The organism is Paenibacillus sp. SEL3, from assembly GCF_054602585.1.
In genome coordinates, this window is sequence record NZ_CM137725.1 from 5210074 (window position 1) to 5267744 (window position 57671).

Annotated in this window: 48 protein-coding genes (1 of these 48 running past the window's edge); 30 read left to right on the plus strand and 18 right to left on the minus strand. The window is 45.1% G+C overall.

Annotation, left to right across the window (positions count from 1 at the left end; all coding sequences use genetic code 11):
• From helD to ACYCS5_RS24115, 4 genes are all read left to right on the plus strand, one after another.
• Positions 1-2248, plus strand: partial view of an RNA polymerase recycling motor HelD gene (gene helD, locus ACYCS5_RS24100; RefSeq protein WP_459760231.1) — the 3' portion only. It extends 131 nt beyond the left edge of the window; 2248 of the gene's 2379 nt are visible here — the last part of the coding sequence; its start codon lies off the left edge, out of view; the stop codon is at positions 2246-2248.
• A 153-nt stretch (positions 2249-2401) separates the two neighbouring features.
• Complete coding sequence (locus ACYCS5_RS24105; protein ID WP_165147704.1) at positions 2402-4243, plus strand: adenine deaminase; 1842 nt, start codon at positions 2402-2404, stop codon at positions 4241-4243.
• A 126-nt stretch (positions 4244-4369) separates the two neighbouring features.
• Complete coding sequence (locus ACYCS5_RS24110) at positions 4370-4951, plus strand: Crp/Fnr family transcriptional regulator (protein ID WP_459760232.1); 582 nt, start codon at positions 4370-4372, stop codon at positions 4949-4951.
• An 83-nt stretch (positions 4952-5034) separates the two neighbouring features.
• A complete protein-coding gene (locus ACYCS5_RS24115) occupies positions 5035-5376 on the plus strand; it encodes a darcynin family protein (RefSeq protein ID WP_029516775.1) in 342 nt (113 codons plus the stop codon).
• Between the two features lie 140 nt (positions 5377-5516).
• Here the strand turns inward: ACYCS5_RS24115 and ACYCS5_RS24120 are convergent, their stop codons facing one another.
• A complete protein-coding gene (locus tag ACYCS5_RS24120) occupies positions 5517-6365 on the minus strand; it encodes a copper amine oxidase N-terminal domain-containing protein (RefSeq protein WP_341071961.1) in 849 nt (282 codons plus the stop codon).
• 243 nt (positions 6366-6608) lie between these two features.
• On the opposite strand from ACYCS5_RS24120, the gene ACYCS5_RS24125 reads away from it, so the two are divergent.
• Both ACYCS5_RS24125 and ACYCS5_RS24130 read left to right on the plus strand, forming a co-directional pair.
• On the plus strand, positions 6609-7883 hold the full coding sequence (locus ACYCS5_RS24125; protein WP_459760233.1) for an ABC transporter substrate-binding protein: 1275 nt from the start codon (positions 6609-6611) through the stop codon (positions 7881-7883).
• A gap of 33 nt (positions 7884-7916) precedes the next feature.
• Positions 7917-9620, plus strand: coding sequence for a methyl-accepting chemotaxis protein (locus ACYCS5_RS24130; RefSeq protein ID WP_029516778.1), 1704 nt, complete (start codon positions 7917-7919; stop codon positions 9618-9620).
• A gap of 94 nt (positions 9621-9714) precedes the next feature.
• On the opposite strand, the gene ACYCS5_RS24135 is transcribed toward ACYCS5_RS24130, so the two are convergent.
• Positions 9715-10989 carry an oligosaccharide MFS transporter gene (locus ACYCS5_RS24135; RefSeq protein WP_029516779.1) on the minus strand — a complete coding sequence of 425 codons (1275 nt, stop codon included), beginning with the start codon at positions 10987-10989 and terminating at the stop codon, positions 9715-9717.
• Positions 10990-11505: 516 nt separating this feature from the next.
• Between ACYCS5_RS24135 and brnQ the strand changes: the two genes are divergently transcribed.
• Complete coding sequence (gene brnQ, locus ACYCS5_RS24140; protein WP_459760234.1) at positions 11506-12864, plus strand: branched-chain amino acid transport system II carrier protein; 1359 nt, start codon at positions 11506-11508, stop codon at positions 12862-12864.
• A gap of 15 nt (positions 12865-12879) precedes the next feature.
• Here brnQ and ACYCS5_RS24145 read toward each other — a convergent pair whose 3' ends face one another.
• Positions 12880-13800 (minus strand): AraC family transcriptional regulator, encoded by a 921-nt coding sequence (locus ACYCS5_RS24145; protein ID WP_029516781.1) that lies wholly within the window; start codon positions 13798-13800, stop codon positions 12880-12882.
• A gap of 180 nt (positions 13801-13980) precedes the next feature.
• Here ACYCS5_RS24145 and yicI point away from each other — a divergent pair, with 180 nt between their 5' ends.
• The gene (gene yicI / locus ACYCS5_RS24150; RefSeq protein WP_340931932.1) at positions 13981-16305 is read left to right on the plus strand and encodes an alpha-xylosidase; all 2325 of its coding nucleotides are present in this window, start codon (positions 13981-13983) and stop codon (positions 16303-16305) included.
• Between the two features lie 144 nt (positions 16306-16449).
• On the opposite strand, the gene ACYCS5_RS24155 is transcribed toward yicI, so the two are convergent.
• Positions 16450-17403, minus strand: coding sequence for a serine hydrolase domain-containing protein (locus tag ACYCS5_RS24155; protein ID WP_069011370.1), 954 nt, complete (start codon positions 17401-17403; stop codon positions 16450-16452).
• Positions 17404-17675: 272 nt separating this feature from the next.
• Between ACYCS5_RS24155 and ACYCS5_RS24160 the strand changes: the two genes are divergently transcribed.
• Together ACYCS5_RS24160 and ACYCS5_RS24165 are read left to right on the plus strand one after the other, a co-directional pair.
• Positions 17676-19394, plus strand: coding sequence for a methyl-accepting chemotaxis protein (locus tag ACYCS5_RS24160; protein WP_069011371.1), 1719 nt, complete (start codon positions 17676-17678; stop codon positions 19392-19394).
• Between the two features lie 90 nt (positions 19395-19484).
• Entirely contained in the window at positions 19485-20795 is a 1311-nt protein-coding gene (locus tag ACYCS5_RS24165; RefSeq protein ID WP_029516785.1) for an MFS transporter, read from the plus strand.
• A 92-nt stretch (positions 20796-20887) separates the two neighbouring features.
• Here the strand turns inward: ACYCS5_RS24165 and ACYCS5_RS24170 are convergent, their stop codons facing one another.
• The 3 genes from ACYCS5_RS24170 to fsa form a co-directional block, all read right to left on the minus strand.
• Positions 20888-22087, minus strand: a complete 1200-nt coding sequence (locus tag ACYCS5_RS24170) for an MFS transporter (protein WP_029516786.1) — start codon at positions 22085-22087, stop codon at positions 20888-20890.
• Position 22088: 1 nt separating this feature from the next.
• Entirely contained in the window at positions 22089-22544 is a 456-nt protein-coding gene (locus ACYCS5_RS24175; RefSeq protein WP_340955148.1) for a MarR family winged helix-turn-helix transcriptional regulator, read from the minus strand.
• A 197-nt stretch (positions 22545-22741) separates the two neighbouring features.
• Complete coding sequence (gene fsa, locus ACYCS5_RS24180; RefSeq protein WP_013309811.1) at positions 22742-23389, minus strand: fructose-6-phosphate aldolase; 648 nt, start codon at positions 23387-23389, stop codon at positions 22742-22744.
• Positions 23390-23608: 219 nt separating this feature from the next.
• Here fsa and ACYCS5_RS24185 point away from each other — a divergent pair, with 219 nt between their 5' ends.
• On the plus strand, positions 23609-24286 hold the full coding sequence (locus tag ACYCS5_RS24185) for a CBS domain-containing protein (protein ID WP_049816861.1): 678 nt from the start codon (positions 23609-23611) through the stop codon (positions 24284-24286).
• A 22-nt stretch (positions 24287-24308) separates the two neighbouring features.
• Positions 24309-24929 (plus strand): TraX family protein, encoded by a 621-nt coding sequence (locus tag ACYCS5_RS24190; protein WP_209948001.1) that lies wholly within the window; start codon positions 24309-24311, stop codon positions 24927-24929.
• Between the two features lie 91 nt (positions 24930-25020).
• Here the strand turns inward: ACYCS5_RS24190 and ACYCS5_RS24195 are convergent, their stop codons facing one another.
• From ACYCS5_RS24195 to ACYCS5_RS24205, 3 genes are all read right to left on the minus strand, one after another.
• Complete coding sequence (locus ACYCS5_RS24195; protein WP_069011374.1) at positions 25021-26019, minus strand: polysaccharide deacetylase family protein; 999 nt, start codon at positions 26017-26019, stop codon at positions 25021-25023.
• 119 nt (positions 26020-26138) lie between these two features.
• Complete coding sequence (locus ACYCS5_RS24200) at positions 26139-29834, minus strand: non-ribosomal peptide synthetase family protein (RefSeq protein ID WP_459760235.1); 3696 nt, start codon at positions 29832-29834, stop codon at positions 26139-26141.
• A gap of 147 nt (positions 29835-29981) precedes the next feature.
• Entirely contained in the window at positions 29982-31751 is a 1770-nt protein-coding gene (locus tag ACYCS5_RS24205; RefSeq protein ID WP_029514770.1) for a methyl-accepting chemotaxis protein, read from the minus strand.
• A gap of 467 nt (positions 31752-32218) precedes the next feature.
• On the opposite strand from ACYCS5_RS24205, the gene ACYCS5_RS24210 reads away from it, so the two are divergent.
• From ACYCS5_RS24210 to ACYCS5_RS24255, 10 genes are all read left to right on the plus strand, one after another.
• On the plus strand, positions 32219-32689 hold the full coding sequence (locus ACYCS5_RS24210) for a GNAT family N-acetyltransferase (RefSeq protein WP_459760236.1): 471 nt from the start codon (positions 32219-32221) through the stop codon (positions 32687-32689).
• Between the two features lie 60 nt (positions 32690-32749).
• A complete protein-coding gene (gene rpiA / locus ACYCS5_RS24215) occupies positions 32750-33418 on the plus strand; it encodes a ribose-5-phosphate isomerase RpiA (protein WP_430023992.1) in 669 nt (222 codons plus the stop codon).
• Positions 33418-33867 (plus strand): VanZ family protein, encoded by a 450-nt coding sequence (locus tag ACYCS5_RS24220; RefSeq protein WP_459760237.1) that lies wholly within the window; start codon positions 33418-33420, stop codon positions 33865-33867. The genes rpiA and ACYCS5_RS24220 overlap by 1 nt, the downstream gene beginning before the upstream one ends.
• Before the next feature lie 199 nt (positions 33868-34066).
• A complete protein-coding gene (locus tag ACYCS5_RS24225; RefSeq protein ID WP_013309820.1) occupies positions 34067-34528 on the plus strand; it encodes a MarR family winged helix-turn-helix transcriptional regulator in 462 nt (153 codons plus the stop codon).
• Between the two features lie 192 nt (positions 34529-34720).
• Positions 34721-35785, plus strand: a complete 1065-nt coding sequence (locus tag ACYCS5_RS24230; RefSeq protein WP_069011378.1) for a cobalamin B12-binding domain-containing protein — start codon at positions 34721-34723, stop codon at positions 35783-35785.
• A gap of 49 nt (positions 35786-35834) precedes the next feature.
• Positions 35835-37550: an ATP-binding protein gene (locus ACYCS5_RS24235; protein WP_459760238.1), complete on the plus strand. Its 1716-nt coding sequence runs from the start codon at positions 35835-35837 to the stop codon at positions 37548-37550.
• A gap of 55 nt (positions 37551-37605) precedes the next feature.
• A complete protein-coding gene (locus ACYCS5_RS24240) occupies positions 37606-38859 on the plus strand; it encodes an MDR family MFS transporter (RefSeq protein WP_459760239.1) in 1254 nt (417 codons plus the stop codon).
• Between the two features lie 19 nt (positions 38860-38878).
• Positions 38879-39433: a nucleotidyltransferase family protein gene (locus ACYCS5_RS24245; RefSeq protein WP_341071970.1), complete on the plus strand. Its 555-nt coding sequence runs from the start codon at positions 38879-38881 to the stop codon at positions 39431-39433.
• 43 nt (positions 39434-39476) lie between these two features.
• A complete protein-coding gene (locus ACYCS5_RS24250; RefSeq protein ID WP_029514761.1) occupies positions 39477-39899 on the plus strand; it encodes a GNAT family N-acetyltransferase in 423 nt (140 codons plus the stop codon).
• A gap of 71 nt (positions 39900-39970) precedes the next feature.
• Complete coding sequence (locus ACYCS5_RS24255; RefSeq protein WP_039274815.1) at positions 39971-40615, plus strand: GDSL-type esterase/lipase family protein; 645 nt, start codon at positions 39971-39973, stop codon at positions 40613-40615.
• Positions 40616-40717: 102 nt separating this feature from the next.
• Here the strand turns inward: ACYCS5_RS24255 and ACYCS5_RS24260 are convergent, their stop codons facing one another.
• The 4 genes from ACYCS5_RS24260 to ACYCS5_RS24275 all read right to left on the minus strand — a co-directional run bounded on the left by ACYCS5_RS24260 (position 40718) and on the right by ACYCS5_RS24275 (position 43977).
• Positions 40718-41395: a tetratricopeptide repeat protein gene (locus ACYCS5_RS24260; RefSeq protein WP_029514758.1), complete on the minus strand. Its 678-nt coding sequence runs from the start codon at positions 41393-41395 to the stop codon at positions 40718-40720.
• A 172-nt stretch (positions 41396-41567) separates the two neighbouring features.
• Positions 41568-41939 (minus strand): iron chaperone, encoded by a 372-nt coding sequence (locus ACYCS5_RS24265; protein WP_029514757.1) that lies wholly within the window; start codon positions 41937-41939, stop codon positions 41568-41570.
• A gap of 202 nt (positions 41940-42141) precedes the next feature.
• Positions 42142-42672: a GNAT family N-acetyltransferase gene (locus tag ACYCS5_RS24270; protein ID WP_165147652.1), complete on the minus strand. Its 531-nt coding sequence runs from the start codon at positions 42670-42672 to the stop codon at positions 42142-42144.
• Between the two features lie 270 nt (positions 42673-42942).
• Positions 42943-43977, minus strand: coding sequence for a C40 family peptidase (locus ACYCS5_RS24275; protein ID WP_165147649.1), 1035 nt, complete (start codon positions 43975-43977; stop codon positions 42943-42945).
• Between the two features lie 254 nt (positions 43978-44231).
• Here ACYCS5_RS24275 and ACYCS5_RS24280 point away from each other — a divergent pair, with 254 nt between their 5' ends.
• Positions 44232-45383: an iron-containing alcohol dehydrogenase gene (locus ACYCS5_RS24280; RefSeq protein WP_459760240.1), complete on the plus strand. Its 1152-nt coding sequence runs from the start codon at positions 44232-44234 to the stop codon at positions 45381-45383.
• A gap of 95 nt (positions 45384-45478) precedes the next feature.
• Here ACYCS5_RS24280 and ACYCS5_RS24285 read toward each other — a convergent pair whose 3' ends face one another.
• Entirely contained in the window at positions 45479-46141 is a 663-nt protein-coding gene (locus ACYCS5_RS24285) for a TetR family transcriptional regulator (protein WP_080710762.1), read from the minus strand.
• Positions 46142-46321: 180 nt separating this feature from the next.
• On the opposite strand from ACYCS5_RS24285, the gene ACYCS5_RS24290 reads away from it, so the two are divergent.
• The 5 genes from ACYCS5_RS24290 (at position 46322) to ACYCS5_RS24310 (ending at position 50432) form a co-directional block, all read left to right on the plus strand.
• On the plus strand, positions 46322-47443 hold the full coding sequence (locus ACYCS5_RS24290) for an NADH:flavin oxidoreductase (protein WP_029514752.1): 1122 nt from the start codon (positions 46322-46324) through the stop codon (positions 47441-47443).
• 212 nt (positions 47444-47655) lie between these two features.
• Positions 47656-48078 (plus strand): MarR family winged helix-turn-helix transcriptional regulator, encoded by a 423-nt coding sequence (locus ACYCS5_RS24295; RefSeq protein ID WP_029514751.1) that lies wholly within the window; start codon positions 47656-47658, stop codon positions 48076-48078.
• A gap of 72 nt (positions 48079-48150) precedes the next feature.
• Entirely contained in the window at positions 48151-48732 is a 582-nt protein-coding gene (locus ACYCS5_RS24300; protein WP_013309835.1) for an NAD(P)H-dependent oxidoreductase, read from the plus strand.
• A 410-nt stretch (positions 48733-49142) separates the two neighbouring features.
• Positions 49143-49580, plus strand: a complete 438-nt coding sequence (locus ACYCS5_RS24305; RefSeq protein ID WP_029514750.1) for a MarR family winged helix-turn-helix transcriptional regulator — start codon at positions 49143-49145, stop codon at positions 49578-49580.
• A gap of 81 nt (positions 49581-49661) precedes the next feature.
• On the plus strand, positions 49662-50432 hold the full coding sequence (locus ACYCS5_RS24310; RefSeq protein ID WP_238437792.1) for a DegV family protein: 771 nt from the start codon (positions 49662-49664) through the stop codon (positions 50430-50432).
• Between the two features lie 74 nt (positions 50433-50506).
• Here ACYCS5_RS24310 and ACYCS5_RS24315 read toward each other — a convergent pair whose 3' ends face one another.
• From ACYCS5_RS24315 to ACYCS5_RS24325, 3 genes are all read right to left on the minus strand, one after another.
• Positions 50507-51142, minus strand: a complete 636-nt coding sequence (locus ACYCS5_RS24315) for a hypothetical protein (RefSeq protein WP_165147640.1) — start codon at positions 51140-51142, stop codon at positions 50507-50509.
• A gap of 211 nt (positions 51143-51353) precedes the next feature.
• Positions 51354-52580, minus strand: coding sequence for an MFS transporter (locus tag ACYCS5_RS24320; protein WP_459760241.1), 1227 nt, complete (start codon positions 52578-52580; stop codon positions 51354-51356).
• A 69-nt stretch (positions 52581-52649) separates the two neighbouring features.
• Positions 52650-54677, minus strand: a complete 2028-nt coding sequence (locus ACYCS5_RS24325) for a beta-galactosidase (protein ID WP_459760242.1) — start codon at positions 54675-54677, stop codon at positions 52650-52652.
• 138 nt (positions 54678-54815) lie between these two features.
• Here ACYCS5_RS24325 and ACYCS5_RS24330 point away from each other — a divergent pair, with 138 nt between their 5' ends.
• The gene (locus tag ACYCS5_RS24330) at positions 54816-55652 is read left to right on the plus strand and encodes a helix-turn-helix domain-containing protein (RefSeq protein ID WP_459761339.1); all 837 of its coding nucleotides are present in this window, start codon (positions 54816-54818) and stop codon (positions 55650-55652) included.
• 193 nt (positions 55653-55845) lie between these two features.
• Positions 55846-57663: an APC family permease gene (locus ACYCS5_RS24335; protein ID WP_029514744.1), complete on the plus strand. Its 1818-nt coding sequence runs from the start codon at positions 55846-55848 to the stop codon at positions 57661-57663.
• Positions 57664-57671: the final 8 nt, after the last annotated feature.

The following is a 57671-nucleotide window of genomic DNA, read 5'->3' on the forward strand; positions in this document are numbered from 1 at the left end:
GCGTAAAGACTTCTGGGATGAGGTAACGATCAATTTCAGTGAGGCGGATGATGTGGGCGAGACGTCCACCAGTTTGCGTCAGCAGTCTGAGATTTTGTCTGAGCGGGAACGAAGACACAAGCATTCCACAGAGGCGTTAGGTCGTTTGAAAAAGTTGCTTGATTCACCGTATTTTGCACGCATTGATTTTGCTGAGGAAGGGCAGACTGCGGAACGTGTTTATCTGGGGATTGCCTCCCTGCTTGATAATCAAGATGAGGAATTTCTGATCTATGACTGGCGTGCGCCTATTTCCAATCTTTATTACGATAACATGCCGGGTCCCGCTTCTTATAAAACTCCGGCAGGGGAGATGGAAGGAGAGCTCACGCTTAAGCGTCAATTCTCGATCCGTGATGGACAGATCCGTTTTATGTTCGATACAGGGGTGACGATTGGAGACGAACTTCTTCAAGCCGTATTGAGTCGCAGCTCGGATGCTCAAATGAAAAGTATTGTCGCTACCATTCAAAAGGAGCAGAATCGCATTATCCGTGATGATCGAAGCCGGATGCTCATTGTTCAGGGGGCGGCAGGAAGTGGCAAAACCTCTGCAGCGCTTCAGAGAGTAGCGTATTTGCTGTATAAGTATCGGGATCGCTTGCGAGCGGATCAGGTCGTGTTATTTTCGCCAAACCCGATGTTTAACAGTTATGTTTCGACGGTATTGCCTGAATTGGGTGAGGAAAATATGCTTCAGGCCACGTTTCAGGAATATTTGGAGCGGCGTTTGGGCCGGGAGTTTCAGTTAGAAGATCCCTTTGAACAGCTGGAATATGTGCTTTCAGCGTCGTTACTGCCTGGGTATGAAGCCAGGATGGAAGGTATCCGTTTTAAATCGTCTAAGACGTTCTTACATGTGATTACAGGCTACAAGGCGTATTTGGAGCAGGAGGGCATGCGTTTTAAACCCATCCGCTTTCAGGGACGTGAGGTGGTTTCAGTAGAGCAGATGGCACGCAAGTTTTATGAATTCGACTCTACGGTGCGACTGGCGAATCGATTGGAACTGCTGCGGGATTGGATGCTTAAAGAGCTGGCCCGCTTTGGTAAGGAAGAATGCTCCGCCCCATGGGTGGATCAACAGATGGATCTGATGGAGCCGGAGGATTATCAGCGTGCCTATAACCGTATGCGCCGTAAATCCAAGAATAAGGGCGATACTTTCGACGATTTTGCACGTGAAAGAGAAATATTGGCGCGTATGGTGGTCAGTGACCGCTTAAAGCCTCTGCGCAAATGGATTAAGGCGCTTCGCTTCGTAGATACGACCCGGCTCTACAGCGAGCTGTTTATGAATGAGGCATTGTTGAGCCAACTGGCGAATCATGCAGAGCTGCCCGTCAGCTGGGGTGAAATTAGTCGGCAAACCCTGCAACGAATTCAGGCTGGGGAGTTAGCGTATGAGGATGTAACCCCCTTTTTATATTTGCGTGAGCTGATGCTGGGCTTCCGTTCCAATAGTAACATCCGTCACGTGTTTATTGATGAGGCACAGGACTATTCCCCATTCCAACTGGCGTTCTTCAAGCGTTTGTTTCCACAGGCTAAAATGACGGCACTGGGTGATTTTAATCAGGCCATCTATGCCCATGCCTCGGTGCTTCAGGATGCAGAGCCATTGTATGACTTGTATGGTGCAGATCAGACCGAGATGATTTCCCTGACACGCAGCTATCGCTCGACACAGGAGATTGTGGAATTTACCCGGGGGATGGTCGCTGGGGGAGAGCACATTGTACCGTTTAACCGTAAGGGTGAGAAGCCTCTGGTAACCGAGGTGCGTTCACGTGAAAAGTTGCATCAACGGATAGCTGGGAATGTCACTGAATTGTTGGCAGAAGGCTATGAGTCCATCGCGGTGATCTGTAAAAATGCTGACGAAAGCGCGGCAGCCTACGAAGCGCTGGAAGGGCAGCTGTCAGTGAAGCCAAAATTAATTAAGAAAACAACCCCCGCTTTTGAAAAGGGGATTCATATCATTCCAGCCTACTTGGCAAAAGGCGTGGAATTCGATGCGGTCCTGATTTATGACGGATCAGCGAAACAATACCAGCGTGAGAGTGAGCGCAAGCTGTTCTACACCGCCTGTACGCGAGCGATGCATTTGCTGCATATTTATAGCATAGGGGAGATTACACCATTCGTGAGTTTACGGGATTCGGATACGTATACCCGCAATGTGGAAGAAAGTGATCGTGTTCTGTAGAGAGGATATTGGCAATCAGCTGGGGACAAATGCCACAGGAACCTTTGCGATGTTTGAATAGATATAGAGTTGGCTGGCATTATGGAGCGTATTCCAGTAACATAAGCAAATAAGCAAAACAGGTAAGAAGCATAAACGGAGGTTACAAACGTAATGGACATGAAGAGTGTATTTCAACGCCCGCCACTGGCGGAGTGTGTACCCGAGTTAGTAGCTACAGCTAGAGGGGAGCGCAAGGCATCACTGGTGATCCGCGGAGGAACACTGGTCAATGTGGTATCGGGCGAGTTGCTGCCGGGCATGTCTATTGCTGTGCAAGGTTCTCGTATCGCTTACGTCGGTAGGGACGTCAGTCATACGATTGGAGAAGACACCATAATCATTGAAGCGGAAGGCCGCTATATGGCACCGGGGTTACTGGACGGACATTGTCATATCGAAAGCACGCAGCTAACGGTAACTGAGTTTGCTAAGGCTGTACTGCCGCTGGGAGTGACGGGTGGTTTTTTTGACCCGCATGAAATTTCTAATGTACTGGGTCTAAAAGGGCTTCGTCTGATGTTGGACGAAGCCCGCACGACACCGCTGGCAGCTTACATGCAGGTGGCTTCTTGCGTGCCGTCCACAGGTCCGGAGCTGGAAACGACGGGGGCCTCCTTCGGCCCGGCAGAAGTCGCAGAAGCGTTAAGCTGGGGCCCGGATATGATCGGGCTGGGCGAAGTCATGAATTTCCCTGGTGTCGTCTATGGAGACGATGTGATGATCGGGGAAATTCAGGCCACGCTGCGCGCGGGCAAGGTGGCGGATGGCCATTTTACATGGGCCTCCGATGATTGGCGACTGCCGGTCTATGCAGCCGCGGGAATTTCGGGCGACCACGAGTGTGTCACGCCCGAGGATGTAGCCGAGCGTATCCGGCTCGGCATGTATGCCAAGATGCGGCAAGGTTCCGCATGGCATGATGTGGCCGAGACGATCCGCGCCAGCACGGAAATGGGTCTCGACACGCGCCGCATGATGCTGGTAACGGATGACCGCAGCGCAGAATCCTTGCTCCATGAAGGGCAGATGGACTTCGTTGTGCGTCATGCCATTGCACAGGGCGTCAAGCCCGTAACCGCGTTTCAGATGGCTACGCTGAATACGGCAGAGCGCTTCGGCGTGGCACGGGACATCGGCTCGATCATTCCGGGTGCGATTGCCGACATTATTTTGCTTGATGGCCGATTGGCCGAAGTGAATGTGACGGCTACCATCGCAGCGGGCCAGCTGGTGGCCGAGCACGGTCAAATGGTCGCCGATTGGGACGGATTCGTTTATCCTGCGGAAGTAATGGACACGGTCCATCTGGGACGAGAGCTGAGTGCAGCAGATTTCCGCATTGCGGCTCCAGTACAGGAGGGGAACGTACCCGTACGGGTGATTCGTGTTACGGAAAATCATGTGGACACGAAGGAAGTGCGGATGACCGTTCCGGTGCGTGATGGTGAAGTTGCATCAGATCCTGCGCAGGATTTGTGCAAAATCGCCGTTTTCGAGCGCCATCATGCCAGTGGCAGTCACGCGGTCGCACTTGTGACAGGTGTCGGCTTCACCGAGCCGGCTGCGATTGCCATGACCGTCGCGCATGATAGTCACAACCTGCTCGTCATTGGTAATGATGACGAGCTCATGACCCAGGCGGCGAAGCAGGCTGTTGGTCTGCGTGGTGGCGTGGTGGTTGTATCCGCCTCGGGTGAGACACGCTTCCCGCTGCCTATTGCCGGGCTGATGTCCCCAGCTCCGTTTGCAGAGGTGGCAGCGCAGTCCGAAAGTATCAGCCGCGCGCTTCAGCAAGCCGGCTGCATGCTGAACAACGCGCTGATGACACTGTCACTGCTCGCACTGGTCGTTATCCCTGAAATCCGTCTGTCGGATCAGGGGCTTGTCGTCATCGGAGCGGATGGCATCCGCAAGGTATCTCTTTTCGTGGAAGAGGATGCTGCGGAAGTCTGATAGAACACGTCGCTGGGGGTTGTCCTGCAGGTCTGTCCAGACCTAAGGGATAACCCCTGTTTTTCATATACGAAGCCATAAAAGTTATCTTCGATTCCTTTATAAAAGTCAAGAAGAGGTGGGCAGATGCATCCCTATTATCGTTCACTAGAAAAAATGGCTCATCATGCCTCGATTATAGAGCAGGATTGGAACCGGTTTGTAGAGCAAACCCGTGTGAAGCATGTTCAGCAGGGAACGGTTCTCATTGAAACGGGTGAGCCTGTGAAACATGCCTATTTTTGTTCAGAGGGATTATTCCGTTTATTTTATACATTAGCAGATGGCAGAGAATATAATGTTGGTTTTTCGCCAGAAGATGATTACGTAACCTCTTATGGGGCTATGATCCAAGAAGAAGCCTCCACTTTTTCGATTGAGGCAATGGAAGATTCGGTTGTCATTGAAATTCCATATCACGTATTGAAGGAGCTTATGGATACAAGCCATATGTGGGAAAGATTCGTGCGCAAGAGTGTAGAGAGACTTTACATTCGAAAAGAGGAGCGGGAACGCGAATTATTGTACCTCTCCGCTAAGGAACGTTATCACGCTTTTTTCCTCAAATACCCCGGATTGGACAAGCGAGTTGCCCAATATCATATAGCTTCTTACATAGGCGTCTCCCCTGTGTCACTTAGTCGTTTGCTGCGTAGTGATCCGCATTAACCTATGTTAATGCGAATTTGTAGACAAGCAGCGTACAATAACGATACATCATTCAAGCTTCACCAAAAAAAGGAGATAGGCATATGCGTTATATGATGATTGTATTATTGGAATTCTACCCTTCCTGGTTGGCTCTTCCTCGGGAGGAACGTCGAAAACATGCGGGGACCTTGCAGGCTACCATTCAAAAGTATAACGAACAGGTTCAGGTTCGGTTTTTTGATGCAGAAGCATTGCCTGGAAAGGACTACACCGATTTCGTCGTATGCGAAACAGAGGATATGAAGCAATATCACTATATGTGGGAAGAAATTCGCGATTCGGAACCGTATACCAAAGGATACATGAAGATTAAAGATGTAGTGATGGGTATGGAAAATGCATTTCAGTCCTATGAGTCAGAAATGTTACAGATGGAAAAATAACCTTCATTCCGCTTTCTATGTAAAATGAAGAGTTCATCTTATATCGGTTAATAAAGGCGAATTCCTGTGCTGCTTATGTTCAGCTGGGAATTCGCCTTTTATCTTTTGGAGACGAAAAAGTGTAACAAGAAAGAATCGCATTATACAACGGTATTACTTATAACCTTCAGAAAACCGTTCTTCCCAGCGGTCTCCATTAACTGATAAATGGATTTTCTTGCGGTATCGTTAAACAAATACCACTCATCATTCGATACGTCATGAATCAATGTCTCTGGGTAGCCTGTTAAAAGTTCAGGTGGATAAGTGTGAATTAAAGAATACATATCAAAACGAGCTAAGCTTTTCCCTTTTTGGCCTAAGAAATCGTATTGTGCATCTTTATAATAAGATCCAGGTGTGTCAAGAGTTAAGCTCCAAGAATAGTTTTCAGGTGCTTCGACCTTTTCACCTTTGCCTTTTGTGAAAATATTATAAATGGTTTCATTATATGCATTGCCATGAATTTGCTGAACTACGCCGCCCAAAGTCATACGGTATTCCTGTTGCAATGCTTTTACTTGTACACCGTTTATGAACAGTGGTTTAGTATCAACAATCACTGCAAGGTTGCTGTAATTGACATTGCAGCCAAACGTCTCTGCAATAAAACGAAGTGGAACATATATGCGATTGTTTTTCGTGTATGGTTTTACATCAAGCAGTATCTTTTCGCCGTTTTTCTCCGCTGTACTTCTATTTATTGCTAATTTCACTTTCATATCGCTTTTAGCGAGAATAACCTCGGAATTGGACCATTCGACGCTAGCCCCCAAACTTTCACTAACAACACGTAGAGGTACCATTAAACGGTTGTTCTTCATTTCGGGCTTCACATCGGATGTAGCAGTCACACCGTCAACTTTGATTTGATTTTCTGCTGCATAAGTAGTGGATGATGAAATAAATAAAAAGATTGCAAGAAAAACCCAGCAGAATGCTTTGTTCATAAATGATTGCCCCTTTTTTGATTAAATTTGTTGTGAAGTAACTTTTCCCCATATTAAGACGCGATTGGATAAAATTTGTTGTGCTATCTTGTCTGTTAACTTAACGTAACAACCTGTTTGTACTATTATTTAACTTCCGATATTTACCAACGAAAAACTTCTAACCTTCGCGAAGGATTATGTCGATAACATTGAATATTGTTCATAAATTTTATGAAAGCAAATCCTTAGGGGGGGAAGTTAATGAGAAAACAGCTAAAAGTTGCGATTTCTCTAGCATGTTTAATTATGTTTATAGGTTGTTCAGCTTCACCATTATCACAGCAGACGACCAAGATTACACTTTTGAATTCTAAATCTGAAATAAAAACCCAGTTAGAGGAAGTAGCAAAACAATACAATCAAGAGCACCCTGAAGTATCTTTAGAGATTATAACCGCTCCTGAGGGGACGTCTGCATATCAAAAGCTGATGTCGATGTATGGCTCAGGAAGTCCAGCTACCATGTCGATGCTTGATCCAGGCGACACGCAGACATTCTTGGATAAAGCTATTGATTTAAGTAAAGAGAAGTGGGTAGCCGATACGATAGAAAATGGACTTGACACCGTCAAGAAAAATGATGCTGTGCTGGGGTTTCCATTTGCAGTAGAAGGCTACGGATTAATTTACAATAAGAAAGTACTGGACAAAGCAACAGGGGGGGCTTTTGATGTTTCCTCGGTAAAAAGTAGAAGTAGCCTGAATTCATTAATGGCTAAAATTCAGAAGTCGGGAGTAGCACCGGACATGCTTTCACCAATGGACTGGTCTCTCGGCTCTCATCTTTTAGCTCTGTCTTATTCTGTTCAACCTGGGGGCTTTCCGGAGTTTGTTAAAGGTATGCAGAATAACTCCATTGATATGTCCCAGAACAATGTAATGTCTGGATGGGTACAAACTTTAGATCTGCTCAAGGATAACAACATTAATAAGCGCTTGCCTTTGGACAGTACGTATGAAGATGGAGCCAAAGCTTTGGGAGAGGGCAAGGTAGGGCTTTGGTTTATGGGCAACTGGGCTTGGAATGGAATAAAGAGCAATGATACGGCAAATGAGGAATACGGTTTCTTGCCTCTTCCGCTAAACGATAATACGGATGATCCTAACAATGCTAAGATCACTGTCGGTGTGACAAAGTATATATTCATCGACTCCACAACTACCACACCTCAGCAGCAAGAGGAAGCAAAGAAGTTTTTGAACTGGCTGGTATATGAAAAATCCGGACAAGAACTTTTGGTTAACAAGGCCAATGTTATACCGGCGTTCAAGAATATTGACATGGTGCCTTCAGATCCTTTGAGTAAATCGATCAAGTCATATATGTCGAGCGGAAAGACGCTGCCGTTCATGGCAACCCTTCCACCTGATCATGGGGGCATCACAGGAGCATCTATCCAAAGCTACATCAGTGGAAAGATAGATAAGGCAGAGCTGTTGCGCCAAATACGTATATATTGGAAAGCTCAGCAGTGATGATACGAGACCAGTCACGGGAGGAAGATAAGGGTGTTTAAATTAACGTTAAAGAAAAAGATAATTAGTGCAGCGCTCATACTGGTGATCGTGCTGTCCCTTTCAAGTGTTATAGGCGTCATTAAGATGTCGGAAATGGGGGAGGCTTCTGATAAGGTAAATAACAGGTCTTTACCTGCAGTCATTCTTCTTCAAGGTATGGATAAGCAGATTACAGAAATCGATAGGCTCACCGTTCGAATGATACTCGAAGAGGATGCAGCCGTCCGCAGCACTTATCAAGAAGAACTAACCAAAGCTACAGCGTCAATGGATAAGAGTGTAAATAAATATCAAAGTTTAGCCTCCACGGCAGAGGAAAAAGAACTATTCACCGACTTTTATGGTCAGTGGGCAATGTATCTCCGCCATCTAAAGGTGGTTTCCGCGGCCATGGAAGAAAACGACAAGGTGATGGCCTACATGATCATCCATGGGAATTCTTCTATTTATAAGGCAGCCTTGGATGATGTGAATAAACTGAAGCTGCTTAATGAGCAGTACGCTACTGATGCCGCTAATCAATCGAGTCAATCTTACCATTCAGGTAGACTTTTGATGATTTCTCTGACTATCATATGTACGATCCTTGGAATTATCGGTTCTTTTTTACTGGCTCAATCGTTCACTAAGCCCATATTAAAGATAGCGGAACAGATAAAGCTGGTAACGAGAGGGGACCTGCAAGTGGAACCCCTTAGTATCCGATCCAAAGATGAGGTCGGGGAGCTGGCATCCGATTTTAATGAAATGTGCGATTCACTTCGCAATCTTTTAAAGGAAGTTGTGGATAATTCCTTACTGGTTGCCTCTACGGCTGAACAGTTAACGGCTAGTGCGGAACAGACAAGCATTGCTACCGAGCAGATAGCTATAAGTGCCACTCAGGTTGCGGAGGGATCTCAGACACAGCTTGTAGACATAGCTGAAACGCTGAATTACACGGTAGACGTTTCTAAAAGTGTAGAGAACATAACCAATCGCTTTGTGAATGTGGCAAATCTCACAACCCAAGCACAAGAAAAAGCAAACAACGGAAAAACCCAAATGTCTTCGACTGTTTCTCAAATAAGAGATGTGCATACCAAGGTAACTCAATCCGCTGAAGTAGTAAATATTCTAGGAGAAAAGTCTGCGGAGATCAGACAGATCACAGCTATGATCCGTGATATAGCAGCTCGAACCAATTTGCTTTCACTAAATGCGAGTATAGAAGCTGCGAGGGCGGGAGAGCAGGGAAAAGGGTTTGCGGTTGTTGCTTTTGAAGTACGCAATCTGTCGGCACAAGCAAGTGAAGCAACAGGCAAGATCTCTTCTCTGGTTAACGAAATTGCCTTAAGAACAGATGAAGTTGTGATTTCAATGAATGAAGGTGTTCAATCTCTGAATGAAGGCATGATGCTTGTCGAAGGCGTAGGTAACGTTTTTTCTGAGATTGTAGGTGCCGTTGAAGAAGTGAGCGGTGAGGTGGACACTGCGGCTGTAGAAGCAAGATCCGTAAATGAAGGGACCGTTTCTATGGTGGAATCGATGAAGAAAATTGCTGAAATCTCCGAACGTGCAGCAGATTCTACTCAAACAGTCGCAAGCGTAGTCGAGGAAACTACTGCATCCATGCAGGAAGTGTCTGCGGGTGCTAACATGCTTGCCAAGAGGGCGGAAGAGATGAATCAGACGGTGTCGGTATTCAAGATTTAAAATAAGCTTCAAATCAACTGGAGTTAAGAGCGGCAGCCTTGGATGAGAAAAAAGTCCTAGACTGCCGCTGTTTTGTTAAGCTTAAACCATTAGATTACGAATGAACTGCTTCAGCTTTTTTGGTTGCTCTTTTCAGATCCTGTTTACGGCGTTCTTCCAGATACCGCTCTCCATTCTTCTTGTCTGCTGTCAGTGTAAAACAGGATAGGATGGTGAATAGACCTGCAATGGAACCCAGAATTACATAAGTAATCGGGAAATTTAATACTTCATACATATGCCCGACAATGGGTGAGAAAATGGAAACCACCAGGGAGCCCATAAACAAATACAGCAGGTACATGGTGGAGGACAAGCGCTGGTCAAAGTTAACGGTAATGTACTTGAAGATGGCTACCAGAATAAGTGGTTTCTCCAGGGAGTGAATCATCTTCATCGCAGCCACCCATATAGAACCGAATGGCAGCGAAGAGCCGATAATACGCAAAGACATAATCGACCCGGCAATAATTAATGCCCATTTGGCGGTCGTTTTGTTCACAAACCAAGGGGTAACGAAAAGGAACACAAATTCCAGAAAAACCTGCACAGCGCTCAAATCGCCAAGGAATTGATTTCCTTCCGCTTTGGAACTGAACTGCGATACGAAGTATGTGGCAAACTGTTGGTCATATACCTCATAAATTTGGGTCACACCAACCATGAATAGCATAAGAAACCAGAACTTTGTGGTACGTACGAGATGCAGCACATCAATGAGCTTCAACGATTCTGTTTTCTGCTGCTCCTGTCCAGAAATTTCGACTTTGGTCAGGAAGATGCAGATCATGGCAACAACGGCAGATACGGAGGCAATCCAGAAGGTCAGATTTACATTGATATTGATGACCCGTCCCGCAACAAAAGTAGCCGCCGCCCACCCGAGTGAACCCCACATACGAACCCGTCCGTATTCAAAGCCATATTTACGCGAAACTTTGTCCATATACGAATCGACGACACCGTTACCTGCATTAAATACCAGGCCGATAAATAGCGCACCAACAATGGCACCAATGACGAACTGCGTTTGAAGCAATGGACCGTATACATAGATAAAAAAGGGCCCGACGAGCAAAAGGATTGTAAAGAGTATGTACAGCAGGTGTTTTCTCAAGCCCAGCTTGTCAGATAAGTAACCGAACAAAGGCTGCATGATCAAGGCGACGATTGAATTAGCCGCGTATAAAAATCCCGTGTAGGTTTCTGAAATTTCCAGGCTTTGTCCCAGCCAAATGACAAAAAAAGACATGGCGGCAGACCATGTAAATAGATAAGCGAAGTTAAAAATACTCAGAGACCAATAGTTGCGTTTTGCCAAATTCGTCATGTTAAGCACCCCTTCAATTGTAGCCGCTCAAATTGTATTCAACGTTAATATGCATTGTTGTACTATTAATTGTAAGGATTATTCGCTTGCTTCCATAGGGCATTTTCCCAAGATTTCCTGTGCTTATTACAATCAGTTGATGATTCGATTAAACCGCAGATTATGTAGTAATTTAAAACTTTTACGAGACCTACCGGGTGTGTGTAACTACATCTATGTCTTGTAAGAAATAAGTCCTACGTGTAAAATTCTCTTATAGTTCATTAAGCTCACTAAGTAGGAGGAGAAATATAGGGTAGCCTCATAATTGCAAAAGCAAGGGGATGAAATGATTCATTTTTGCAAGTACAAAGTTACTTGAAACGATGATCGTATATAGAGTAACATACTCTAGGCAATCAGATGCCGTTCTTTGAATGCAACAATTGGCTACGTTCCTATTAACATATAGTATACAAAATTAAAAGAAAACGAATAAAAACAAAATGTTGTGAGTTCGTGGTTGGAGGATTTATTATGTCTAAAAGTGTTTCTACGTCCTTTATTATCATTATAGGATCAATGCTATTTGCCTTATTTTTTGGTGCAGGGAATCTAATCTTTCCACCTATGCTTGGGCAAATGGCCGGAAAGAATGTATGGATAGCCAATGCGGGTTTCTTGGTTACCGGTGTCGGCTTACCATTACTAGCCGTCACAGCCTTTGTTTTTTCGGGCAAAAGCAATTTGCAAACTTTAGCGAGTCGTGTACATCCTGTATTCGGTCTTGTCTTTACAACAATCCTTTATCTAGCCATCGGGCCTTTGTATGCAATTCCTAGAACCGGTAGTGTGTCATTTGAAATTGGAGTAAAGCCTTTTTTTTCAGACAATGTAGATCATCCTGTCGCACTTTTTGCATTTACTATCCTTTTTTTTGCAGTTGCATGTTTGTTGTCACTTAATCCTACAAAAATTATTGATGTCATCGGAAAGTTCCTAACACCCATTAAATTGACATTCATTGGATTACTTGTGATTGTAGCTATTATTCACCCAATAGGAAAATTCCAAGAACCTGCGGAGGGTTATACATCCAATGTCTTTTTTAAAGGCTTTCAAGAGGGTTATTTAACATTGGACGCTCTTGTAGCCTTTATTTTTGGAATTATCATTGTGAATGCGATTAAGGATAGAGGGGTTAATACAAAAAAAGAGCTGATGATCATTTGTGGCAAAGCGATAGCAATTGCGGTTATACTCTTAGCTTTTATCTATACGTCTCTTTCATACATGGGAGCTTCTAGTGTTGAAAAACTGGGTGTTTTAGGAAATGGCGCTGAGGTGTTAGCTAAGGTTTCCTCCTATTATTTTGGATCTTATGGATCTATTCTATTAGGCTTAATGATTACAGTAGCGTGTTTAACGACAAGTGTGGGGCTTATCACTTCCTGCTCTTCCTTTTTTCATGGATTATTTCCAAAAGTCTCTTACAAAAGAGTCGCTCTCATGTTATCTATATTTAGTATCCTTGTAGCCAACATAGGTTTAACACAGCTCATTAAGGTTTCAACGCCAGTATTAATGGCAATATATCCTATTGCTATTTCTCTAATATTTTTAACTTTTTTACATCCCGTATTTAAAGGAAAGTCAGAAGTATATCAAGGCAGTTTGATATTAACCTTTATCATTAGTTTATTTGATGGCTTAAATGCTGCTGGAATAAAAATTAATGTAATTAATGATTTTTTCACCCATTTTCTCCCATTATATAATGTAGGGTTAGGGTGGTTAATTCCCTCTGTTTTAGGAGGTGTAGCTGGCTACATATTTACTAAATTAAGAGGAAGAAAAATAATTTTAGTACTTATGAAGCCCAAAAAAAACAAATAATTTATCCTATGCATATCAGTCTGTTATATAAGGGACAGCAAGCGCCTGATCTGCTTCGTGCTGCTTACGGTACTGCGAAGGGGTCAGGCCTTTCCATTTTTTAAAGGTCGCAATAAAGTAGCTTAGATTGTCAAATCCAACATCCAGCGCAATATCAACCACTTTTCGATCACTTTGCTCCAACAACCTGCAAGCCTTTTGAATCCGATGATAGTTGATATATTCTACCGGGCTTTTCTGAACCATCTGCTTAAAAAAACGGCAGAAATGTCCCTCGCTCATTCCAATCTCATCTGCGATTTCCCGTAAACGTATAGGCTCATGAGCATGACTGTTGATATACGCCAACGCTTTTTTGATCCGTTCAACTTTGTTGCGCTGACCCGCCATAATCACATCCTCTCCGTTAGCGGGAGTCATGTGTGGGTACAGGCAGGCGATCATGCTATAGAGCTGTGCCTTGGTCGCCAGTTCACGGGCAGGCGCATTCTTTTCATGGCTGGTGATAATGTATCGCAATGCAGCCAGCACCTCTTGCTCCCAGAGCTGCACGCCGCGAATGTGGGGGGGAGGGACAAGCTTTTTACTGATAAATGGGTCAATAAACTGCGTCTGCACCGTATCCTGCGTGCGGCTGTGCAGTATGTCGGGGTGAAACACCACCGCAGAAAATACACAGCGAGGACTTTTTTGTAAATAACCGGCGTGAAGCTCGCCACTGTTTACAAAAAGGGCTTCACCTTCGCTAACCTCCGTATAGACCATATCCGTCTGAAATACAGCGGTCCCTTGTTCCACTACGATAAACTCCATTTCCTCATGCCAATGGGACTCCAATATACTATTTCCGTTCAATTGCTCTACGCTCGGATATACGCTGACCGGATACATGGGATTGCCGTGAATGCGGTTTTCTCGTAACATTTCCCTTTGCATTTCAATGATTCCTTTCGGCAAACTGATTTATATAGAAAACATCAAAATATTGATATAATACGTCAAAATAAAAGAAGTAAACCCTTACATAAATCAATATTATTATAGTAAGGATTTCGAAAAAATCCAACAAGCGATTTGGAATCAAGAATATAAAGATTGAGACGGAGGAAGGAATAGATGAAATTTACTGATGGCTATTGGTTGGTTCGCAAGGGCTATGAAATACAAAATCCTGCTGAAATCCGTGATATCGTGACGGACGATGCTTCCATGACGGTATATGCAGCAACCCACCGGATCGAGCATAAAGGAGATACACTGAACGGAGCGTTGCTGAAAGCGACCTACAGCTCGCCTATGCCGAATGTCATTCGGGTACGTCTAAACCACCATAAGGGACGGGTGCATCAGGGACCGGATTTTGAAATTCACACCTTGCCAACAGAGGTAGGCATTACGGTGGATGAGGACGCAGCGGTACTGAAAAGCGGCGATCTGAGTGTGCGAGTCGGTCGTGGAAAGAGCTGGGACGTAGGCTTTTATGTCGAGGATCGCAGAGTCACAGGTAGCGGACATCGGGGACCAGGCTATATTACAGACCCGCAGGATCAGCCTTTTTTTCGGGAACAGCTGGAGCTGGGCATCGGTGAGTACGTATACGGACTCGGAGAGCGTTTCACTCCGTTCGTAAAAAATGGCCAAGTGGTCGATATCTGGAATGAAGATGGCGGGACCAGCAGTGAGCAGGCCTATAAAAACATTCCATTTTATCTATCTAATAAAGGGTATGGTGTGTTCGTCAACCATCCGGAAAAGGTATCCTATGAGATTGCATCGGAAAATGTATCAAAGGTTCAGTTTAGCGTCTCCGGCGAATCGTTAGAGTATTTTATTATTGGAGGAGCTAACCCTAAAGAGGTACTGGACAATTACACCAAGCTGACGGGTAAGCCTGCATTACCACCAGCCTGGACTTTTGGTTTGTGGCTGACCACTTCGTTCACAACAGATTACGATGAAGCCACAGTGAATCATTTTGTGGACGGGATGGCTGAGCGAGATCTGCCACTCTCGGTATTCCATTTTGACTGCTTCTGGATGAAGGAATACCAATGGTGCGATTTCCAGTGGGATCAAGACATGTTCCCAGACCCGGAAGGCATGCTGCAAAGATTGAAGGCAAAGGGGCTCAAAATTTGTGCATGGATCAATCCGTATATTGCTGAGAAATCCATTTTGTTTGATGAAGGCATGGAGAATGGTTATCTGGTCAAAACCGCCGATGGTGGCGTGTGGCAATGGGATATGTGGCAGGCGGGGATGGGGCTGGTTGACTTCACGAATCCGGCTGCAGTCGCCTGGTACCAGGATAAGCTGAAGGTGTTAGTAGATCAGGGGGTAGATTGCTTCAAAACTGATTTTGGCGAGCGCATCCCTACCCATGTGGTATATCATGACGGATCTGATCCGATGAAAATGCATAACTATTATACGCATTTGTACAACAAGGCTGTATTTGATGTGCTGGAGGAAAAGCTGGGTAAAAATGAAGCCGCGTTATTTGCACGTTCCGCTACAGCCGGGGGGCAACAGTTCCCGGTTCACTGGGGAGGAGACTGCTCGTCGACGTATGAGTCGATGGCGGAATCCTTACGAGGCGGTTTGTCGCTTGGTTTGAGCGGCTTCGGCTTCTGGAGCCATGATATTAGCGGCTTTGAGTTAACGGCTGCGCCGGACGTATACAAACGGTGGGTACAATTTGGACTTCTGTCCTCCCATAGCCGTCTGCACGGAAACGAATCCTATCGCGTGCCTTGGCTATTTGACGAAGAATCAGTGGATGTGGTGCGTAGCTTTACAAAACTCAAATGCTCGCTAATGCCATACCTGTATCCTTCTGCTGTGGAATCCTCGGTAAAGGGACTGCCGATGATGCGGGCTATGGTATTGGAATTCCCGCAGGACCCAACCTGTGCAACACTGGATCTGCAATACATGCTGGGGGATTCCATTTTGGTAGCCCCAATCTTTAATAAAGAAGGCAATGTACAGTATTATGTACCAGAAGGTCAGTGGACAAATTTACTTACGAATGAGAGCGTGTCAGGTGGTCGTTGGGTCAACGAGCATCATGATTTTACAACTTTGCCTGTGCTCGTGAAGCCGAACACACTGTTGGCAATCGGTCATGAGGACAGTCGTCCGGATTATGATTATGCTGATCAAGTGGCGCTTCATTTGTTTGAGCTTGGTGAGGGGCAACAGGCTCGAACGGTTATCGTGAATACGTCAGGTGAAGAAGAGTTAACGGTTATTGCCAGCCGCAAGGATTCTGTCATTACAGTGAAGGCAGAAGGTGCTGTTAAACCATGGTCGATCGTCCTGCGCGGTATCCACGAGGTTGTTCAAGTGGAGCAAGGCAGCAGCCAGTCGGGAGAACAGGGTGTAATTATTACACCAGCTTCCAGTGGACAGCAAGAGCTTACGATTCACTTGGGCTAGGTAAGGCGCTAGAAAGTGGATGAAGTATGTCACAATGTAGCGATTATATGTAAAGAAAGGGCTTGCCTGATCCAACAGGCAAGCCCTTTTTGATGCAGATTTTTGATAGAATCAGTTGCAACTTTTAGCATTGGTTATCTACTCCTATCCATTCTGCTGGAGTAGTAGCGGTACAATATACTGCCGGAAAATATCCACAGGAGTCCGTTTCTTTTTGAATTTATCGGCGGTAACGACAACAACCATGTCATACGACGGGACGACAACAATATATTGCCCACCAAAGCCGAGAGCGTAAAAATAGTCCGTTTCACTTCCTGTATCTGTTCCATCTGAAAAGGAAGAAGTCCACCAGTGCCATCCGTAAAATGCTTTTTGTGGTTTGGCAGCAGGGAGAAACGGACGGGTTGAATATCGAACCGTCTCTGCTTGGATGATCTGCCGTCCTTCCCAGCCTCCTTCATTCAGGTAAAGCTGCCCGAATTTGAGCATGTCCATTGGCCTGAGATGCAGTCCGAAGCCTCCCGTATGAGTGCCCTGAGGATCGGTTTCCCAATGGTAGCTTTCGATACCGAGCGGTTGGAATAATTGCTGTTCGGCAAATTCAGCAACTGTTTGTCCAGAAACATGACGTAGTATGGTGGCCAAAAGTTGAGAACAGCCAGAACTGTACTCCATTCGCGTGCCTGGCACATCCGATAATGGCTGTGAAAGTACAAATTGCACCCAGTCTGACGTTTTGCTCATGGTAGGAAAAGAGTTTTGTCCGCCAAACTCCGTCCAGTTAAAGCCTGCGGACATCGTCAGCAGATGTTCAATCGTAATATCATGTTTTCGAGAATCACTATCTGTGGCCAACTGGGGAAAGAATTCGAGGATCGGCGTCTCCGGTTTCGGTCCCTGTTGCTGGTTCATAGCGATACTAACTAATGCAGAAATCACGCTTTTGGTGCAGGAATTTATTTTATAGAGTTCGTTAGCAATTTGAGGTTCACGATAGTAATTCAAGATCATGTTACCCTGCTGCTCAATAAGGCAGCTGCGGGTTTCCAACTCGTTAAGCACGTGAATAAGCGGTTTGAGCTCCAGACTGTTCATGCAGATCCTCCTTGAGGCTTATGCTATACCAATACATAGTATATCATTTAAATAGTCTGAAATTCGAAGAGTACAAACTGAAAACAGTTCATTTACCTAATTTTGAATTTTTTTGTTTTTTGATATTAAAAAAGATATATATGTTCACTGAATAGACATAAATATATTTAAAAATCTATACACTATTTTCTATTTCATTCAAAAAAACAATCGAATAAAACGATATATAGTAAGTTGGACATTTTATTCAGAAATAACTGGGGGACCGATTCATGAATTTAACGATTAAGGCCAAAATGATTCTTAGCGCGATACTGATCCCGAGTGTGATTGCAGCAATGCTGCTGACCAATTACATTTTAAGCGTACATAGTGAGAATGAGTACAAGGATATTATGAATCGTGAAGAGGCTATTGCGTATAACTCGAAGTCTCTTCAATTTTTGTTAAACGGCATATCTAATGATGAGCGGGCATATTTGCTAACTCGTGACGAACAGTATGGGAAAGAGATCGGAAACAAGCAAAGTGAAGTTGCAAAGTTGCTACAGGAGACAGAAGCTCTGCTTAGTACAGGCAATGAGGATTCTAGTAAAAAGATGACTGATCTCAAGACGGGGATTAATACCTATATGAATCAAGTTCATCGTTTACTGACTACAGCGGGGTATCAGAGTACAAGAGATGACGCTTTCCCGCCATTTTCTGATTTGCTCGATGATTTTGAAAACGAACGGGTGTTGCGCAAGCAACTTGATACCAAGGTAGTAGCCTTCGTCAAAGCTCAAGAGGATATGGTGACGGTGAAAGTACAGCAAGCGCACCAAACGATGACGAATACATCCTTGATTACGAGTATTGTAGGGCTTCTGGTTATCATTTACAGTATTTTTCAATCCATCGTTCTGATTCGTTCAATTCGTCCATTACACCATATGAATGAGCAACTGTTGGAAATGTCTGAAGGTGGGGGAGATTTGCGTAGCCGACTGGATATTACGTCCAAAGACGAAATCGGTATGATTGCAAGCTCCTACAACAAGCTTATTGAGGGATTCCGCAGTATTATAGTGGATGCTCAGGATACGGCGCGTACATTAACCGTAACCGCAGAACGGGTTAGCGTAAGTACAGAGGAAATGAATCAGGCCAATCGTCATACTTCCGGTGTAATGGAAGAATTAGCGGCTGGTATGGAGCATCAGGTCGACGATATTACACAAACTACAGATACTGTGAAAGAGCTTGCCCACGAACTGGAGCATATTGCAGCTACGAGCCAGCAGGTATATGAGTTGTCTGATACAGCCGCTAAAGATGCAGAAGCAGGGGAACAATCTATAGGTCAGGCTATGCGTCAGATGGAGAAGGTAAGCGAAAGTGTAGACAGCTCTGCACGTGCTGTACGTTCACTTAGTGAACAGGCCGAACAGATTGGCATGATTGGAGCTGTTATTACTGGAATTGCTAAACAGACAGGAATGCTGGCGCTCAATGCGTCGATTGAAGCGGCAAGAGCCGGAGAGCAGGGCAAAGGATTTGCAGTTGTAGCCTCTGAGGTAAGAAGATTGGCCGAGCAGGTATCGGTTTCAGCAGCAGAAATCACACAATTTGTGCAAAATATTCAGGAGCATGTTGGAAATGTCGCTTCCAGTATGCAGACAGGGACGGTTGAAGTGCAGTCTGGCGTAAAGGTCATGCAATCCGCAGAAACCGCATTTCGTCAGATTGGAAGTTCCATTCAACAGGTCAGCGAACAGATTCACAATGTAAACCGGTCCGTAGAACAAATGTCCGGCGGATCAGAGCGAATGGTGGAAGCAGTAGAACGTATTCGTGAAGTAGCAGAGCAGTCGGCAGGAGGAACCCAGAGCGTCAGTGCGGCGGCTGAAGAGCAACTGGCTTCCATGGAGGAAATTGCATCATCTATTCATACACTGGCGGATATGTCGCAACTGCTGAATGCAAGGGTCGGTGGATTTAAAGTGTAGCCGTATAAATCCCCACCAATGTAAACACAATAACATCTGTTGAACAAATCTGAACAGCTGTGTTATTACTTTTGCAAAGGTGGTAACGGGATGCAACAAAATAAGGGGAATCTGCTTGCGTTAGGTTCCATCCCGCTGATGATGACGCTGGGTAATTCCATGCTGATTCCTGTGTTACCGGAAATCGGACGTAAGCTACATGTAAGCTCTTTTCGGATTAGCATGTTGATTACAGTATATGCGGTGGTGGCCATTTTACTGATACCGATTGCGGGCTATCTCTCCGACCGATTTGGCCGTAAGGCGGTGATTGTTCCCTGTCTGATTCTGACGGTGATTGGTGGGGGGATTTCTGCAGCGGGAGCATGGCTGCTTCACGATTCGGCAGCATACTGGACCATTATTGCAGGCCGTCTACTTCAGGGTGCGGGAGCGGCAGGGGCTTTTCCTATAGTCATTCCGCTTGTGGGTGATCTGTACGAGAATGAGGATGAGGCCAGTAAGAACCTGGGGGTCGTCGAGACTTACAACACATTTGGCAAAGTGCTAAGTCCGATACTCGGTGCCGCATTGGGAGCTGTTCTATGGTTTTTGCCACTGGCCGTAATTCCAGGCCTCTGTCTGATTTCGCTCATTTTGGTGCTTTGGCTGATCCATGTGCCTAAGCGTAAGAACCAACCGATTATGTTTCGGGAGTTTGTGGGAAATGTGAAGCGGGTGCTTGCCGAAAAAGGACGTTGGCTCTATGCTATTTTCGCTATGGGCGGCATTTGTATGTTTGTCATTTTTGGCGTCTTGTTCTACTTATCCGACATCTTGGAAAGTCGTTACAACCTCCATGGAGTGTGGAAAGGTTTTGTGTTAGCCATTCCGCTGATTTCCCTCTGTCTGTGTTCTTATGTAGGAGGCAAGATCATCGGCAAGCACAAAAAGCGTATGAAGTGGATCGGTTTCAGTGGTTTGGCCATATTGACGATCAGCTTTGCCATTCTCGGATTTATCCAAAATATTTATGCGGTGATCGGACTGTTTACGTTAGGGGGCGGCGGAATTGGGCTTGCGCTGCCTTGTTTGGATTCTCTCATTACAAAGGGAATTGAAAAAGAGGAACGCGGAACCATTACTGCCCTGTATAGCAGCATGCGCTTTGTCGGGGTGTCACTAGGCCCTCCGGTTGTATCCTTGCTGCTGGGCAGCAGTGGACATGGTCTGCTCTTTGGCGTGATGGCCGCAGTGGGAGGCATTGCAGCTCTGCTGATGCTGTTTGCGGTCAGACCCAAGCAGGATGAACCCACAGATGACAAATCCACGGACCGTATGAGTGTAAATGAGGAGCAAACAAGCGTGTCCCGGGAAAAGCCTCGTTCTCCCAAGCTAAGACGCAAAACTCCTGCGAAATAAATGAAAAAGCACCCATTGTCCATGAAACCATGGCAACGGGTGTTTTTGATAACTAAGCAAGTAAGAGCTAATGTTCATTTGTAAAATATAGTCTACCCTTCTAGAGGGAGATGCGTCTTAGGCTTGCGGCTCACAACGATTTGTATGACATAGATTAGTAAGAACAGTACAACAAACAGCGAGGAAAGACGGTACATCCACGCATAATCACTTGCTTTGGCGATAATGCCAAGTATAAGCGCTCCGGCTGCAACCCCGAAATCGAGGGAATTGAGAAACATACCGTTTGCCATGCCCCTCTGTTTAGGAGACACGACCTGAATCATCCAGGTTTGGAGGGTCGGCTGCATGACACCAAACCCGATACCGTAGCAAAGAGCAGACATATACATGAAGACATCACTGTGTGCGTAGGAAAGCAGGATCAGACCGCCAATTAAAAACAGGGAGCCAGGAATGAGCAGTGCTTTTGCCCCTTTTTTGTCATAAATACGGCCCGAGAAGGGACGCACGATCAGCACGGATACCGCATTAAACAGGAAAAAGTAGGCCGGATGTGCCAGATTTGCTTCATCCCCGTAAAGCGCCATAAAGCCGAGTAATCCACCATATGTGATAGACATCAGCATGTTCAACAAGGCGGGAACCCACAATTTACGGTTAAATGCCGGTTTTCGCCCTTCTTCCAAAGGAACCATAGGTGGTTCGATGTGCCCTTTGGGTAGTGTACGAATCAGCCAGTAAGCCAACGGGAATATCACAACAATTACAGCTGCTGTCGTATAGGCAAGCAGGTTGAAACTCCCGTATTGAAGCATCGAAATGCCGATGGTCGGCCCAATCGACATCGCTAGACTAGTGGACAGACTAAAGAAGCCCATTCCTTCACCGAGACGTTTGGGCGGGATGACGTCAGAGGCCATCGTTGGAAAGGCCGTGCTACTCATACCGAAGCCAATCCCAAATAACATCCGCATGAGCAGAAGCACTGTAATCGTTGGCGAAACACTGTACCCCAGCGTTCCTGCCAATGCAAACAGCAGTCCCACGAAGATCAGGGTACTGCGATGTCCCTTTTCCAGCATACGGGCTGAAAAGAGTCGTGCTGCAATCGCACTTAAAGCGAATAAGGTGGTAACGAGACTCACCTGAACGGAACTAGCGTGGAATGTATTTTTCACATAAGAAGGAATGGAAGATAGGATCATCTGTAATTCCAGAAACAAAAATAAATTGGAAACCGTAAGAACGATAAATTCCTTGGTCCAAAGAGGTTGCTTGCCTTGTTGCATATTAATCGTTCTCTCCTTGTTTTTCTGATTCGGTCATGTTGGCGTGAATTTGTAAAAGAGTCTGGCGGAATTGCTTCAGATCGGCCGAGGAAATTCCTTTTACAAAATCGTGATTGGTATCAAGTTCGACAGGAAGAGTCTTCTCCACAAGCTGTCGGCCTGTTTCAGTCAGATGAAGCAAATAGGCCCGACGATCCTGTGGGCTATTTACACGCCGTACCCAGCCCTTCTTGTCCAACAAATCAATAATTCGAGTCGTGGTAGGCTGGTCCTTCACGGCCTTAGCTGCAATTTCTTTCTGATTTAAACCCTCAGCCTGATAGATTTGGAACAGAACCGACCATTGCTCTGGGGAAATATCATAAGGTTTGAGGCGCTGCAAGAGCTGCTGACTCATTTTGCGGTGAGTAATCCCGAGCAACATCCCAATGGAACAATCGGGAGGCAAGTTATTCATAGGTACTCCTTTCTGTTTCCCGTACATAAATTACTTTGAAATTAATTAGTTGTTATAACAATTATATGAACAACAAGTTATTTTGTCAAAAAAAGTTGTTCAGCGTTTTGGGTTCTGCTATCACTACAGCAAAAAAAACAGCCCGTAAAATACGGGCTGTTTGGGTTGATATAATATCGTTTGCCATGACTGGCGAATTAAGCTTTAGGTACGGTTTCCCAGTCCTTCAGGAAGCGTTCGATACCACTGTCTGTCAGTGGGTGTTTCCACAGAGAAGGGAGCAAGGAACCTGGAATGGTGGCAATATGTGCACCAGACAGAGCAGCATCTTCTACATGCTTAATATTGCGGATGGATGCGGCGATGATTTCGGATTTCAGACCATGAATGTCCAAAATTTGTCTCAGCTCACGAATCAGCTTCATACCATCAACAGCGATATCATCCAGACGTCCTACGAACGGGCTGATAAAAGTAGCGCCAGCTTTGGCTGCCATCAAACCTTGAGCCGCGGAGAAAATCAGTGTTACATTCGTTTTGATTCCGTTCTTGGTCAGCTCGTTACAAGCATACAAGCCATCTTCAGTCATAGGAAGCTTGATAACCACGTTCGGTGCCCACTTGGCGATATCATAAGCTTCTTTGAGCATATCTTCAGCCTTCAGACCAATAACCTCAGCACTTACGGGACCTTCAACGATACTGCAAATCTCCTGAATGACTTCCTTGAACACTCGACCTTCCTTAGCGATCAGTGAAGGGTTCGTTGTTACACCATCAACCAGACCCAAACGTTCAATACGTTTGATTTCTTCAATGTTACCAGTATCCAAGAAAAATTTCATTTGATTTCCTCCTCAGGTTTATATAATACATAATACATATCACACGCGATGTACAATAGTTCATTATAAATGTAGCATATTGCACACGTTAAACTTATAATTAGTATGTATTACATTCTTAATTGTGACACATTTTAAATTTGAAAACAAGCGGTGTATGATTAAAATTTGATGAATTGTCGGAAGATGCCTGAAATTTACCGATCTATACTCTTTATAATGTATTCTACCCCACTCCATAAGGAGGTAATCATTATTCAACTGTCTGAAAGACAGCGGGAAATTGTTGATATTGTCCAGCGTCTGGCACCTGTTACAGGGGATAAAATTGCTGAAACACTGGGATTGACGCGTCCGACTCTCCGTTCTGACCTTGCTCTGCTCGTTATGCTCGGACTGGTGGATGCCAAGCCGAAGGTAGGCTACCTGCCAGGGCGTCATCCTAAATATGATAGTCATATCGGCAACATGCTCAAAAAGCTGACGGTGGCGGATATACTTAGTGATCCGATTTTGATTTCCGGTGACACGACCGCCTATGATGCGGTGCTGATGCTGTTTCAGCAAAATACAGGCACCCTGATGGTCACAGGAGAGGAGCAGGAGCTCATTGGAATTGTTACCCGCAAGGATTTGCTGAAGGTCATGCTGGGGCATACCGATCTTCACACCGTCCCGGTGACCATGGCAATGACGCGCCGGGCCCAAATGACGACGCTTGCTCCAGAAGACACTTTACTGGAAGCGATATCGAAACTGATTCGGCATCAGGTCAATTGTCTTCCAGTTTTGGACGAGCAATGTAGCTCTTCAACTCCAATTCGGGAGTTGGTAGGGCGGGTTACGAAAACGGACATCATGAACGCCATTCTGAGCTTGACAGAAGATAAAACGTAAAACATAAATAAGGGGGCCTTGTATGTACTGGTTGGCCATGCTGACGATGCTGATTGACCATGTCGGACTTGTGTTTTTTCCGACGGATCCGGCTTGGAGAATTGCCGGCAGGCTTGCTTTTCCAATCTACGCGTACGCGCTGTATGCGGGATATACTCATACCCGAGACATGCAGAGCTACATGCTCCGTCTACTCGGACTGGCTCTGATTTCTCAGGTGCCCTATATGCTGGCGTTTGATGTGCTTAGACCGAACGTAATCTGGACGCTATTGGCCTCGTTGCTTGCGTTGGCTGCTGCATCCCGCTTAAAGCATTGGACGGCTGTAACGTGCCTGTACGTCGTCTCAGCTCTGGTTATGGAGCTCAGCCAGATGGATTACGGAGCCTATGGACTGCTGTTGGTTCTGATTTATCGATACACCCGTTCATATATGATGATTGCAGCCCATTTTGTTTTGAACGTAGTGTATGATATGGTGCATCACGCGAATCTTCAGCACTTTAGTCTGCTGTCCAGTATTCTGATCGTATGTTTTGCAACTGGAGAAAGCGGATTTTATAGTCGGGTACCGCGTTGGTTGTGGCGTAGCTTTTACCCGGTACATCTGGCTGTTATCGCGGCAATTCGCATCTGGCCCTAATCTACATCTCATACATTAAAAAAACCTTTAAAACCACGACATAAAATGGTTTTAAAGGTTCTTTTTTATCCTTCAATAAGCTAGCCAACGTTTAGGATACCTTGTTGGGACCTTGAGCAAAAGGAAGTGGGCGAAGGGGAGCACCTTCCTTCATGTATTGCACCAATACTTCGGGAATATTGTGTATTCCACCTGCATTGACGCGATAGCCGTTCGTTTGCCCTGGCGAGTTAATCCCGCGTTTCACCGTAAACGTAACGTCAATACCCAAGGAACGGCAAATTTCCATCGTCTCCTTGGTATACCCACCATAAGGGAAGGCAAGTACATTCTGATCATTGTGTAGATGCTTGAACAGCTTCTTGTCAGCCATGTCCAAATCGGTAGAAACTCGCTGTTTGAACTCATCCTCGGTTTCCATTCGCCCCAGCTTTTTCGAATACACTGGAGCCATCAGAAGCGGCTTTTGTTGGGTGCGCGCTGTGTTGGAGTATCCGTAAGCATGCTGGTCATTGGTATGATTGTAGAAATCAATGCCTTCAGCATGCATCTGATGAATTTGATCCCATGTCAGCTTTGGAATACCAATATGTTTGGGATTGCTGATCGTGGACGTGATGAGAAAATTGGTTGCCGGTACCTGGTACTTTTTCAACACAGGAAAAGTGTCCGTATAAAAGGACTCGTAGCCATCGTCGAATGTCATAAGTACCGCATTATCAGGAACCTTGGCTTTATGTAAAATAAAATCCGTATACTCTTTCATCGTGATCCAGTGGAAGCCGTTAGCTTTCATTTCGTCCAACTGCCTCGTTAAATTACTAAGCTTGAGAGCACCGGGATCAGGTGGAGTCTTGGTCACCTCATGATACATCAGGACAATTACTTTGTTTTGGTAATATACTTTATCTGGTGTAGGCGTCATTGAAAATAAATGGCGTACCAGTCGATCTGCATTAGCTGTGCGTGTACGATGAGCCCCTTTAACTGTAGGTGTGTGGTATATGCTACGTGCTTCATACACCAAAATTCCTAAAATAGCCAACAAACTTATGATCAGCAACGTTCTTTTAAAAAAAGTGTGTTTCATTGAATGACATCCCCCGCATGCAAAAAAATTCTGAAAGTATAGAGGTTTATACTAGATATGAAACTAGCAAAATCTAGTCTATCATACCGAAAACACGCGGGGGAAATATCACAACTTTGTTACCTCTGTGTAGCTTTTACAGATACCGGTGAAGAGGTCGGGAAGTAACCGATCTCGACGGCATGCTGGATCATGTTCCGAATAAAATTCAGGTCGGTTGCCGGGCATTGAACGCCAGCTTGTTCCAGCAGAGCTGTGGTTACAGAGCATCCGTAACGGTAAGCTGAATCCTTGGCTCCGTCACCTTCCAGTTGTCCCATAGCAAGGTGAAGTGCATCCTCCTGAATGCCGGAAGACGGATTTAGCAACCAGGCGCTGTAATCGTCAAAAGGCAGGGTTTCTACTACGTAACCGAGTTGGTTTACCATAGCGATCAGTTCATCATATGGCAGTGGGTTCGGATTGCAGATATGGAAAATACGGTTTGCGCTTTTTTGATGAACAGACAGCTCTACGATAGCACGGCTGGCGTAATCAATCGGTGTGAAGTCCGTATGCCAATCGGCTTGTGGCGCTTTGCCCAGCAGCAGCATCGCCTTCATCATACGATAATAAGCATTGCTATCAATATTTCGCTGGAAGCGTCCGTTGGCCGAATGGGCTGTCAAATTACCCGCGCGATAGATCGAGACAGGCGTACCCGCTTGAGCTGCTTGGAACAACAGCTTCTCCGCAGCCAGTTTACTATTCGTGTACAGGTTGTCCACATTCAGTTCGTCTGGGAAGGCAGAAAGCTCCAATGCCGACTCCCATTTTCCTTCGTTAGCAAGATCCTCCGGTATTCCCATAGTGGAGACATGATGGAAGGATACTCCTGGCTTGGCTTGAGCGATTTTCAACAGTTCCAGTGTTCCGGTCACATTCGTGCGATCGAAGGCTGCCGAATCACCAAAATGGCGTACGTCAGCGGCGCTGTGAATAATGCCGTCGATTTGGTGCTCCAGCATATGGCGGTCGACAGAAGAGAGACCCAGATCAGCTTGCTCCAGATCCCCATAGACAGCCTTCACTCGTCCTTCGATCAAGCTGGAGATATCATGTCCAAAATATCCCGTCAATACGGACTGAATACGCTCGATACCAGATGGACCGTCCTGAGAAGGGCGTACCATCGCGTATATTTTGGCTTCTGTCCGTTGAAGCAGGTCATACAAAATGTGCGAGCCCAGATAGCCTGTAGCTCCAGTCAACAAAATCACGCGCAAGTCGCGGACTTCAGCTAAGTCAGAAGCATCAGACAGCTCAATAGGATGCTCATTCAAATCCATTTTTTCTTGAGGAATCGCGAGTGGCTTGCGTTGCTGCGTTTGTTCCGTACCTAATTGTTCCACGTATTCAGCAAGCTCACGAACGGTTTTGTAGCGGAAAAAATCTCCGATGCGCAGCGCGCCATAACGTGGCTTCAGAATAGCCAGCACATGAATGACACGAAGCGAGTCGCCCCCGATCAGGAAGAAATCATCGGTAGCGCCAATGTTATTTTTACCAAGCACTTGAGTCCATGCTTCGGCAATGAGTGTTTCGGTTCCTTCGCGAAGAGGTTCCCCGCCAAATGAAAGATCAGACGCTTCCGGCAGTGGCCGCAGGGCCAGCTTTTTGCGATCGATCTTGCCAGTTGGTGAAATTGGCATAGCTTCCAAATGAACGACATGGCTCGGTACAAAATAAGAAGGTAGCTTGCCCCCAATATAAGACTGAATAACGTCCTGTGGAATGGATTGTCCATCCGAAGTGGTGAAATAGCCAACTAGCATGTTCTGATCTGTGTGATCTTTGACGGCTACCACAGCGACGTCCTGAACACCTGGATGTTTGGAAAAATGATCTTCAATTTCTCCGATTTCAATCCGATTTCCACGAATTTTGAGCTGCGAATCCTTGCGGCTTACGTATTCAATCGTACCGTCTGGCAGCAGCTTGGCGATATCACCCGAGCGGTACATTTTTTCACCCGGAACAAAAGGATTGTCCACGAACGATTGCGCTGTACGTTCTGGCTGATGGAGATAACCATGGGCCAATGCAGGAGTAGCAATACATACTTCACCCGGAATATTGACTGGGCAGAGCTTGTTATCATCGTTAACGATATACACTTTGTAATTGTAAATCGGCTTGCCGATCGGGATATTGACGACATGCTCAGGCACGGCACCACGGACCCGATGGGTCGTTGTCGCTACGGTGCATTCGGTCGGTCCGTATACGTTTACGATGTCGGTATCTGTACCGAACTTGCTTTGGAACGCTCGAACTTGGGAGCCGTACAGCGCTTCGCCTGCTACAGTAACAATCCGTACCTTAGCGAGTTTGCGATAGCCTTCGTCTGACAAGTACGTAGATAGCTGATTAAAGAATACAGTTGGCAAAATGGTAATAATCGTCGTGCCTGTACGTGCAATGGCTTCAGCGAATTCTTCAACAGATACACGCTCTTCAGAAGACAGCAAGTACAATTTTGCACCGTAAAACAAGGCTCCAATGGTATCCCAAACGGATGCATCAAAGCTGTAGGTTGCAAATTGGGTCAATACATCCTGAGGTGTAATGTCGCAATCGCGTTGCACGACAGCTCCTAGGTTAACAACACCGCGGTGAGCGATCAGGGCACCTTTCGGTTTGCCTGTAGAGCCGGATGTATAGATGACATAAGCTAGATCATCCGGACTTACACGAACGTTCGGATTGCTTGCAGCATAGCCTGCCAGCGGCCCATTAATAGCTAAAATTTCTTTTACCGTTTCAATAGAACCGCACAGTTCAGTCGCTTGTTCCATAAGTGCGGAAGTTGTTAATACAAAAGGAGAACGCGTGTCTTCGACAATGTAGCTACTCCGGTCAGCGGGGTGGGCGGGATCAACAGGTACATATACGCCTCCGGCTTTTAGGATACCAAGCAGTGAAATAACGGTCTCTAAGCTCCGTTCCATGAAGATGGTCACGAATTCACCTTTGGTAAGACCTTTGGATAACAAGACACGTGCGACTTGGTTAGCGCGTTCGTTCAACTCACGGTACGTGTACTCTCCAGTGTGGGAAGCAATAGCCGGACGATCAGGGTATTGTGAAGCCGCCTCCTCAAACATTCCATGAATAGTTTGATGCTCAGGATATTTCACGACTGTATTATTTAAAGCTTCGTGAGCAGCTCGATCTGCATCCGATAATATATCAATTGAATTCACAGGTGCATGGCTGTTGGTTAGCGCGCCACGCAAAAGGGTTTCAAAGTATTCTGCGTATCGGACAACCGTTGTTTCCAGCAAGAGTGATTGATCATATCGTATCTGTATTTGATAAGCGCCATTGTGTTCACTGACAGCCCAATCCATAATACGGGATTCTACACCGCTGTCCGTAGGCAGATTTGTCGAAAATGAAGTATCGGCTTGTGGTTCCGCAAGGTGTGCACTTGGCTCACGGAGCATCTCCTGAAATAAGTCTGCTAGTTCATGAAAAGTCGTTTCCTTTTCGACTGTCAGCGAAGCTGTAAGCAGACCAGTTTGTGGCACGAAAGTAGAAAAAGAAACTTCTTCTTCTGCGGAAAGGCGATATACCCATGCAGTATATGCTGATAAGAGCAACGCTTGTTTGTCTCCCGCAGTTTTTTGCTGATTTAATTGTTCCGAGATGGACGCTTCTAACTCTACTTGATAAGTAGAGGATGTATGCTTGCGTTGTATACGTGCATAATCCAAGGGAACTAGGAATGGGGAAGGGGTTGTCTGTGTACTGTTTTGTAGTAATGAAGCCATTACGCTAACCTCCTGAATGTATGATGTCTTAATATAAATGGTAAACTCAGTAAATGCCTCCGATCCCTTCAAATGCATGAACAGGAGGGAGGCATTACCGAATGAATGATTTACTTATGAAATTAACTTTAAGTCGATAAATGGCTATTATGATTTGCTACGGTTGGTGTCTGCAATTTTGAAATAAGATGTAATTTCTTGAAGCTCTTCAGACATGGATGTCAATTTATGGGATGAATCAATAATCGAATCCAAAGAAGCTTTTTGTTCCTCCACCGTTTGCACAATGTGAACACTGTTATTGGCTGTTTTGGTTACAGTGGAAGAAAGATCGTCTGCTGTCGCTGTCATTTCCTGTGTACCCGCAGATATTTGCTCAGTAGCGCTGGATACTTCTTGGATTTGCCATGCTACATTTTTAGTTGCTTGAAGAATATCATTGAACAGCACGCCTGCTTGTCCAGCAACGACGATTCCGTTTTGAACTTCAACGTTTCCTTGCTCCATCGACTTCACAGCTTGTCCGATTTCATTTTGAATTTCTTCAATCAGTGATGTAATCTGTTTGGTTGCCTCCGCAGATTGTTCTGCCAGCTTACGTACTTCACTGGCAACGACGGCAAAGCCTTTACCTTCTTCACCAACGCGCGCAGCTTCAATAGAAGCGTTCAGAGCGAGCAGGTTGGTTTGACTGGAGATGCCTGAAATGGTACTGATGATATTGCCAATTTCCTGCGAACGACTGTCGAGCAACTTGATGATACGGGAAGTATTGGTTACTGTATCGGTAATCAAGTGCATTTGGGATGACACCTTACTTACAATCTCGTTGCCTTCGTTAGAGCGTTTCTCTACTGAATTGGCTTCTTCCGCAACATTGGAAGAACTCGTGGCAATATTTTGAATGACCGAAGCCATTTCAGCCATGGCACGTGCACTATCGCCTGTTGCTTTTTCCTGCGAACGGATATTCTCCGTGATTTCACTGATGTTTTGATTGATGATGTTGGAATTGATTCCGTTTTGTTCGCAGATTGCGAGTAATTCTTTGGCGGATTCATTGACTTCATCAGTTGTCTGCTTCACTTTAGTCATAATGCTGTTAATATGACTTACCATATCGTTGAAATTCTGATTTACGAGTCCCAAATCATCATGACCTGCATGAATTTGAACATCCAGATTTCCTCTGCTTACTTCGCTGATACCGTACATCAATTGCTTAATCGGGGACAGCGTACGTTTCACAACCCAATATTGAAGCGCCAGGCAGATCAGTAGGAAAATCACTAAAATGGTAGCGCCGCTAATGAGCAGCTTGGTCAATCCTGCAGGTACGGCACCGGCATCTGCATCGACTGCAAAATATGCAAAGATTTTGCCACTTGGATCTTTAATCGGAGTCATCAAAGTCGTCCATGTACCAAAAGTATCATCGTAGAAGCTGGTGAATGTTGGTTTGCCACTGTCCAGCATACCGGTTACGCCTACTGCCACGACATTGGGTTGCTCATACATAGAGCCAACGAGCATCTTATCTTTTTCAAATGCTTCTCTGAGATCCGTTGGCATCGCCACAATAGATGTCAGATTGCCATTTTCGAGCTCCGTCCCGAAAATATAGGCATGAGAGATATTCGGATTCGTCGCCATGATGTTGTCTAGGTACGCGCGGAGTTTGGTTTGAATGGGTCCATCATAATTTTTCTCTTGAACCGCTTGGGTTACTTCATCGGAATTAATGCCCTGTGCCCACTTCAATGTGATTTTTTCCACTTGTCCATGCAATTGGTCTATCAAAATCGTACGTTGGATCAAATAGCTGGACACAATAAGAACTAGCCCAATCAATACGATGTTGAAGAAGGATAATAATAGGTTTTTGGTGAAGAATGATAAGCTACTCCACTTTTTCAAAATGTTCCACTCCCTGGTTGTATTTTTTGTATATGGTGTTGAACCGCTTATCGAATGAGATAATCAAGTCCCCCTTACAAACAAAATAATCGAGATCATAGACCCTTGAATTTTATGTAATAGGTCTTAAGTCCTTTTACAGACAAGTATGATATCCCTATATATATGTCGTACGAAAAGCCCTTGAAATGAATACCTTACACAATAAAAAATTAATTTTTAATAGGTAAACGCTGTCTGTGTTTCAGTATATTCCAATTTATACTTCAACTTGAAATTTGAATTCATTACAGTCCATAAGCAACTATTCAACAGAAACCATCATACTTTATAATAGAGTCAAATGCACTTATCAATTTGGGACATTTTTCATATTTAACGTTGGAAATGCTTGATTTATCGCGGTTTTTGTGAATTGTTTGCAAATGAGTCTTTATATCCATGCAAAGAGAAGAGGGATAAGAAGAATGTCCAAGCTTACGATTTTAAAGGTTGAGAGTAATCACGAGGATCTGCATAAGTTGATTCAAAGGCTGGATGAGGACTTGCTGGAAAGGTATCCTGCCGATGAAATTTACTTGGTTGATTTTTCCAATCCGAAAGTTAAAGAAATGGTTTTCGCTGTTGTGTATGTGGACGAAAAACCGGTGGCTTGTGGAGGGCTTAGGCCTATAGATGCGGAAGAAATGGAGCTTAAAAGATTTTATGTCGATTCCTCTTATCGCAGACAAGGGATTGCGGTGAGCCTATTATCTTTTTTGGAAGAGGAAGCCAGCAAACGGGGAGTTGTAAGAATTAAACTGGAGACCGGAGCGGCTCAACCTGAAGCGATTGCTCTCTATACCAAGCGGGGATACGAACCTGTTGAACGATTTGGGGAGTATGAACACGATGAAAACAGCCTTTGTTATGGTAAAAAGCTGTCTCTATTAATATAAAGCGTTCTCTTATAAAATGGATGATGATCAATACTAGCCTATATAGCGGGAGAGATGATAATGAATTTAAAGCAAAAAGCGGCTGAAAAAGCAGTTGAGGCGATTCAGGACGGTATGAAAGTAGGACTTGGTACAGGCTCGACAGCCTTTTGGGCTATTCAAAAAATTGGTGAGCGTGTAGCGCAAGGATTACATATACAGGCTGTAGCTACATCCCAAGCCTCGGAAGATCAGGCCAGGGAGCTGGGAATTCCCATCATTCCGTTTGATCAGATTGGAAGGCTTGATGTTACCATCGACGGTGCAGATGAAGTGAACGAGCAACTGGTACTGGTGAAAGGTGGAGGCGGAGCCCTGCTGAGAGAGAAAATTGTGGAAAGCAATAGCGACCGATTAATTATTATTGTCGATGAGTCCAAGGATGTGAAGGTACTGGGTGCATTTCCTTTACCCGTTGAGGTCGTACCCTTTGCCAGTGAATGGACGTTGGAGGCCTTGCGGCAGACGGGCTGCAAGGCGGAGTGGCGTATGAAAGACGGCGAGCGCTTCCTTACGGATAACGGTAATTATATTGCCGATTGTCGCTATGGTACGATTGAGAATCCGCAGGAGTTGGAAATCCGCTTGAACCAAATTCCGGGTGTAGTCGATAACGGACTGTTCATTAATATGGCGGACCAGGTTATTATCGCACGGGCCAATGGACAGATCGACGTCCGTATCAAGTAATGTCTAGGACCCGCCTGTTTCAACATGTGGCATTGGTGTTATTGATTTTATATACAGGGCTTCTATTATATTGGATGTTTCTCGGTTTTGGTCGTACATTACGACCGGGACCTCCGTATTCGTATAATATGGTTCCATTTGATACAATCAGGCAATACTGCCGGGCAATGGAGTCGTTTCCTTTTCGGGTATGGGGTATTAATTTGCTCGGTAATATTGGCGTATTCATTCCCTTCGGTATCCTTGTGCCTATCATTTGGGTGTCCATGCGAAGTATAGGCAGTCTGTTGGTAACGATAGTGATCGCACTGGTCATTCTTGAGGTGTCCCAAATGCTGCTGGGCGCAGGTACAATGGATGTGGATGACATCATACTGAATGTTCTGGGAGTATTATGCGGCCGTATTGCCTACGTATTTTTACGTAAGAAGTTAGGGATTGCAATATAATCGTCCTGCTCTCTGGATCAGTGTGTTAAGACTGGCTGAGAGCGGGCTTTTTTTACATAATGAACTGTAATCTTCACATAATAGACGACAATTCCTCCTTTTTTAGGCCGTAGGAGTAGGGGGAGGAACGCTTAAACTTGACAAAAGCGCACAATTAAGATATCTTGGAATAAAGATATGAGTAACGGAGGCTGTTAATATGTCTGTAAAACCAGATGATCAGGACTTAGCACTTAATTTGTTCGTTGTTCTGGCTCGTGCTTATAATTCGGTCACTTCCCGTACGAATCGGGACATTCATAGTCATGGATTAAATACAACAGAATTTGGTGTGCTTGATCTGCTGTATTATCGGGGACCCCAGCCTTTGCAGAAAATTGGAGAAAAGGTACTAATCTCTAGTGGGAATATTACGTACGTGGTAGATAAACTTCAGAAAAAAAACTTGCTTACCCGTCGTGCATCCCAAGATGATCGGCGTGTGATTTATGCAGAATTGACTGATGATGGACGTCATTTCTTTGAGCAAATATTCCCGCAGCATCATCGTGTTATTATGGAGACCGTGGATGGCTTATCCGTGGAAGAGAAGGAGCAGGCTATTCATCTGTTAAAAAAGCTTGGACTAACGGCTGAGGGGCAGAAGAGTAACGGATCATAAATGGTGCATGTGCAGGTTAAATCTGCTTTAGATAAAATACCGACTTTTCGGTATTTTATTTTTTTGTCGTATTATGGGGGAGTAGGGTTAATGTAGAGACGCAAATCAGGTATAATTGTCTAATAGTCACGTCCGGAACAAATTCCCAGTACCTGTTTCGAATACAAAACCTTGTCGGGGAAGGAGCTGTACATGAGTATACAGCAATACACCGCAGGTGAATCGCTATTGATGCAAGCAGGAGCTTTGGCTGAATTAGTTACCCATAAGCAATACGAATTACAGCCCGATCTTTTGCAGCGTTTTGGGGATAACGGTAAAATAAAGACAAAACAGGATTCCATATATAGTTTGAACTATTTGGCTGAAAGTGTAATCATGAACAGCCCTATTTTATTTACACAGTATGTTTCTTGGTTAAAAAAGCTTCTGGAGGGTTTCGGGATAACCCAAGAAGATTTGAGCATCAATTTCAGATTAATCCAGGAGACGTTGGTAGAGCACTTCGATCATACGAATAAAGTCATGGTGCTGGAGCACCTGGATTTGGGGATACAGCAAATTGGGAAGAAAGAGGAGTATGCCTCTTTTATTACAGGTGATAATCCCTATGCTGCTGACGTGGCTCAATATTTGGAATATTTACTCTCAGGTAATCGCAGACAGGCTTTGGATTGGATCGTTCGCTTGCTGGATGAGGGTATCTCTATTCAACATACGTATAAATATATTTTTCAAATTTCGCAATATGAAATAGGCCGTCTATGGCATGAAGGCAAAATCACCGTCGGTCAAGAGCATTTTTGCACTGCCGTGACTCAATTTATTATTTCAAGCCTGTATCCCAGATGGATGGGGAGTGGAAGTAAGGAACGCTGCCTGGTGGCGGCGTGTGTAGGCAGCGAGCAGCATGAAATTGGAGTGCGTATGCTGGCTGATATATTTGAAATGGATGGTTGGGATACGTATTATTTAGGCGCCAATGTACCTAACCGGAGTTTGCTTCAGGCCATTGTGAGTTACAAGGCGGATGTAGTGGCTATCTCAGCTACCATGGCTTACCATGTCCATCTAGTGAAAGAGTTGATTGCTCTCATTCGGCAAGACCCAACGACTAGCCATGTGAAAATTATGGTCGGAGGCTTGCCTTTTAATCTCGATTCCCTCTTGTGGCAAGAAGTAGGGGCGGACGGATACGCGCCAGGTGCGGAAGAAGCGCTGGAGGTTGCGGGTGACTTACTTTCGCTCAGGAAATAAGGTTAGTTTTGTGAACCTGTAAGTCATTTTGTAAAGGGGGCCTTTTAATATGAAGGAACCGACAGCAGAAATGGCTGTCCTGCGGAAAACGGTCGAACAATTAACGGATGAGATTGTGAAAGGCAAGGCTGAGGAAGAAAAGCTGCTGAATGAATTTTCATCAATGAACAACGAGCTGGTTAATCTGCAGCGTCAGCTTGCCAAAAGCAATGCGGAATTATCACGGACGAAGGAAGAAGCGGTACGGGCTAATGACCTAAAGAGCACTTTTCTGGCTGTGGTTAGTCATGAATTCAGAACGCCAATGAACGGAATACTTGGAATGATCGAAATGTTAGGTTCATCCAAACTTTCCCCGGATCAACGGCAGGCCATCGGTGTGATACGTGAGTCAGCCTCCCTGTTGTTGAACATGATTAATAATCTGCTTGATATATCCAAAGTGGAAGCAGGACAGATGGAACTGGAGATCGGAAACGTTAGAGTTGAGGCGATTATGGGCCATGTTGCTCAGTTGTTGGAGCCGCAAATCTATCAGATGGGTAACCGTTTGAGTATAGAGACCGATACCGATGTGGCAGAGCATCTGGAGGGAGATTCGGCAAGGATCATGCAGATCTTGCTCAATCTGTTGAACAATGCGAATAAATTTACGAGTGAAGGATTGCTCATCGTTCGAACAAAATTAGTGGAAGAAACAAAAGATTCCCAACGTGTTCGGTTTGAGGTGCAGGATTCGGGTATTGGGATTTCACCGGAGGATCAGAATAAGCTGTTTCAGCCTTATGTACAAGCCGGTGAAGGCAGTGCCTCCCAATATGGAGGAACGGGTCTGGGGCTATGGATATGCAGTTCATTTGTGGAACTCATGCAGGGGGAAATTGGGGTCATCAGTGAAGAAGGCCAAGGCTCTACGTTCTGGTTTGAAATTCCCTTCATGAAAGGATCGGGGCAGGCAGACGAAATGGAGAAGCATGAAAATGGTGATTTAAAGGTATTTAGCGAGTTGCTGCGTGAGCATGGTCATTCTCAAACTATTTTGGTGGCTGAGGATAATCGGGTGAATCGTCAGGTGGTGCAATTACAGCTTAACCATTTGGGATTCCGGCATATTGATTTTGCTGAGGATGGACAAGCTGCTGTAAAAGCGGCCTCCGAACGATCCTACGCTTGTATTCTAATGGATCATTACATGCCTCTGCTAAATGGTCATGATGCGGCAAAAGCGATCCGCCAGAGGGAAGCAGAAAACCAGCAACCACCTGTACCGATCATTTCTTTGACCGGAAATGTGTCTGAGGAGGATCAGGCACGGGGCCGGGAGGTTGGAGTGAACGATTACTTGATAAAGCCAGTAACGATTGAAAAGCTCTCTGAAAAGCTTGTCAAATGGCTTCCAAAGCCGGAAACCGAGCCGATTTTGGATAAGAAAGTTATACGTGAAATTATGCTGCTGGACGAGGATGGCAGCACGGCACTACTGGAGTCATTGGTCGAAATGTATACAAGTGATACACCTGCCAAAATCAATAAGTTAAGAGAACTGGCTGCTGTGGGCGAAGTCACAAAAGTAGTAGAGGCTGCTCATGAGTTGAAATCAGGCAGCGTGAGTCTGGGTGTCGGGCGTTTGTCCTCGTTGCTGTCGGATATTGAACAGCTTGCACGGGAGAACCGACTCGAGAATGCGAAAGCGAAGTTGTCTGCGCTCCAATCTGTCTATCAAGCAACGTGTTTAGAACTGGAACGCTATATTCACCAGTGCTAGACCGTTTTCCCCCCTTATTAGACTTGCACGCGGAAGGAGAACGTAAGAGGCATATATGAAAGAACAGTTGCGTTCCATTCACCCGCTGGCTTGGACGATTATTGTCGGTACTATTTTCGGGCGGATGGCGACATCCATGAGTATCCCGTTTTTGTCAATTTACCTTACCACCCGTTTAGGAGTGTCCCCCTTTCATACGGGGGTGATCGTGTCGGTAAGCTCGTTGGTCGGCATTTTTGCCAGCTTTTACGGTGGATATATTTCAGATCGAATCGGACGGCGTAAGGTGATGTTGGTGTCCATTGCGAGCTGGGCGCTTGTATTCGTTGCTTTTGCGTTGGCGGAAGCGGCCTGGGCCTTTTTTGTCATTAATGCTCTAAATGGACTGTGCAGGTCCTTGTTCGAGCCAACCTCGCGGGCGCTGTTATCAGATGTAACCCCCAAGGAGAAAAGACTGCTTATCTATAATATGAGATATGCGGCCATTAATGTTGGGGTAGTGGCAGGGCCGTTGCTTGGTTTGATGTTAGGATCTGCATCCAATGGTATGCCGTTCATGGTAGCTGCTGGTGTGTACGCACTATACGGAGTGCTGTTGTTGATCCAATTTGCCCGTTATGCATCGGATCTGTATATAGGTACAACGGCGAGAGAGGCTCCACTGCGAATGTCTGAGGCATTCCGTACAGCCAGCCGTGATCCGGTGTTTATGCCGATTTTGCTGGGAACGGTATTTTGTGTGATGGGCTATGCGCATTCCAATTCCACAATGCCTCAATTCTTGTCCTTATCCTTCGCGGAAGGAACTCGATGGTTTACATATATGCTGACGGCCAACGCGGTTTGTGTATTGGCATTTCAATATCCGCTGGTGCGGCTGGCAAGCCGTTTTTCCCCGGTGAATTCCCTGATTGCAGGGAATATATGTATTGCGGTCAGCCTGTTGCTGTGCGGTATGCTAAACTCAGGCTGGATGTTTATACTGGATATGGTGCTATTTACGGTTGGTGAAGTGTTATTGTTCACGATGCTGGACGTATTGATTGACCAAATTGCAGATGCTCAATATAAAGGGACCTACTTCGGTACAATCGGATTTAATAATTTGGGAAGCGTGCTGGCTCCTTTATTTGGTGGCTGGTTGCTGGATATCTATGGTCAAACGGCGCCGCTTGTTGTTTTTGTTCCGGTTGCCCTGTCGGTTGTGATTGGCATTCCGTTCCTTCTGGTCGCACGCCGCCGCCTGGTGCAGCGTACAGCACGGATCGCGGCTCAAGGAGGAGAATCGGTGCAGCAACTGTCATCATAAAAAGGGAGTTGAGTGCAGGATGAAGTCGGAAGAAGATGTGCTACGAGTCATACAATATATGAATGATCCGCAGGTACTGGAAGACTTGCGCTATGTGCGAGAGCTGAAGTTGCCGCAAGGATGTATTGCCGCAGGCTATGTACGTAACCGCGTTTGGGATAAGCTCCATGGCTATACAACGGCTACACCTTTAAACGATATAGATGTTATCTATTTTGACCCGAAAAACACGCTAGAGGAACGAGATGAGTATCTAGAGTTGTCCTTGAACCGTAAGCAGGCCGGACGTAACTGGTCTGTCAAAAATCAGGCTCGGATGCATTTTCGCAACGGGGAGGCTCCTTATTCCTCGGTAGAGGATGCGATGAGCCGCTGGCCAGAGACGGCAACGGCGGTGGCGGTTAGATTGAATGACAAGGATCAAATAGAGGTTATTTGTCCGCATGGATTGGAAGATCTGCTGGATATGCGGGTACGGCAAAGCCCTTTGTTTCGTCACACAACGGCTTTTCGGCAGCGTGTATTTGAGAAGCAATGGCTTGATAACTGGCCGTTGCTTATTATGGAGAATTAGAGTGAAATCCTAATTTTAGGATATTAAGGAGAGACGACAAACAATGTTTAAAAATATAAAAATAGATTCAGATCGTGAGGAAGTTCTGGAGCTGTTAACCTACGCCGTGCTGGATCATCCTGAACGCGGAGAAACAGCTTTACGTACCTATCAAGGCTCGGATGACTGGAAGCTGTTCGGTGTAGAAGATGAAGGACTTATTGTAGGTATTGTCGGCTTTGAGGACCAGGAGGATGGAACAACTGTAATTCGCCATCTGGCCGTGTTGCCTGAAAACCGTCATAGAGGATATGCCAGAGGTATGCTACTTACGCTCATTCAGGAGCGTAATCCAAAACGGCTTACTGTGGACACGGATGCGGAGGGGGCAGATTTTTTCCGCAAAGTGGGCTTTGCCGTGTATGGATCAGAGGATTTGCCGGATGGTGGGCAATTCCATTGTGTATATGAAATAGACGAAGAATAAGCGAATCTCCGGGTCCCGCGTCCCTCTTTCTACATAAGATATGTTATGCAGAAAGAGGGAGGTGGGTTTCATTGGCGTACCACTACACAGCGATTGGAGATTCTTTAACAACAGGTGCAGGGACGTTGCTGAGCGGCGGATTTGTACCTATCTATCGGCGAATGGCAGAAAGACATCTGCGTACGCCAGTCAGTTACGAGAATCTGGGAATTAACGGGCTGACATCGCAGGAGTTGCTGTCCATGGTCCGCAACAATCCACTTTTTCGGTCGGCGATCAGCCGGGCTGAACTTATAACGGTAACGATCGGCGGGAATGATCTGCGCCCATACATCAGCGCCCTTGCTGGAGGGTCCGGCTTGTCGGGTTCTTCCATTCCACAAGCGTTGAATCACACAAAAGAACATGTACGCCAAATTGTACATGCCCTGTATCAGATAAAGTCCGGTCAGCGTGAGCCATTTATCATTCGAATGGTGGGATTATATAATCCTTTTCCAGAAGTAAGGGAGGCGGGAGTATATGTGCGTCAGTACAACTCGTTTCTCTATACATTAGGCGGACCGAATTACCGGGTGGCGAATATTTATCCCGCATTTGAGGGCTATGAACGGGCACTACTTTCGTTAGACCGGGTGCATCCGAACAGTCGTGGTTATCGCGTGATTGCGGAAGAGTTGAATCGGCTTGGTTATGCGCCATTAAGGCGAGCGTGAGAGGATGCTTTGGATCAGACAAAGTATATTAAAGAAAGAGGTTCATGATGACAGTAGAAACTGACCATTATGAACCTCTTTGTTTGCGTTAGTAGGCGCTGTTTAGCCGATTGATTTACGAAATAAGCTACGCGCAGCCCACTTGCGCTCACTTCGTTTGCGGTATTTGGGTAGAGAGCGATAGACGGCAATGGACTGGTTAAAGGCTATAGTGGCTTCATCCTTGCGTCCCAGCATACGGTACATCAAGCCTGTCAGATAATAACCCTCGCTGGAAGAAGACTGAATCTCCTGAAATTGCTGCAGATAATGAAGCGACTTATTGACGTCACGTTCCTTGAAAGCAGCGGCTAAATGCAAATAAGGCTCACCGTACTGTACCCGCGGGTTAATATCCAGTGCTTTTAGTAAATGTTGTTCTCCATCCTCCAGATGGTTTGTATGTACTTCAGCCGTTCCCCGTGCGTTCCAATAGTCTGCTGAGTCTTCATAACGGGATTGAATTTCCAATAAGAGCTCCAAAGCCTGCGGATATTTCTTGCTTTCGATCCAGATACGAGCCAAATCGAACCTAGCAGCCACATCGTTGGTGTTTAGCGCAATCTGTTGGCGCAATCGAGCGGCATTGCGTCTTCTTTTCCATGGTTTGCTGATGCTGGGCAATACACCGACAAAGCTACGATCCAATATATAGATCACGATTAAGAGTACGAGCAGTGCCAGAAACGGGTTGCCGAGCAAACTCCATAGTAGAGAGAAAATTAAAAATTTCCCAATCATTTTTCTCCAATCCTCCTGTGCATGTAACAATCCATACTTTCCACATTATAGCATAAGGCCGCTTTAAGGGGCATTAGCCTGATGAGATTTCGAAGGATGGTAGAGGGGGTGAGAAGAAAAACACTTATTTGTGATGCTCGGTGTATAGTTTTACGAGAAAAGGAACCTTTTTTTATTCCCGCCAAAAGGTTGAACAGTCTGCCTTATCCAAAATATTAAACTCGATCATTTTCTCAAGTAATGAGAAATCAACTGGACTATCCCACTGGATACGTACCAACTGCTTGGTGTGATCATAGCCAGCCTGCACAATTAACTCAGAAAAATGATTAATCCCTGCCTTTTCAGGGGCAACGGCCAAATGATGTTTGGCTACGCTAAAGCCAATAATAAATGTGCTGTGATCCGTAAACATAGGCTGATTCCACGCAATTTTTGGCATTAAATTTGGAAATTTCTTGGTTACCCAAGCCAATACTTCTTGCGTTCGAGCCCGATGTTGGGGGTTATCAATATGCGCTAAATATTCTGCAAAAGCTTCCATGTTGTTCCCTCCTTAATTAAAAATTGTATCGTTCAGAGAAGTTCCTCGAACCTATTTGTCGTTAAAACTCCTCATAGAATGGCTCAGACACGTTCTTAACAACACCTATTTCCAACGATATATATTTTCAAACTAGATAGTCAAAATGGTTTACTATCAATTTATCGCAGCAACATGCTTCCCAAGATGTAAACAATACCTTTTATGTCCTGTTATATTCCTCAGAAAGAATAGAGTACAAATATGAATCGTGAAATTCGCCTTTGTAGTACCAGTGTTCTCGCATTATACCTTCACGTTGCATTCCGATCTGTTGCATAATCTTCTCAGAAGCCTTATTTTCTGGACGACATGTTGCATAAATACGATGGACATCAAGTGTGCTAAATCCAAAGCCTAGCAGGGCTCGTGCCACTTCTGTTGCATAACCCTTTCCTTGATAATCTGGGTTTAGAATATAGCCCATTTCTGCATTAGTATCTTTGACATGAATACCAACACCGCCGATCAGGATTCCAGTGTTTTTCAGACATATGGCTAGTTCGTAGTCTTGTCGTGGCATTTCCTGCTGTGAGGCTAGAACTTGTTCTATATATGCCTTTGTATCTTCTTCTGTATTGGGTCCCCATGCTGTGTGCCTAGTAACTTCAGGCAATGACGTGTAGGTATGTATACTTCCCCAATCGGATGTACAAATATCACGAATGATGAGCCGTTTTGTCTCAAATTGCATAACGATTCCTCCTGTCTATAATTAGCATACATATTCGTGTTTTTTGCACATTCTATTAATCCTATTTAAGCAGATCTGATGGGGAAGATCCAAGATTTTGAGAGAAAGTGCTAGAGAAGAGGATCGAATTACGTGTTGAACAATGGGAACGAATCAATACCTTTTGCCACCTGAACGCAAACCGCAAGGGAGGCGTCCGGCAAAAATGCAAACAGAAAATATTGAATGTGGTACTGGAATAGCCCGCTATTATTAGCCATCCAGTTTGTCTTAAAACAGCCTGCGGGCTGTTACGAAACGATTCTGCCATTTACCATCAAGCGTGTCAAAATGAACGCCACGTTCTTTGGAGAATGTATGCAACAATTTGTTGTTCCCTGCATAGATCGCCACATGGCCGATCTCCAGGTCGCGTGCGCTGAAGAACAGCAGGTCGCCTTTACGTAGCTCGTTTAGCCCGACCTTCTGGCCTTCTTTAGCCTGATCGTAAGAGACACGGGGGAGGTCGATGGAGAGCGTATGTCGGAACACTTCCCCCACAAAAGAAGAACAATCAAAGGTCGATGTCTGGCCGCTTGCTGCGCCGAATTCATAAGGAGTACCAAGGAATTTCTCTCCGTAGGCGATGAGTTCATCTCCCTGCCGTTCCACCAGGGATGAGCTGGTATAATCGCTGTATTTGGGTTTAGCCGATATGTATCCGGTCAGGTTGTCTTTAGTGCGCACTTCCAACCAGAGGGCATTGATCTCACGGATGACATGAACCTTTTCGTTGGCTGGAATAAGCCGCAGGGAAGGGGAAGCTCCCGACGAATCCGGTTTGCTGCGCAGGTTGACTCCCGAAAGAACCGTTGTAAAAAAATCGTTACTGGAGACAATCCGAATCGCTCGGGTCAGGGCATCCCACTTCACTGTGCTCCCAAGTGCCTCGCTCACAAAACGTAGTGGAATCATTGTGTTGCCCTCAACAATTTGTCCAGGAACATTCAGGGACAGCGTTTTGCCGTTTAAGGTGGCAGCAAGTTCCCCCATACGGTAGGTCAGCACCGCTTCATTTTTGGTAGCTGTTACGGTTTTGCTGGATTCGTTCCAGGAAAGCTCGGCTCCTTGTGCCTCAAACAACTGGCGCATCGGGACGAGCGCTGTTCCTTCTAGCAGCAGCGGCTGGGCAGCAAGCTGAAGTGGGCGGTCATCTACATAAACGGTCGTCACCGGAGTCAGCGGCACCGACTTCGCATACGACGGGTTTGCTTGGAGCAGCGATACTGCCAGTAGAGCCAGCAATACTCCCTTGTTGATTGTCATGCTGTCATCACCTCGTTGTTAATGTGTTCATCTAAGTTGTACGAGGCTGTCTCCGATTAGTTGTATACCAAATATTGGACTGATTCGAAAAACGTAAACAAACAAAAATAAAACCAATAAATATCTGTGTTTAATTGTTGACATCAAAATAAAATAAAGATAACATTATACATGTGAAATATTTCACTTTTGAGAAATACCCTTATGATTTAGCGAGGCAACAAGAAGTGAATCCTTTAGGAGGCCGATTTTATATGAGCGCACATGTATTTTTTGTACCATCTATCAATCTTATGGGAACAGGCTGTTTGCAAGAAGTTGGGCCGTATATAAAAGAACTGAATTTAAATAAAGCTCTAGTCGTGACGGATAAATTTTTGATGAAGAGTGGTATTGCAGGCAAGGTTACATCTTTGCTGGATTATATTGGATTGAACTATGCGGTATACGATGAAGTAAAACCAAATCCGACCTGTAAAAATGTACATGATGGTGTTCAGTTTCTGCAAGAAAATGAATGTGACTTTTTAATTTCGATTGGCGGAGGATCACCACAGGATACGGCTAAGGGAATCGGCATTATTGCTACCAATGGGGGACATATAACCGAGTATGAGGGCGTCCATAAATCCAAGCATAAATCGCTTCCTATTGTCGCCATTAATACCACAGCAGGAACATCTGCTGAAATCACGATCAATTATGTCATTACGGACGAAGACCGCAAGGTCAAGATGGTTATGGTTGATAAGAATAGTGTAGCTACGATTTCAGTAAATGATCCTGAACTGATGGTAGACAAACCGGCCGCGTTAACGGCAGCTACAGGACTAGATGCTTTGACCCATGCCATTGAAGCTTTGGTTACGCCAGGTGCTTATCCTGTAACGGATGCAACTGCGTTGGCAGCAGTAGAAATTATTTTTAAACATTTAGCTCGTACAGTGAGAAACGGTCATGATATAGAAGCGCGTGAGCAAATGGTATACGCTATTTTCCTGGGAGGACTTGCATTTAATAATGCCGGATTGGGTTACGTCCATGCGATGGCCCATCAGCTAGGCGGGGTATACGATTTGCCTCATGGTGTTTGTAATGCCATGCTGCTGCCAATCGTGGAGGAGGAGAATGCCAAGCACGTACCAGAGAAGTTTCGTGCCATCGCTAAGGTCATCGGTTTTGAAGATAAGGGGAAAACGGATAAGGAATGCGCAGACTATGTAATCCAAAGAATCAAAGACCTGTCGAAGGAAGTGGGGATTCCTTCCAAACTTTCTGAACTAGGTGTAAATGAAGTGGATTTGGATCTGCTTGCCGAGAACTCAATGAAGGATGCTTGCGCTCCGGGCAATCCGTTTATACCTAGCAAAGAACAAGTTATCGAGATGTTTAAGAAAATTCTTTAAATAAAAGATGCAATTATTTTACTAAATACTATAAGGGCTGTCCCAGGAACTGATCGAAGTATACTGGGAACGGCCCTTTTTATTCGCATTTTCTGCTAAGAGATTTGTGAGACTAGAGATAAGACAACCCCATTGAAGATTAAAGGCACAGCTCTCTCGGCTAAATCTGTAGGAGACTCTTTTTTTCCTTCCACATTCCAGCGAAAGGTTACACCATAAATGGACCAGCTTAAAATGGTCGCGGCAAGTTCTAACGTTCTTTGGTCTGTATTATTGGCTTCTCTTGTTATGAGTTGAAGTATGAATTGCTGTAATTGATTCTTAATATGTTCTTCCAGGATCGGTGCCACTGAATTATATTTATGAACGCATTGGTTACTTGAGTCGTGATAGTCACATAACGAAAGAATAAGTTTCTGAATGATCTCCTCCGACAAACGTGCCTCAGCATCAATCCTCTTGATAACATACTCCAAAAATGCATCTGACAAAAGGGTTTCAAGCAGTGCATATTTATCTTGAAAATGTGCATAGAACGTGGCGCGGTTAATGGTGGCTTTTTGGGTAATGTCATTGATCGTAATCGTGTAGAAGTCTTTCTTATTTAATTGGTCAACGAATGCGTCGAGAATTAATCTACGTGTTCGAATGACGCGAGGATCGTTTGGGTTGGGTGAAGTTACACCAGGCATCCTAAAGACACTCCTTTCAGGTAAATCAAATGATTCCCCCATTATAAACATGTGTTGTTTTGTCAACAAGTGAATTTAGATATACAACAATTTCATAACCCTTTTGGTTAAGCAACAGAATGAACATTTTGTCGGTTGAATGATAAATTAAACATTGCTAACATTTCACTTGCACCCCGTTTGAAGATGCACGAGCCTTATATATAATCCTTTAAAAGAATAAAAGAAAATGAGGAGGGACAATCCTTGAGTAATCAACCGCAAAATGTTCATTCAACAGAAGCTTTATTTCAACCTTATACCATTCATAATCTAACCCTACAGACTCGTATTGTAATGCCGTCAATGGGCCGCGCTTTTTCACCAAATGGTGTGCCAGGACCGGATGTAGCCGCTTATTATCGCCGTCGCGCAGAGAATGATGTAGGTCTTATTATTACTGAAGGCGCAGTGATTGACCATCCGGCTGGAACAAGTGAGCCGAGGATACCTAATTTTTATGGGGAAGCGGCTTTAAACGGTTGGGCTGAAGTGGTCAGACAGGTTCATGAAGCTGGTAGTAAAATTTTCCCACAGCTTTGGCATATGGGGATGGCTCGTCCTTTGGGATCTCAGCCGAATCCCGAAGCGCTATCGATTGGTCCATCGGGGCTGGATCTGGAAGGCAATAAAGTGACCGAGCCGATGACAGAAGAAGAAATTGTCAAGGTCATTCGCGCCTATGTCGATGCAGCTGCGAATGCAAAACGACTGGGTTTTGACGGCGTTGAAATTCACGGAGCACACGGCTATCTGGTTGATCAATTCTTTTGGGAGAGGACGAACCAACGTACGGATCGCTATGGTGGCGATATCATAAAACGTGCTCAATTCGCCATTGAGCTTGTGGAAGCTATTCGTGCTGAGGTTGGCCCTGACTACCCTATTGCCATGCGCCTATCCCAATGGAAAATGAATGATTACAACGCAAAGCCGTTCGATACACCGGATAAACTGGAGCAATTCCTGAATGTATTAGTAGAAGCGGGCGTGGACATCTTCCATTGCTCGACACGTCGCTTTTGGGTACCTGAATTTGAAGGCTCCGATTTGAGCTTTGCCGGATGGGTGAAGAAGCTGACTGGAAAAACTACGATTACGGTTGGCTCTGTAGGTCTGGATGAGGATTTTGTAAGTTATATCGAAGGGAAAGGGGCAGGACACCAAGATATTAATGAACTTCTGGAACGGCTCGACAACAATGAATTTGATCTGGTAGCTGTTGGGCGTGCGCTTCTGGGCGATCCTGCATGGGCTACGAAAATACGTGAAGGCCGAATTCATGATCTTCAAACCTTTACACCTGAGATACTTCAAACGCTCAACTAAAACATATCATACTTTGAACATCTCTTCATTTCATAAATAAATACTGTAAGCCAAAATACTCAAAGTCAGGTAAGGAACTTGGGTATTTTGGCTTTTTTATGCGTCTGCGATAGTAATCCACCATGAACCATTATAGATTAAGTCATATTTGCTTTTAGTTCAGACTGACACCAACACTTGATATATATAGATGTCTATGTAATAATGCTTGTATGTTAAAAAATAATGCAGCTGCACTGATAGGAACCATTAGAGACTCGATCAATAAATTGATTGTGTCTGAGCTCGAATCGAATGGAATTGAAGGGATTGTTCCTACTCATGGCGGAATCCTAATGTTCCTTTATCAAAACGACGGGCTTTCTATTAAGGAATTGACGCAAAAAATTTCTCGTCAGCAACCCACGGTCACTGTTTTGATCGACAAGCTAGTGAAGTTGGGATATGTCGAAAGAAAAAAAGAAAGGGAGGATAGCCGAGTTACCCTGATATTTCTGACCGATAAGGGAAGAGAGATAGAGCCTGTATTTGAGGTGATCTCCAATAGATTACAAGAAACCATCTATGGTGGTCTCAAAGATGAAGAAAAAGAACAACTGGAATATTTGCTGGAGCATGTCAAAAACAGATTATAAATTTTTTTAAGTAAATGTATAGATATCTATATTAATATCAAAATAACAATAAAACATCTGGAGGTTATTAAAATGAAACATCTTATTATCTATGCTCACTCAAACGCAGAAAGCTTCAATCACGCGATACTCGAAACGGTTGTAAATACCTTGAAAGAAAAAGGTGATGAAGTCGTTGTACGCGATCTTTATGCCCTTAATTTTCAACCTGTATTAAAACCTGAGGATACTGCCGCTATGAGAGCAGGGCAAACTCCGGCTGATATCAAAGTGGAGCAGGAATACATCTCACAATCGGATACGATTACTTTTATTTCTCCCATTTGGTGGACAGGTCTTCCGGCTATCCTGAAAGGTTACGTTGATCGTGTATTTGCATACGGCTTTGCATATACGGCTGGTGCGGAAGGGATTAATAAGCTGCTTACAGGTAAAAAAGGTTTTATCGTGAATACACATGGTACTCCCAACGCGATCTACGATGAAATCGGTATGACTGCAGGATTGAAGCTCACATCCGATACGGGAATTTTTGATTTCGTTGGAATTGAATCCGTCGGTCACTTGCTGCTTGGAAGTATTGGTTATCTTGATGAAGATGGCTATAAAGGGTTGTTGAAGCAAGTACAAGACACGGTTAAAACGGTGCTGTAAATTCAGTTCATATTCTTTTAGAAACGTAAGACATTCTTTAAATAATGAGGTCAACCCGTATTTAGTGGTTGGCCTTTTCTTGTAAATGTTAATACTTCTCTAATATAGTCCAAACAACAATCTCATTTGGAGCTGCTCAAATCCCCCTTTTCCTTGAAATTCTATGATATAACACGTTTCCAGAACCTCATAAAATAAAACCCTCCTTGTTGTCTCACGTTATGGGGTCAGTCCCTCTCCTCTGGGTGTCTCACAGTCCAAGGTATAAAACCTCCTGTTATTGGACATTCAAGGGGGGGATAAAGTATAAAAATTCACAAATATTTCATTGTTATTATCGTGGGCAATTCATTATAGTACATAGTATTAATAGTTAACTGTATGTATTATGTGTGTTGCGGAGGTTCACTATGAAAGATTATGAACTAAGGGACGAATTGAGAGAATCCGTTAACCGGATTTATGACATGGAATTATTCAGTAGCCTGACGGAGCTTGTTCAGGGGGAAAACCATGTGCTTCAATATTTAGTTCAGCACCGGGATGATGAAATTAATCCTTCCTTGCTCAGCGATGATCTGCATGTATCCAGATCAAGAATTACGGCAGCGCTTACGGGATTAAGGAAAAAAGGCTACGTGACTATGGAAATGTCTGAGCATGACAGACGACGAATGTGTGTAAGGCTCACAGTAAATGGTGAATCCTTGATCAGACAGAAGCAAGAGAGAATTGAAGGTTATTTTGAAGCGCTTGTAGTAGGTTTGGGTGAGAAGAATGTGAAGGAATTTATACGGTTAATTGAGCTTTCTTTGAGTATTATGAATGCGCGTTCTATTGAAAAATAACATAATGTGAGGGTGTACCGGGTGAGATATAAAATAATAGCAGATAGTTGCTGTGATTTAACGAGAGAGCTTAGAGAAGAGATGCAAGTTACTACGATTCCGTTAAATATGACGCTGGGAGATAAATGCTTCGTAGATGATGACACATTGGACTTGCCTCAGTTTATGGAAGAAATGAAAGCCTGTACAACCAAAATTGGATCCGCATCACCGTCACCTATGCTATATAAGGAAGCCTTTCAAGGTGCGCATACTTCTTTTGCCATTACATTATCCAGCAACCTGTCCAGTTCGTATTCCAGTGCATTGGTAGGAAAAGATATGGCGGAAGAAGAGGGGGCGGATGTTCATGTATTTGATTCGAAAAGCGCTTCGGCTGGACAGCTCTTGTTAGCTCTAAAACTGCGCAAGTTGATTGACGAGGGATATCATAAAAGCGAAATTATTTCATCCTTGGAGAGCTTTATCAGCAAGATGAAAACCTACTTTGTTTTAGAAAATCTGGATAATCTGGTTAAGAACGGGCGGATGAATAAAATCACTGGAAAGATACTTTCACTCTTGCATATCAGGCCTATTTTAGGCTCGGATGGTGACGGTAATATCGCATTTTTTACTCAAGCACGCGGTCAGAATCAAATTATCGAAAAGCTCGCAGATACTATTGAAAAAAGTGGCAGGGCTACCGAAGGAGAAAGCATTGTCATTACTCACTGCAATAATCCTGGGCTGGCGGAAAAATTAATGAATGCGCTGAGGAAACGCTATCAATTTAAAGATATTCATATTGTGTCCACCAGAGGGATTAGTTCAATGTATGCCAATGACAAAGGGATCATTATGGCCTTTTAAAAATATTCAGGGTTTATCCTCGCTGTATGGATAAACCCTTTTTTAGTACACTGAGGCTTTGCGGGAGTTCAAGCCTATCCCAATTTTCTAATGAGGACAGAAGCGTTTATGCTGGCTTGAGTTCCTCCGGCTTGTGTTTGCAGGGTAACAGCAGTAGTAGAGCTATGGTTTCGCAGAGTAAGGACGTCACCGCATGCCAGAGCAAGGATGGCTTGCCCTGTGTTCTGTTGTGTCCCGGCTCCTGAGCCGTATACAGTTCCCACAGCCAGTGCGCCATTAATAAAGATGGCGAATTGGTTAGGTTCCACACCGGACACCGAAAAGTGAACTTCATATTTTCCAGCATCGGATACAGCAATCTGTGTAGTTCCTGGAACATGAGCAATTCCAGGTGTAAGTATACCGTTCGTATCCCAAATGACATCCCCTTCAATCGGAACAACTTGGGGCTTTACATTGTAAATATAACCGAACTGCGCTAAATCACCTATGGTTCCAGAATCCCCTTCAGGTCCTAAAGCACCCTGATTAATATTCACACTTACAAGTTGCTTTTTGACGATGATGTCTTTCCCAAACCCTTTCCGTTTCGAGCGGCTTTTTCTCTTTGGGGGTTTCTCCTCAAACTTTTTTTCTAACTTATCAAACCAGGCACGGACAAAAACATTTTTTTTACGGCCTTTTTTTCGTTTTAATTCAGGATGACCCAATACAAACACCTCCATATGGTTTGTTGTATACTACTCCATTCATCTAGAGGAGGCATGGATATCTGTCCTGTGATTCATAGGAAACGATCTATTTTGACTAAAAACAGGCTACTGTACAAGGTACATTCGTCTAGTATGTAAAAAAAGCACCTTTGAATGTGCACTTGGATGACAACCAAGGAACAGACAAAGGCACCAGTAGAGGTGTATATCATGATGAGGCGGTTTGAAGCCGCTTTTTGCGCACATATAGGGCGTACAAGATGCCCCCAAGCAGGCACAGGATACATGTGAAGCCTGCCAGCAACCACGCCGATGAGACTGCTCCACCACGATCCATGCTATTTCCGAGCCATAAAGGCAGCAGAGCTCCCCCAACTCCACCTGCGCCTATAAGCAGGCTGGTGGTAGATTCTTCGGTGCCTGGCATCATTTTGCTGGCAAAAACAAGTGCGATGGAAAAAATGCCCGACATGCCCAGCCCCAGCAGTGTGATAAGGACAAAGGCAACGGTAGTTCCCTTGATCAGCGGGAACACGCATAGCAGCACGGTCGCCGCCAGCGAGCTTAGGGCTACAAAGACACCATAGCCGTACCGATCAGCAATACTTCCTGCGAACAACCGTCCGGTAGCCATTGCTAGCCAGAAGCAGGTAACACTGAGTGCTGCCTCCGCTTGAGTGAGGCCCAGCCGTTCGATGAACATGGAGGGCAGGAAATTAGCTAGGCTCATCTCTGTTCCTACATAGATAAAGAAAAAGATGATAAATAGTGTAAGTAGCTTCCGATTGCCAATAGGGCTACCTTCAGAAGCCTTCTCCGTGGGTGACTTCAGTGAATTAGTCGAACGCTTAAGGCTGTTATCTCGGTGTTCCTGTGGGTCCAATACAGCGTCCAGCGGGCCGAAGGACCCGCGCAACCAAGCTATAATGGTCACGGCTGCAAACATGGAAATGATGGGAAAGGCCAATCGCCACCAACCGAGAGCGATAAGTTGGCTGGCGATAGCGGGCATAGCCAAAGCGCCAATCCCAAAAAAGACTTCCAGACGGCTCATCGCCGCGCCCGTTCCTTGAGTAATACCGCTGATAATAATAGTGCCAATGAGTGTTTCTACCATGCCGAAGCCAAACCCCGCTGCTGCACCGACGACATATAGCCAATCCCAAGGCGGCAGCAATGAGTATAGCACTTCAGCCGCGCACAGCAAGAGCAGGGCGAATACCAGACTTTGGCGTTTACCGAAACTTCGGGCAAGCCACGGTGACAGCAGGACTCCAACCAGAAAACCGGAAAATTGAGCGAAGATTAGACTACCGCCATCCGTATAGTTTCTACCGTAATGCTCTAACAACACAGGCAGTAGGGAGCCTACAACCACGTGTGCCAGGCCGATTAAAAAATAAGACAAGCTGCCGATCCATAGCAGTCGTTTCATGATGAACTCCTTTGATACCTAGATTATACTCATGCAGCAAAGTGAACTGTATGTGTCAAATCTGAGTGATTATGATAGCTCCAGTACTTGAAAGCCGTAGCCTTCAATAGAAATATCTCCTTCCAGGTATTTACCGCTGATTAGCTCATTCCCTTTCTGATCATCCAGATGATATTGCTGCGTCTGGGCGTTATGATTCAGAATGAACAGATATGATTTTCCATCTTTGGTCCGTACAGTGGCTTCTACACCCGCAGGAGCGCGCAGCAGGGATGGAATCCCTTTTTGCTCACAAATGTAGCCCAACAGGCCATCAAGGAAAGTCTCTTCAGGATCTGAAGCAACGTACCATGCCTCGCCTTGACCGAAACGATTGCGTGTCAGCACTGGCATGCCCTGATAGAAATCATCGCCGTATTCCGCCAGCACCTCGGCACCTTCGCTATGCAACAAGTCGCAGAGCAGGCCACATTGATATTCACCTTGTAATACGCCCACCTTTTCTTTTAATACAATGCGATTGTATGATTCCGGCAGAAGCGCGTCAATTTCCTCCACCCAGATCCCGAGCAAGTTACGCAGTTTACCAGGATATCCTCCGGTTGTGACCAAATCGTTTTCATTTACAATGCCACTGAAAAAGGTTGTTACGAAGGTGCCTCCATGCTCTGTGAATTGTTCCAGCTTCTCGGCGGTACCTGCCTTGACCATATAGAGTACAGGCGCGATAATGAGATCATATTTCTGGAAATTTGCATCAACGGAAATCAGGTCTATCTGTACGTTACGCCGGAAGAGGGTCGCATAATACTTATGCACCTGATCCACATATTTCAAGGCGACAGAAGGACCGCTTGATTTTTCCAATGCCCACCAATTATCCCAATCAAACAAAATGGCTACTTTGGCATTGACGGTCGCGTCAAGTAGCGTGTTGCCTAATGCGCCAAGCTCACTGCCAAGCTGTGCCACCTCGCGAAATACACGTGTGTTCTCATGCCCGGCATGCTCAATAACAGCCCCGTGGAATTTCTCACATGCGCCGATTGAGCGGCGAAGCTGGAAGAACATGACCGTGTCCGCGCCATGCGCGACTGCCTGATAACTCCATAACCGCATAACGCCGGGCCGTTTAAGCGAATTATACGCCTGCCAGTTCTGCTGGCTCGGTGTTTGCTCCATCAGCATAAAGGGTTGCCCATCCTTCAAGCCGCGCATCAGATCGTGTGCCATCGCGGTATAGCTTGGCGGGGTATTAGCCGCAGGATAACTATCCCAAGATACAATATCCATGTGCTTAGCCCATTTAAAATAGTCCAGTTGTTTGAAAAATCCCATCAGATTGGTCGTTATCACGGCATGGGGAATATGTTTTTTAATCGCGTTGTATTCCAGCAGATAGCAATCCAGCATACTGTCTGAATTAAAACGTGCATAATCGAGGGATATGCCCTGAAAGGAGGAGTGATTTTCTCCCCAATGCTCGCTCAAATTATTTGGTGGCACGATTTCATCCCAATCATAGAAGGTATGACCCCAGAAGGAAGTATTCCACACCCGGTTTAGCTCTTCCAGTGATCCGTATTTTTGCTTGAGCCACACCCGGAATGCGGCCGCACAGTTCTCACAATAGCAATCCCCGCCGTACTCATTGGACACGTGCCACACGAGGATCGCGGGATGGTTTTTGTATCGTTCCGCAAGTTGGCCAGCCATCTGCTCCGCAAATTTTCGATACGTAGGACTGTTCGGACAAGAATTGTGGCGGCCACCGAACTTCCGCTTCCGTCCGTCAGCGTCCACCCGGAGAACGTCGGGGTAGCGAGTAGCCATCCAAGCAGGATGCGCTGCCGTGCTAGTAGCTAGACAAACGAAGATATCGCTTTCATAAAGACTGTCAATCAATTGATCCAGCCATTCAAAATGATATGTGATTTCGTCGGATTGAATTTTGGCCCATGAGAATACGTTGACCGTGGCGATATCAATCCCTGCCTGCCTGAACATCCGTAAATCTTCCTGATGCGTGGCCTCATCCCATTGTTCAGGATTATAATCTCCACCGTAAAATACTTTAGGTAGTTTACTGCTTATCATGCCAATCACCTCTGTATATAAGAATAATTCTATCTTATAATACAAATAACTGCTTTTAAATATAATAAAATGAACGTGTATATAACAATATGGATCTACATGAGAAATACATACCCGCATACGCCGGAGGTGCTTTTTATGATTTTAACTCCCCATCATTTGCGATTTTTCCTGACTACGCGTGAGCACTCTTTACCCCTTTTTATTGAAAGTATCGGATTTAACAGCAGGCAGGAGGATGTGTCCCGTCCAGAGGGCTATCCGTGCTTTCACTGGATTCAGACGGTGTCTGGTGAAGGGATGTTTACATTTAAGGGGGGGGCCGTCCGTCTGGGGGAGCAGTCTGGAGTTCTGCTGCTACCTGGGGAATCCCATGCATACAGACGGGCAACCAAGGTATGGCGAACGTTATACATTACATTTGACGGCCCCATCGCCGCTGCTGTACTGACTGCACTGGGGTTGAAGCATACGCGTGGGTATCATTGGGACCCGGATAGCGAGTTGCACAGTTTTGGGGAAACGATGCTTCATTCCATGGTTAGTGAACGTGATTTGTCTGGATTAGATGCTTCGGCCAATATGTATCGTTTTCTGACTCTGCTGCGTAAACATGGACAACATAGCTCGATGCCTTCCCTATCTCATAATGTGGAACGATTAACCCCTGTACTGGCCTTTATGGAGCAAAATTATGCCAGTCCAGATGTGGGCCTAGGTGATATGGCAGTTATGATGAATGTCAGCTCCCGTCATTTAAATACATTATTTAAGCAAGCGTTTGGTGTGACTTCGTATGCTTATCTGATTGTGATTCGGCTGCGGAAGGCCAAGGAAATGATGGCGGAATATCCGCAATTAACAGTAAAGGAGATTTCGGAGCGAGTGGGCTTCCGAGATACCAGTCATTTTGTGGCAACTTTTCGCCGAGCTGAAGGAATTACCCCGGAAAGGTTCAAATTACTGTATACATAAAGGTATTTTATCGAAATGCTCTTTCTTACTCGGGAATGCTCTTTTTAGGGAGCATTCCTTATTGTTTTTTTTAGGAAGAGGGAGTATAAAATAATAGTTCATTTGTTTCATCCATCTGATGTGCAGGTGACATAATAAACATAAGATTCATAGTTCTTTTGCAAAACCCTCATCCAAAGAAGGAGTCAACGAAATGCTGAGCAAAGTCAAAAGATTATTAATCGGTCGTCCGCGAAAGTCGACGGCCCTTGAAGATGAGAAGCTGAATAAGCTCAAGGCACTGGCCATTCTGTCCTCAGATGCCTTATCCTCTGTAGCTTATGGAACGGAGCAAATTCTGCTGGTTTTAATTACAGCCGGCTTTGCTGCCCTATGGTATTCCATTCCTATATCCATTGCGGTATTGGGTTTGCTGATCATTCTGATCCTGTCTTATAGACAGACCATTTTTTCCTATCCTGGTGGCGGAGGAGCGTACATTGTTGCACAGGACAATTTGGGAAAGAGTCCGAGTCTGATTGCAGGCGGTTCTTTGCTGGTCGATTATATTCTGACGGTAGCAGTTAGCTCATCAGCAGGTACAGATGCCATTACATCGGCGTTCCCATCGTTACATGATCATCGGATCGCCATTGCTCTAATTATGATTATCTTTTTGACGATTATGAACTTGCGCGGAGTAACAGAATCTGCCTCAGTGCTGGCTGTACCGATTTACTTATTTGTTGTTGCCATATTTGTTTTGATTATTAGTGGTATCATTCATTACGTGGCAGGGGGAGCTCATGCTGCAGCACCGCAATTTGGAGCTACGGTATCCAACGTCAGCCTGTTCCTGTTACTGAAGGCGTTCAGCTCGGGTTGCTCGGCGTTAACTGGGGTAGAAGCTGTCTCGAATGCCATTCCGAACTTCCGCAAGCCAGCTGCCAAAAATGCAGCAACTACACTAATGATGATGGGTTTGATTCTCGGGTGTATGTTTATCGGAATCAGTTTGCTGGCTTATTGGTACGGTGTTCGTCCTAATCCGCATGAAACGGTCATTTCGCAAATTGCGAACGCCACTTTCGGGCGCGGTGTGATGTATTACATCATTCAGGGCGTGACGGCGCTCATCTTGTTTTTGGCGGCGAATACAGCCTATTCGGCCTTTCCATTGCTTGCTTTTATGCTCGCGAAGGACAAATACATGCCGCACATGTTCATGGTTCGTGGAGATCGGCTCGGATACTCTAATGGTATTTTGTTTCTGAGTATCTTCTCGGCATTGCTGGTCATCGTATTTGGCGGCAACACAGAAAATCTGATCCCGCTTTATGCAGTAGGGGTATTTATCCCGTTTACCCTTTCACAGCTGGGTATGATGATTCGCTGGATCAAGCTCAAACCGCCAGGCTGGATTGTCAAACTTGCTATTAATACGGTTGGGATGCTGACCACGCTGTCGATTACGCTCATCTTTATCTTCACCAAGTTTAGCCAGGTGTGGGTAGTCTTTATCTTCCTGCCTTTGGTTCTGTATTTCTTTATGAAGATCAACAGGCATTACAAAAATACGGCTGAACAACTGCGCATTGATATTACCAAGGATAAACCTATGGTGAAAGGCAATACGATTATTATTCCGGTGGCAGGCATTACGCGAGTCGTTATGAATACGATCAGCTATGCCAAAACCTTGTCGGACAATGTGGTTGCCGTATATGTGGGTGTGGATGATGATGCAATTCGCAAAATGGAACAGAAATGGGAAGAGTGGGATGTCGGTATACGTTTGGTCGTACTGAAATCCCGTTATCGCAGCATTATTAATCCGCTTCGCAAGTTCATTGATACAGTAGAGTGGAAAAAAGCAGACGAGGACCATATCACTGTTCTCATTCCACAATTCATCACCAAGCACTGGTGGGAAAATATTCTACACAATCAGACCAGCTTACTGATGAGAGCTTATTTAATTAATTATAAAGACGTGATCGTAACGACCGTACCTTTTCATTTAAACAAATGACAAAATGA

What these genes read in the sequence shown, in the direction of transcription:
- ACYCS5_RS24295 (WP_029514751.1), top strand. Translation starts at nt 47,656, where the DNA reads ATGTTAAAAAATAATGCAGCTGCACTGATAGGAACCATTAGAGACTCG.
- ACYCS5_RS24220 (WP_459760237.1), top strand. Translation starts at nt 33,418, where the DNA reads ATGTCTAGGACCCGCCTGTTTCAACATGTGGCATTGGTGTTATTGATT.
- ACYCS5_RS24325 (WP_459760242.1), bottom strand. Translation starts at nt 54,677, where the DNA reads ATGATAAGCAGTAAACTACCTAAAGTATTTTACGGTGGAGATTATAAT.
- ACYCS5_RS24265 (WP_029514757.1), bottom strand. Translation starts at nt 41,939, where the DNA reads ATGGAAGCTTTTGCAGAATATTTAGCGCATATTGATAACCCCCAACAT.
- ACYCS5_RS24135 (WP_029516779.1), bottom strand. Translation starts at nt 10,989, where the DNA reads ATGACGAATTTGGCAAAACGCAACTATTGGTCTCTGAGTATTTTTAAC.
- ACYCS5_RS24210 (WP_459760236.1), top strand. Translation starts at nt 32,219, where the DNA reads ATGTCCAAGCTTACGATTTTAAAGGTTGAGAGTAATCACGAGGATCTG.
- ACYCS5_RS24275 (WP_165147649.1), bottom strand. Translation starts at nt 43,977, where the DNA reads ATGACAATCAACAAGGGAGTATTGCTGGCTCTACTGGCAGTATCGCTG.
- ACYCS5_RS24320 (WP_459760241.1), bottom strand. Translation starts at nt 52,580, where the DNA reads ATGAAACGACTGCTATGGATCGGCAGCTTGTCTTATTTTTTAATCGGC.
- ACYCS5_RS24125 (WP_459760233.1), top strand. Translation starts at nt 6,609, where the DNA reads ATGAGAAAACAGCTAAAAGTTGCGATTTCTCTAGCATGTTTAATTATG.
- ACYCS5_RS24335 (WP_029514744.1), top strand. Translation starts at nt 55,846, where the DNA reads ATGCTGAGCAAAGTCAAAAGATTATTAATCGGTCGTCCGCGAAAGTCG.
- ACYCS5_RS24155 (WP_069011370.1), bottom strand. Translation starts at nt 17,403, where the DNA reads ATGAACAGTCTGGAGCTCAAACCGCTTATTCACGTGCTTAACGAGTTG.
- ACYCS5_RS24165 (WP_029516785.1), top strand. Translation starts at nt 19,485, where the DNA reads ATGCAACAAAATAAGGGGAATCTGCTTGCGTTAGGTTCCATCCCGCTG.
- ACYCS5_RS24170 (WP_029516786.1), bottom strand. Translation starts at nt 22,087, where the DNA reads ATGCAACAAGGCAAGCAACCTCTTTGGACCAAGGAATTTATCGTTCTT.
- fsa (WP_013309811.1), bottom strand. Translation starts at nt 23,389, where the DNA reads ATGAAATTTTTCTTGGATACTGGTAACATTGAAGAAATCAAACGTATT.
- ACYCS5_RS24310 (WP_238437792.1), top strand. Translation starts at nt 49,662, where the DNA reads ATGCAAGTTACTACGATTCCGTTAAATATGACGCTGGGAGATAAATGC.
- ACYCS5_RS24305 (WP_029514750.1), top strand. Translation starts at nt 49,143, where the DNA reads ATGAAAGATTATGAACTAAGGGACGAATTGAGAGAATCCGTTAACCGG.
- ACYCS5_RS24105 (WP_165147704.1), top strand. Translation starts at nt 2,402, where the DNA reads ATGGACATGAAGAGTGTATTTCAACGCCCGCCACTGGCGGAGTGTGTA.
- brnQ (WP_459760234.1), top strand. Translation starts at nt 11,506, where the DNA reads ATGTCTAAAAGTGTTTCTACGTCCTTTATTATCATTATAGGATCAATG.
- ACYCS5_RS24120 (WP_341071961.1), bottom strand. Translation starts at nt 6,365, where the DNA reads ATGAACAAAGCATTCTGCTGGGTTTTTCTTGCAATCTTTTTATTTATT.
- ACYCS5_RS24185 (WP_049816861.1), top strand. Translation starts at nt 23,609, where the DNA reads ATGTATTCTACCCCACTCCATAAGGAGGTAATCATTATTCAACTGTCT.
- ACYCS5_RS24250 (WP_029514761.1), top strand. Translation starts at nt 39,477, where the DNA reads ATGTTTAAAAATATAAAAATAGATTCAGATCGTGAGGAAGTTCTGGAG.
- ACYCS5_RS24160 (WP_069011371.1), top strand. Translation starts at nt 17,676, where the DNA reads ATGAATTTAACGATTAAGGCCAAAATGATTCTTAGCGCGATACTGATC.
- ACYCS5_RS24280 (WP_459760240.1), top strand. Translation starts at nt 44,232, where the DNA reads ATGAGCGCACATGTATTTTTTGTACCATCTATCAATCTTATGGGAACA.
- ACYCS5_RS24240 (WP_459760239.1), top strand. Translation starts at nt 37,606, where the DNA reads ATGAAAGAACAGTTGCGTTCCATTCACCCGCTGGCTTGGACGATTATT.
- ACYCS5_RS24260 (WP_029514758.1), bottom strand. Translation starts at nt 41,395, where the DNA reads ATGATTGGGAAATTTTTAATTTTCTCTCTACTATGGAGTTTGCTCGGC.
- ACYCS5_RS24115 (WP_029516775.1), top strand. Translation starts at nt 5,035, where the DNA reads ATGCGTTATATGATGATTGTATTATTGGAATTCTACCCTTCCTGGTTG.
- ACYCS5_RS24330 (WP_459761339.1), top strand. Translation starts at nt 54,816, where the DNA reads ATGATTTTAACTCCCCATCATTTGCGATTTTTCCTGACTACGCGTGAG.
- ACYCS5_RS24145 (WP_029516781.1), bottom strand. Translation starts at nt 13,800, where the DNA reads ATGCAAAGGGAAATGTTACGAGAAAACCGCATTCACGGCAATCCCATG.
- ACYCS5_RS24270 (WP_165147652.1), bottom strand. Translation starts at nt 42,672, where the DNA reads ATGCAATTTGAGACAAAACGGCTCATCATTCGTGATATTTGTACATCC.
- ACYCS5_RS24235 (WP_459760238.1), top strand. Translation starts at nt 35,835, where the DNA reads ATGAAGGAACCGACAGCAGAAATGGCTGTCCTGCGGAAAACGGTCGAA.
- ACYCS5_RS24190 (WP_209948001.1), top strand. Translation starts at nt 24,309, where the DNA reads ATGTACTGGTTGGCCATGCTGACGATGCTGATTGACCATGTCGGACTT.
- ACYCS5_RS24225 (WP_013309820.1), top strand. Translation starts at nt 34,067, where the DNA reads ATGTCTGTAAAACCAGATGATCAGGACTTAGCACTTAATTTGTTCGTT.
- ACYCS5_RS24230 (WP_069011378.1), top strand. Translation starts at nt 34,721, where the DNA reads ATGAGTATACAGCAATACACCGCAGGTGAATCGCTATTGATGCAAGCA.
- ACYCS5_RS24300 (WP_013309835.1), top strand. Translation starts at nt 48,151, where the DNA reads ATGAAACATCTTATTATCTATGCTCACTCAAACGCAGAAAGCTTCAAT.
- ACYCS5_RS24175 (WP_340955148.1), bottom strand. Translation starts at nt 22,544, where the DNA reads ATGAATAACTTGCCTCCCGATTGTTCCATTGGGATGTTGCTCGGGATT.
- yicI (WP_340931932.1), top strand. Translation starts at nt 13,981, where the DNA reads ATGAAATTTACTGATGGCTATTGGTTGGTTCGCAAGGGCTATGAAATA.
- ACYCS5_RS24200 (WP_459760235.1), bottom strand. Translation starts at nt 29,834, where the DNA reads ATGGCTTCATTACTACAAAACAGTACACAGACAACCCCTTCCCCATTC.
- ACYCS5_RS24245 (WP_341071970.1), top strand. Translation starts at nt 38,879, where the DNA reads ATGAAGTCGGAAGAAGATGTGCTACGAGTCATACAATATATGAATGAT.
- rpiA (WP_430023992.1), top strand. Translation starts at nt 32,750, where the DNA reads ATGAATTTAAAGCAAAAAGCGGCTGAAAAAGCAGTTGAGGCGATTCAG.
- ACYCS5_RS24110 (WP_459760232.1), top strand. Translation starts at nt 4,370, where the DNA reads ATGCATCCCTATTATCGTTCACTAGAAAAAATGGCTCATCATGCCTCG.
- ACYCS5_RS24195 (WP_069011374.1), bottom strand. Translation starts at nt 26,019, where the DNA reads ATGAAACACACTTTTTTTAAAAGAACGTTGCTGATCATAAGTTTGTTG.